47 protein-coding genes and 5 pseudogenes (1 of these 52 cut by a window edge) are annotated in these 56992 nt (G+C 72.0%); 33 read left to right on the plus strand and 19 right to left on the minus strand.

Annotation, left to right across the window (positions count from 1 at the left end; all coding sequences use genetic code 11):
- The 8 genes from ACZ7N4_RS35430 to ACZ7N4_RS35465 form a co-directional block, all read left to right on the plus strand.
- A partial coding sequence (locus ACZ7N4_RS35430) for a type 2 periplasmic-binding domain-containing protein (RefSeq protein WP_471367311.1) occupies positions 1-320 on the plus strand: 320 nt, incomplete at its 5' end.
- A 23-nt stretch (positions 321-343) separates the two neighbouring features.
- A complete protein-coding gene (locus ACZ7N4_RS35435) occupies positions 344-1126 on the plus strand; it encodes a hypothetical protein (RefSeq protein WP_471367313.1) in 783 nt (260 codons plus the stop codon).
- A gap of 321 nt (positions 1127-1447) precedes the next feature.
- Entirely contained in the window at positions 1448-2005 is a 558-nt protein-coding gene (locus ACZ7N4_RS35440; RefSeq protein ID WP_471367315.1) for an SMI1/KNR4 family protein, read from the plus strand.
- A 627-nt stretch (positions 2006-2632) separates the two neighbouring features.
- The gene (locus tag ACZ7N4_RS35445) at positions 2633-3016 is read left to right on the plus strand and encodes a hypothetical protein (protein ID WP_471367317.1); all 384 of its coding nucleotides are present in this window, start codon (positions 2633-2635) and stop codon (positions 3014-3016) included.
- Positions 3017-3069: 53 nt separating this feature from the next.
- Positions 3070-3336, plus strand: coding sequence for a hypothetical protein (locus tag ACZ7N4_RS35450; RefSeq protein WP_471367319.1), 267 nt, complete (start codon positions 3070-3072; stop codon positions 3334-3336).
- Positions 3337-4485: 1149 nt separating this feature from the next.
- A complete protein-coding gene (locus tag ACZ7N4_RS35455) occupies positions 4486-4695 on the plus strand; it encodes a hypothetical protein (RefSeq protein ID WP_471367321.1) in 210 nt (69 codons plus the stop codon).
- Positions 4696-5197: 502 nt separating this feature from the next.
- A complete protein-coding gene (locus ACZ7N4_RS35460) occupies positions 5198-5437 on the plus strand; it encodes a hypothetical protein (protein WP_471367323.1) in 240 nt (79 codons plus the stop codon).
- Positions 5437-5814, plus strand: a complete 378-nt coding sequence (locus ACZ7N4_RS35465) for a toxin Doc (protein ID WP_471367325.1) — start codon at positions 5437-5439, stop codon at positions 5812-5814. The genes ACZ7N4_RS35460 and ACZ7N4_RS35465 overlap by 1 nt, the downstream gene beginning before the upstream one ends.
- A gap of 971 nt (positions 5815-6785) precedes the next feature.
- On the opposite strand, the gene ACZ7N4_RS35470 is transcribed toward ACZ7N4_RS35465, so the two are convergent.
- Positions 6786-7364: a TetR/AcrR family transcriptional regulator gene (locus ACZ7N4_RS35470; protein WP_471367328.1), complete on the minus strand. Its 579-nt coding sequence runs from the start codon at positions 7362-7364 to the stop codon at positions 6786-6788.
- Between the two features lie 92 nt (positions 7365-7456).
- On the opposite strand from ACZ7N4_RS35470, the gene ACZ7N4_RS35475 reads away from it, so the two are divergent.
- Both ACZ7N4_RS35475 and ACZ7N4_RS35480 read left to right on the plus strand, forming a co-directional pair.
- Entirely contained in the window at positions 7457-7903 is a 447-nt protein-coding gene (locus ACZ7N4_RS35475; RefSeq protein WP_471367330.1) for an anthrone oxygenase family protein, read from the plus strand.
- A gap of 282 nt (positions 7904-8185) precedes the next feature.
- Complete coding sequence (locus ACZ7N4_RS35480; protein ID WP_471367420.1) at positions 8186-8482, plus strand: DUF4267 domain-containing protein; 297 nt, start codon at positions 8186-8188, stop codon at positions 8480-8482.
- A 4-nt stretch (positions 8483-8486) separates the two neighbouring features.
- On the opposite strand, the pseudogene ACZ7N4_RS35485 reads toward ACZ7N4_RS35480, so the two are convergent.
- A pseudogene (locus ACZ7N4_RS35485) lies at positions 8487-8698 on the minus strand (IS5/IS1182 family transposase); the annotation flags it as partial.
- 891 nt (positions 8699-9589) lie between these two features.
- Here ACZ7N4_RS35485 and ACZ7N4_RS35490 point away from each other — a divergent pair.
- Complete coding sequence (locus ACZ7N4_RS35490; RefSeq protein WP_471367332.1) at positions 9590-9793, plus strand: transposase; 204 nt, start codon at positions 9590-9592, stop codon at positions 9791-9793.
- 226 nt (positions 9794-10019) lie between these two features.
- On the opposite strand, the gene ACZ7N4_RS35495 is transcribed toward ACZ7N4_RS35490, so the two are convergent.
- On the minus strand, positions 10020-11546 hold the full coding sequence (locus ACZ7N4_RS35495; RefSeq protein ID WP_471367334.1) for a glycosyl hydrolase family 18 protein: 1527 nt from the start codon (positions 11544-11546) through the stop codon (positions 10020-10022).
- A 321-nt stretch (positions 11547-11867) separates the two neighbouring features.
- On the opposite strand from ACZ7N4_RS35495, the gene ACZ7N4_RS35500 reads away from it, so the two are divergent.
- Positions 11868-12590 carry a lytic polysaccharide monooxygenase gene (locus ACZ7N4_RS35500; protein WP_471367336.1) on the plus strand — a complete coding sequence of 241 codons (723 nt, stop codon included), beginning with the start codon at positions 11868-11870 and terminating at the stop codon, positions 12588-12590.
- A 378-nt stretch (positions 12591-12968) separates the two neighbouring features.
- Here ACZ7N4_RS35500 and ACZ7N4_RS35505 read toward each other — a convergent pair whose 3' ends face one another.
- Together ACZ7N4_RS35505 and ACZ7N4_RS35510 are read right to left on the minus strand one after the other, a co-directional pair.
- Positions 12969-13460, minus strand: a complete 492-nt coding sequence (locus tag ACZ7N4_RS35505) for a molybdopterin-dependent oxidoreductase (RefSeq protein ID WP_471367338.1) — start codon at positions 13458-13460, stop codon at positions 12969-12971.
- 286 nt (positions 13461-13746) lie between these two features.
- Complete coding sequence (locus tag ACZ7N4_RS35510; RefSeq protein ID WP_471367340.1) at positions 13747-14487, minus strand: alpha/beta hydrolase; 741 nt, start codon at positions 14485-14487, stop codon at positions 13747-13749.
- A gap of 490 nt (positions 14488-14977) precedes the next feature.
- On the opposite strand from ACZ7N4_RS35510, the pseudogene ACZ7N4_RS35515 reads away from it, so the two are divergent.
- Positions 14978-15273 (plus strand): annotated as a pseudogene (locus ACZ7N4_RS35515) (hypothetical protein); the annotation flags it as partial.
- 517 nt (positions 15274-15790) lie between these two features.
- On the opposite strand, the gene ACZ7N4_RS35520 reads toward ACZ7N4_RS35515, so the two are convergent.
- Positions 15791-15973: a hypothetical protein gene (locus ACZ7N4_RS35520; protein ID WP_471367343.1), complete on the minus strand. Its 183-nt coding sequence runs from the start codon at positions 15971-15973 to the stop codon at positions 15791-15793.
- Between the two features lie 230 nt (positions 15974-16203).
- Between ACZ7N4_RS35520 and ACZ7N4_RS35525 the strand changes: the two genes are divergently transcribed.
- Entirely contained in the window at positions 16204-16791 is a 588-nt protein-coding gene (locus ACZ7N4_RS35525) for a putative immunity protein (protein ID WP_471367346.1), read from the plus strand.
- Positions 16792-16870: 79 nt separating this feature from the next.
- On the opposite strand, the gene ACZ7N4_RS35530 is transcribed toward ACZ7N4_RS35525, so the two are convergent.
- Positions 16871-17305, minus strand: coding sequence for a contact-dependent growth inhibition system immunity protein (locus ACZ7N4_RS35530; RefSeq protein WP_471367348.1), 435 nt, complete (start codon positions 17303-17305; stop codon positions 16871-16873).
- A gap of 158 nt (positions 17306-17463) precedes the next feature.
- On the opposite strand from ACZ7N4_RS35530, the gene ACZ7N4_RS35535 reads away from it, so the two are divergent.
- The 5 genes and pseudogenes from ACZ7N4_RS35535 to ACZ7N4_RS35555 all read left to right on the plus strand — a co-directional run bounded on the left by ACZ7N4_RS35535 (position 17464) and on the right by ACZ7N4_RS35555 (position 21118).
- Positions 17464-17973: a DinB family protein gene (locus tag ACZ7N4_RS35535; RefSeq protein WP_471367350.1), complete on the plus strand. Its 510-nt coding sequence runs from the start codon at positions 17464-17466 to the stop codon at positions 17971-17973.
- Between the two features lie 141 nt (positions 17974-18114).
- Positions 18115-18888 (plus strand): annotated as a pseudogene (locus tag ACZ7N4_RS35540) (sigma factor-like helix-turn-helix DNA-binding protein); the annotation flags it as partial.
- Positions 18889-19188: 300 nt separating this feature from the next.
- A complete protein-coding gene (locus ACZ7N4_RS35545; RefSeq protein WP_471367352.1) occupies positions 19189-19425 on the plus strand; it encodes a hypervirulence associated TUDOR domain-containing protein in 237 nt (78 codons plus the stop codon).
- Positions 19426-19431: 6 nt separating this feature from the next.
- On the plus strand, positions 19432-19773 hold the full coding sequence (locus tag ACZ7N4_RS35550) for a DUF3140 domain-containing protein (RefSeq protein WP_471367353.1): 342 nt from the start codon (positions 19432-19434) through the stop codon (positions 19771-19773).
- 124 nt (positions 19774-19897) lie between these two features.
- Positions 19898-21118, plus strand: a complete 1221-nt coding sequence (locus ACZ7N4_RS35555) for a spore photoproduct lyase family protein (protein ID WP_471367355.1) — start codon at positions 19898-19900, stop codon at positions 21116-21118.
- Positions 21119-21152: 34 nt separating this feature from the next.
- On the opposite strand, the gene ACZ7N4_RS35560 is transcribed toward ACZ7N4_RS35555, so the two are convergent.
- The 3 genes from ACZ7N4_RS35560 to ACZ7N4_RS35570 are packed head-to-tail and all read right to left on the minus strand — an operon-like array spanning position 21153 to position 23200.
- Positions 21153-21899, minus strand: a complete 747-nt coding sequence (locus ACZ7N4_RS35560; RefSeq protein ID WP_471367357.1) for an endonuclease/exonuclease/phosphatase family protein — start codon at positions 21897-21899, stop codon at positions 21153-21155.
- Positions 21900-21951: 52 nt separating this feature from the next.
- Positions 21952-22722: an NIPSNAP family protein gene (locus tag ACZ7N4_RS35565; protein ID WP_471367360.1), complete on the minus strand. Its 771-nt coding sequence runs from the start codon at positions 22720-22722 to the stop codon at positions 21952-21954.
- A gap of 49 nt (positions 22723-22771) precedes the next feature.
- Entirely contained in the window at positions 22772-23200 is a 429-nt protein-coding gene (locus ACZ7N4_RS35570; protein ID WP_471367362.1) for an Rrf2 family transcriptional regulator, read from the minus strand.
- A 795-nt stretch (positions 23201-23995) separates the two neighbouring features.
- On the opposite strand from ACZ7N4_RS35570, the gene ACZ7N4_RS35575 reads away from it, so the two are divergent.
- The 3 genes and pseudogenes from ACZ7N4_RS35575 (at position 23996) to ACZ7N4_RS35585 (ending at position 25175) form a co-directional block, all read left to right on the plus strand.
- Complete coding sequence (locus ACZ7N4_RS35575; protein ID WP_471367364.1) at positions 23996-24382, plus strand: beta/gamma crystallin domain-containing protein; 387 nt, start codon at positions 23996-23998, stop codon at positions 24380-24382.
- A gap of 93 nt (positions 24383-24475) precedes the next feature.
- A pseudogene (locus ACZ7N4_RS35580) lies at positions 24476-24643 on the plus strand (hypothetical protein); the annotation flags it as partial.
- Positions 24567-25175 (plus strand): LysR substrate-binding domain-containing protein, encoded by a 609-nt coding sequence (locus tag ACZ7N4_RS35585; protein WP_471367422.1) that lies wholly within the window; start codon positions 24567-24569, stop codon positions 25173-25175. The pseudogene ACZ7N4_RS35580 and the gene ACZ7N4_RS35585, both read left to right, overlap by 77 nt.
- Before the next feature lie 256 nt (positions 25176-25431).
- Here ACZ7N4_RS35585 and ACZ7N4_RS35590 read toward each other — a convergent pair whose 3' ends face one another.
- Positions 25432-27375, minus strand: a complete 1944-nt coding sequence (locus ACZ7N4_RS35590; RefSeq protein WP_471367367.1) for an ABC transporter ATP-binding protein — start codon at positions 27373-27375, stop codon at positions 25432-25434.
- Positions 27376-27731: 356 nt separating this feature from the next.
- Entirely contained in the window at positions 27732-28577 is an 846-nt protein-coding gene (locus tag ACZ7N4_RS35595) for a hypothetical protein (RefSeq protein WP_471367369.1), read from the minus strand.
- A 255-nt stretch (positions 28578-28832) separates the two neighbouring features.
- On the opposite strand from ACZ7N4_RS35595, the gene ACZ7N4_RS35600 reads away from it, so the two are divergent.
- From ACZ7N4_RS35600 to ACZ7N4_RS35620, 5 genes are read left to right on the plus strand one after another with little or no spacing between them, the layout of a single operon-like run.
- Positions 28833-29519 carry a DedA family protein gene (locus ACZ7N4_RS35600; protein WP_471367370.1) on the plus strand — a complete coding sequence of 229 codons (687 nt, stop codon included), beginning with the start codon at positions 28833-28835 and terminating at the stop codon, positions 29517-29519.
- Positions 29516-30124, plus strand: coding sequence for a phosphatase PAP2 family protein (locus tag ACZ7N4_RS35605; RefSeq protein ID WP_471367372.1), 609 nt, complete (start codon positions 29516-29518; stop codon positions 30122-30124). Before ACZ7N4_RS35600 ends, ACZ7N4_RS35605 begins: the two co-directional genes overlap by 4 nt.
- Entirely contained in the window at positions 30121-30852 is a 732-nt protein-coding gene (locus tag ACZ7N4_RS35610; RefSeq protein WP_471367374.1) for a phosphatase PAP2 family protein, read from the plus strand. The genes ACZ7N4_RS35605 and ACZ7N4_RS35610 overlap by 4 nt, the downstream gene beginning before the upstream one ends.
- Positions 30806-31468 (plus strand): response regulator transcription factor, encoded by a 663-nt coding sequence (locus ACZ7N4_RS35615; protein WP_471367376.1) that lies wholly within the window; start codon positions 30806-30808, stop codon positions 31466-31468. Before ACZ7N4_RS35610 ends, ACZ7N4_RS35615 begins: the two co-directional genes overlap by 47 nt.
- Positions 31469-31524: 56 nt before the next feature.
- A complete protein-coding gene (locus tag ACZ7N4_RS35620) occupies positions 31525-32910 on the plus strand; it encodes a sensor histidine kinase (RefSeq protein ID WP_471367378.1) in 1386 nt (461 codons plus the stop codon).
- 54 nt (positions 32911-32964) lie between these two features.
- Here the strand turns inward: ACZ7N4_RS35620 and ACZ7N4_RS35625 are convergent, their stop codons facing one another.
- From ACZ7N4_RS35625 to ACZ7N4_RS35640, 4 genes and pseudogenes are all read right to left on the minus strand, one after another.
- Positions 32965-33444 (minus strand): pyridoxamine 5'-phosphate oxidase family protein, encoded by a 480-nt coding sequence (locus ACZ7N4_RS35625; protein ID WP_471367380.1) that lies wholly within the window; start codon positions 33442-33444, stop codon positions 32965-32967.
- A 533-nt stretch (positions 33445-33977) separates the two neighbouring features.
- The gene (locus tag ACZ7N4_RS35630) at positions 33978-34436 is read right to left on the minus strand and encodes an RrF2 family transcriptional regulator (protein WP_471367382.1); all 459 of its coding nucleotides are present in this window, start codon (positions 34434-34436) and stop codon (positions 33978-33980) included.
- Between the two features lie 49 nt (positions 34437-34485).
- Positions 34486-35709, minus strand: a complete 1224-nt coding sequence (locus ACZ7N4_RS35635) for an acyl-CoA dehydrogenase family protein (protein ID WP_471367384.1) — start codon at positions 35707-35709, stop codon at positions 34486-34488.
- Between the two features lie 381 nt (positions 35710-36090).
- Positions 36091-36213: pseudogene (locus ACZ7N4_RS35640) on the minus strand (AraC family transcriptional regulator); the annotation flags it as partial.
- Positions 36214-36547: 334 nt separating this feature from the next.
- Here ACZ7N4_RS35640 and ACZ7N4_RS35645 point away from each other — a divergent pair.
- The 3 genes from ACZ7N4_RS35645 (at position 36548) to ACZ7N4_RS35655 (ending at position 44095) form a co-directional block, all read left to right on the plus strand.
- Positions 36548-37288: a Type 1 glutamine amidotransferase-like domain-containing protein gene (locus ACZ7N4_RS35645; protein ID WP_471367386.1), complete on the plus strand. Its 741-nt coding sequence runs from the start codon at positions 36548-36550 to the stop codon at positions 37286-37288.
- 323 nt (positions 37289-37611) lie between these two features.
- Positions 37612-41025 (plus strand): type 2 lanthipeptide synthetase LanM family protein, encoded by a 3414-nt coding sequence (locus tag ACZ7N4_RS35650; RefSeq protein WP_471367388.1) that lies wholly within the window; start codon positions 37612-37614, stop codon positions 41023-41025.
- A 154-nt stretch (positions 41026-41179) separates the two neighbouring features.
- Positions 41180-44095: a helix-turn-helix transcriptional regulator gene (locus tag ACZ7N4_RS35655; RefSeq protein WP_471367390.1), complete on the plus strand. Its 2916-nt coding sequence runs from the start codon at positions 41180-41182 to the stop codon at positions 44093-44095.
- Between the two features lie 219 nt (positions 44096-44314).
- Here ACZ7N4_RS35655 and ACZ7N4_RS35660 read toward each other — a convergent pair whose 3' ends face one another.
- Both ACZ7N4_RS35660 and ACZ7N4_RS35665 read right to left on the minus strand, forming a co-directional pair.
- Complete coding sequence (locus ACZ7N4_RS35660; protein ID WP_471367391.1) at positions 44315-44521, minus strand: hypothetical protein; 207 nt, start codon at positions 44519-44521, stop codon at positions 44315-44317.
- 76 nt (positions 44522-44597) lie between these two features.
- Positions 44598-44774 carry a hypothetical protein gene (locus ACZ7N4_RS35665; RefSeq protein WP_471367393.1) on the minus strand — a complete coding sequence of 59 codons (177 nt, stop codon included), beginning with the start codon at positions 44772-44774 and terminating at the stop codon, positions 44598-44600.
- Between the two features lie 621 nt (positions 44775-45395).
- On the opposite strand from ACZ7N4_RS35665, the gene ACZ7N4_RS35670 reads away from it, so the two are divergent.
- Positions 45396-46391, plus strand: a complete 996-nt coding sequence (locus ACZ7N4_RS35670) for a LuxR C-terminal-related transcriptional regulator (RefSeq protein WP_471367394.1) — start codon at positions 45396-45398, stop codon at positions 46389-46391.
- 91 nt (positions 46392-46482) lie between these two features.
- On the opposite strand, the gene ACZ7N4_RS35675 is transcribed toward ACZ7N4_RS35670, so the two are convergent.
- The gene (locus ACZ7N4_RS35675) at positions 46483-55437 is read right to left on the minus strand and encodes a non-ribosomal peptide synthetase (RefSeq protein WP_471367398.1); all 8955 of its coding nucleotides are present in this window, start codon (positions 55435-55437) and stop codon (positions 46483-46485) included.
- A gap of 387 nt (positions 55438-55824) precedes the next feature.
- On the opposite strand from ACZ7N4_RS35675, the gene ACZ7N4_RS35680 reads away from it, so the two are divergent.
- Both ACZ7N4_RS35680 and ACZ7N4_RS35685 read left to right on the plus strand, forming a co-directional pair.
- Positions 55825-56295, plus strand: coding sequence for a cobalamin B12-binding domain-containing protein (locus tag ACZ7N4_RS35680; protein ID WP_471367401.1), 471 nt, complete (start codon positions 55825-55827; stop codon positions 56293-56295).
- Positions 56282-56992, plus strand: the 5' portion of a protein-coding gene (locus ACZ7N4_RS35685) for a methylaspartate mutase (protein WP_471367403.1). 573 nt of this gene lie beyond the right edge of the window; 711 of the gene's 1284 nt are visible here — the first part of the coding sequence; it begins with the start codon at positions 56282-56284; the stop codon falls past the right edge of the window. Before ACZ7N4_RS35680 ends, ACZ7N4_RS35685 begins: the two co-directional genes overlap by 14 nt.

Below are 56992 nucleotides of genomic sequence, written 5' to 3' on the forward strand. Positions count from 1 at the left end.
TCGCCGATCTGGCCGGCGACCGCTGGATGGTGGACTCCACGGTAGACGGCGAGTGGGACGGCCTGTGCCGGGCCCTGCGCGCGGCGGGCCTCAACCCCGAGATGCTGCACGGCGATTACCTGACCGCCTACTCTCTGGCCGCCACCGGAGAGGTCGTCACGATCAGCCAGCCCACCGCCCATCCCCGTCCCGACCTGGCGATCCCCGCTGAAGGTCGCGGCGGCCGCGGCCGGGCGATAGCGATAGTCGGGAGTCGGGAGCCGGAAGATTCCCGGCGTACGCGCAGGTCAAACGTCCTCTATGCTCACGGTTGCACATGATGTGGCGCGAACAGGACGGGACTGTGGGATCAAGCAAGACAGGATGGCCGGCGGTGCTGGGCGCGGTGGGAGTGGCCCTGGCGCTGACCGCTTGCGAGAGCGAGGGGGGCGACGGCGCGGGCACGGACCCGCAGAGCACGGACGGTGCCCTGCTGTCGCAGTCCTTCCAACTCTTGGAGGAGGCGCCGTCGGTGCGGGTCACGGCCGGGGCCGCGGTGGCGATGGGCAGCACCGTGGAGGTCGCCACCGACCGACGGAAGAACTGCCTTGCCAATGCCCAGAACGGGTTCTTCCGGGTAGCCGTCGAGCGCGGCGGTCGTACCTGGATGCGATGGAGCGACGACATCCTGGACCCGTCCCGTGCGATCAGCACGCGGCAGACCGAGCTGTCCAAAGGGCTGCGAGGGAAGTGGCTTGAGCTGAGCCAGGACGGCAGGATCCGCAAGAGCATGGTCGACCTGTGCGCCCTTACCGCCGTGCACACCATCGCCGAGCAGCTGTCACAGCCGGGGCAGCGTGCGGCGAGGGAGGCCGAGGTCAGCGAGAACGGCGAGCGGCTCCTCCCACTGCGCCAGGGCGAGAAGGGCAACTCGGTGACCGCGTACGTCAAGACCGACGGCAAGCCCTATCCACGCAAGATTGCCGTGGACATGCCGACTTTCGCGCCCGAGCCGGTCGACTTCCGACTCGACGCGTACGGCGAGCCGGTCCAGGTGCACCCGCCGGAGGCGTCGAGGACCGTACGCTCGAAGCATCTCGAAGCCCTGGCCGAGGAGGAACTCGCGGCCGGACTGCCCAGCCGCTGAACACCGGCGGCCGGCCGACTCGGGGCTCGAACGCCGGGAGAGGGCGACCGGGCGACCGGGCGCGGGAGATCATCCACTGGACGCTTGGATGCGGTCGACGAGCGAGCCGCCCACCAACACCCCGTCATCCGCGAGTACGGCGGCATGGGCACGGGGGCTGTGCGGGCTCCGATGCGGCTAGGGCCTGTCCGGCGGATCTTATGGTGGTCGTGGGCCTTGGCGCTCCCATCGGCACCGAAGCGGTGCCGGCCGCCCCAGGCCCTCGGGATGTCCCTAGTCGTGCTCTGGCCGACGACCCTAGGGACGTACGAAGATCGCTCAGTGACTGACGACGAACTGTTCGAGGCCGTCCGCGCCCGTGTGGAGGCGGGACGGCCCACTGATTTCGCATCGACTCTGGCGACACCTAAACGCGCTTCGCTGGACAGGGTCGAGGATGCCGAGCGCGCAATCGGTTTTCGGCTACCGCCGCTGGTCCGTCGTCTCTACCTGGAGATCGCTGACGGCGGCATCGGCCCGTTCCTCGGCCTCTCACCCCTGCACGATGAGGAGCTGGGCATGGTCAACGGCTATCTCAGTTGCCTGAATGCCGAGCCGGCCGTGGACGATCCGCCCGCCTTACCGCCAGGCGTGCTGTTCCTCTGTGACTTCGGCTGTGCGATGTGGGCGTTGCTCGACTGCCGCCATCCCGAGGGCCAGATGTGGTGGTGGGAAGAAGGCGACCGTTACAAACTTGACCTGACCTTCCCCCAGTGGATCCAGGCATGGGTTGAGGGGCACCTCACCCACGATTGCATGGAGGCACGGCAGCTGCGGGACGAATCCTGGGTCGGACCGTGGACCGACGAGCAGTCCGAGGATCCATCCGACGAGTCATGAGCGGATTCAGAGGCGTACAGCGGAAACGGTGACGGTGCCGTGGAAAACGCAGGCGCGCTTGTCGAAGCAGCTCGCCACGGCCCGGAGGCTCTTGAGGACCGTTGATCACCCTACGGTGGCTCTTCCACCGTCCACCCCGCCCAACATTCTGTGGCAGGTGCGGGCTCAGCCGAGTCCACTCCGCGTCAGATGAATCGCCCCGTCCCTCAAGGGAGGGAGCGACATTCACATAGCCAAGTCACCGGACCCACCGGGCACCCCCTAGCACCCTGTTCGACGGGCGGATCCCCACTCACTGCCGGTCCCCGTCGGGTGCGGGGAAGCCGACGACAGCCCCGGATCCTGGTACGACCAGCTCAGGTCCACCCTGCACACGACCAACGAGAAGTTCGCGGAGAGCGCCCGTCACGTGGAGTGCGCGCCGGGATGGTACCTGGACGGCAGCGGCGGCTGGATGACCCAAGAGGCACGACGGATGCCCTGCCGGTCTGCATCGCCTGCCTGCCCGGTCGTCGGTTCGGCAGTGCGCCTCTCGCCATGCTCGGCGGCCCCTGGAGGTCGCCCCCGGCTGCGCTCGCCTGGCATGGTGGAGCGGCATGTCGTCGCGTAGGGAAAGAGGGGAGTCCAGTGACCGGCTATGGCAGCTTTCCAGAGCTGATCCGCGATGATGACCCGTGGGAGGGCTTTGACGTGCTGGGTAGTGCGCGCATCCGGGTCTGGAAGTGGGAGCCCGGCCGACTGACGGCGGTGATCAGCGGCCCCGGCGCCTGGAGGTACGAAGAGGCGTTCATCCGGCTGCGAACGGAATATCCGAGCGACTCCGTAGAGCTCTTGCACCACCATCCCGGCGATTGGATCGACATGGCCTTCTACGCGGCGCTGACGGTGGCCGACGACGGCAGTGTGACCAAGACGCGGATCTTCGGCGACACACTGGCGCAGCGCCTGGGGCCCTCTCTGTACGCCACGGAGCATCCCGAAGACAAGTCGGCAGGTTACGGCGGCTCCTGAGCGGACCCGCTTCAGAGCGACCCACACCAACGAAGAACAAAAGGGGTGCGACAGTGACGCTTTACGGCATCAAGCCCGTCTACATCGCCGGCTTCTCGTTCCTCTGCCTCGCAGCCGGCGCCGTACAGCTGTTTCGGCACGGTGGCCCCTACTGGCTGGTGATCCTCCTCTTCGTGGCCGTGGCCTGGAGCAACGGGCAGTGGCGGAAGGCGGGGCAAGGTGATCCGGCCCAACTCTCCAGCTCAGCCTTCTTCGTCATGCTGTTGGCGCCCTTCGTGAGCGCTGCCGCGCTGGTGTGGGGAATCGCTGTGGAGCTGTGACTCCCGAGTCACCATCGAGGCACCTTCATCTCAGGCACGTCGGTCTGTCCACGAAGCATCGGCCAACGATCAGCCGAACCAGCACCGGCTTACCTGCCAAGGACGGGGCGTCCCCTTGCCGGCCGTAACGGCGGTGACGCGTCTGGTGTGATCACCGCAAGTCTGCGCTGGACCCGGGACCGAGGCCGACGAAGCCTTGTGCACGCCTTACGCGGTTCCTTGTGCCCGAACTTGATTGACCGCCGCGATCGTATGGCCTCTCCGGTGACACCAAGGCGTCAAGACGGACCGCCGTCAGATGAGGTGGTCGTTCCGAGAGGGATTCCCGGGGTGGTGACCAGAAAGCGGGGGCACTCTGCGGCCCGGCATGCGGTTCCGCCGTGGGCAGAGTTGCCGACCGAAGACGGTGAACGCGCCGCAGGCACCCGCGCTGTGCCCGCAGGGCGGTCCCGGCTCGCCGTACGGCAGGCCCCCCTGGCCGTCTCCCCACGGAGCCCAGAGACGTAGAAGGTTCCCGACCCGGAGGTCGTCCACCGCTGGTTCGCCCCGGCGTTGCAATCCCACAGAGCGCCGTCCGCGGTGGCGAAGGTATCGGCCGGCCACGCCGTGGACCAGCGAGACGGTCGCCGCGGCCTTCGCCTCCCCCGCGATGTGGGAAGTGCTGCCGTTCTCGCTGGCGACGGAGGCCATGGCAGGCGCGAAGGCCGATGCGACGACGCCACCGCCGTGACAGCGGCCAGGCCGTGCCGCCACGAGGGGCGTGCAGATAGGGGAATTGAGATTCACGACGGATCCCCCTTCTCTGTGGAACCCCCGAGTGCCGGGGAGCACGCCCACAACAGCGCACTGCGGGGAACGCACGCGATCGAGGTGGCTGGAATGTGTGTTGAGTCCCCGACCGGCCAGCCCTAGGTTCGGCTTCACGTATATCTCGAAACACGGGGGAAGAGAATGAGACTGGCCAACCTGCCAGGGCGCCTGAAAGTGCGGGCTTCCGCTGCCGCGGTGGCCGTCGGAGCCGCTCTGGCCGCTTCGATGCTGGCCGCGTCTCCTGCGGCAGCCATGTGGATCGACCCGAACCCCGGGCCGTCGCCCGACAGTTGCGCAGCCGGCAACGTCTGTGTCTATGCCGCTTTGATTCCAGTCGGCATGGCACCCGAACATCGGTACTACTACTACGGCTCGTACAACTTCGTGAACGAGTTCGACGATCACACCGTGTGGAACAACCAGACCGGCGGAGCCCGCGCGCTGCTCTGCCTGGGCTACAACGGCACCAACTGCACCGTCACCATTCCCGCCGGCCAGGCGTTCCACGGATCGCTCACGCCGTACAACTCGATCAAACTGGTCCCCTGACTGTGGCGTTTCGAGGTGCGGGCCGCGATGCCGGAGGCGCACCGCACGCACACCACGGCTTTCGCGACCGCCCTCGGTGACGCCACCATCCGTTGCGTCCGATGCCGCGCCAGTGTGCGGTATGCGGAGCCTCCGCATCCCGCGGCGCGCCCGCAGGACAACGGCGCCGGGCGGCGGAGGCAGGCGTGGCTCGGGCGGAGAGTTGTAGGCCCGGACCCTTCGGGCCCACACAGCGGAAAGCGGCGGTCGCGCCGTCCGGTCCGGCGGCGTCGCCCTGCTCCTGCTCCTGCTCCTGCTCCTGCTCCTGCTCGCCCAACGCCTGCCTTGCTCGTACGCCGGCCCGCCCCGTCCGCTGCGCTGGAAGGGCGTCGCCTCACCTCGATGCCCGGCTGCCGCGTCCCCGATGCTTCCTCCGTCGTATCCAGACGCCGGTGGCGTCTGGCTGCCCCGGTCACACTCACCTGCCTTGAGGAGCGCGGTACCAAGTAGGTACCATCGGCTCATGCCATCACTGAACGTGTCCTTTTCCGATGAGGAGATGGAAGGCGTCCGGGCCGCCGCCGCCGCCGAGGGCAAGAGCCTCAAGCAGTACCTGCACGACCTCGGCGTACGCGAGATGCACCGCAAGCGCTTCGTCGCCGGCGCCACCGCCTGGGCCGACAGACTGCGCGAGGAGTTCGACGAGGCGTTTCCCGAAGAGGTCGCGCCCTCTCAGCGCGGCGACGGGGTTACGGCAGCCTGATGGTCGTCCACATCGACGTCTCCTGGCTCCTCGACGTCCAGGAGGCCGCCCTCGGGCACGAAGACGTGACCGTGACGGACTACTCCGCGCTGGTGGCGGCTGTCGCCCGGCACAAGACCCGGATGCCGACGCTTGAGGCCTCCGACCCGGATGCGGCCTGGCGCGCGGCCGCGCTTCTGCACACGATCGTGCGCCTGGAGCCACTCCCCCACCGCAACAGCCTCTTCGCCGCCTTCGTGGCCGCTCAATACATGGATCAGTCCGGGGAAGGCATCGATCCCCCGTACGGCGCTCTGTCCGACCTCGTCAGAAAGGTCCGGGACACCCGACTGAACGTCTACGCCATCGCCGAGGCCCTGCGGTCCTGGCGCATCTGATCGAAGCACGCCAGGCGGCGGGCCGGCCCAGGCGAAGCGGGCCTTCTTGCGTACGGCGAGATGTCCCTCTGCTGGACACCCCTCCCGCTCTGTGACGATGTGCGGCAGGCGATGGTGCGGACCTTCACCGGCGCCTGCGTACTCCGCGCGGCCCTCACCGCCGGCAGGCCCACAGCGGGCCGGGCCGCGGCAGACCTACGGCGGGCCGGGCCGCCGAGGCCAACGGCGGTAGGGGCGGGGCGCCGTCCTGGCGTCCCGGACGCCAGGACCGAGCACAGCAGGGCGGCCGCGAGGTCCGCCGCCCGTCCTGTCGTAGATCTGCCGTTGCCGGGCGACGGCCGCCTCCAGGATGGCGATGGCCTCCGCGTCCGCGTCCACCTGGTCCGGGGCCGTCGGCCGCCAGGCGCTCGTGGCGGGCTGCGCCACACCTGCGGCTCGGGCGGGGCGAGGCGGGGCACGCGGCCCTCAGCGGCCTCCACGACGAGGATGTCGCGAGGCAGCAGGCGGGTTGGAGGAACGCGTCGTGGATGTCTGCTCGTGGTTCCCGGGCGCACCGCGCAACCGCGGAAGCCGTGAGCCGGACGCAGGTTGGGTCGATGATCGATGATCCACCGATGGACGCCCGCCCGGACCATCCCGCCCGGCCCGGCCCGGCCCCCCACTGGATGTCCGTGTGCAACACGCCCACAACCCGGCCCTGCGCCTGCCGGCTTGGCAACCGTTTACGGGCCCAGGCACCGCAACCTGCGCTCCCGGCTCGGCAGCCGCTGCTCGATCCGCTCCCACAACTCATCCGACCTGATCCACCGTGAAGCCCCCACGTGCCGGACAGCATGCAACTCGCCGCCCACGCACGCACGGGCGCCACGACCCGGGGTCGCGCCGTGTGGACGCCCGTGACGCGAAGCGTTGCCGCAGGCGGGCAGCGCGGGGCCCGGAGGCCTCGACCGCCTGTCGGTCGGGGTGTCGGGTCAGACCACGGCGAGCCGGTCCACCAGCAGATCCACCCTCGACTCTGCGTACTCGGGGAGCAGACGGCGCGCGCGGGTCAGGGTGGCGACCCCGTGCAGGGAGGCCCAGAACACCTCGGTGAACAGCCCCGGGTCGATGCCGTTCCCGGCGACCTCGCTCAGGCTCTCCATCAGCGCGGCGAAGGCGTCCTTGAGTGGCTCCGGGGTGTCCTCCTGCGCGTACGCCAGGCCGCCGTCGAGCTGGAAGATGGCGTCGTACACCGCCGGGTTGCGCTCGGCGAAGTCGAGGTAGGCGCGGGCGAGGGCGGCGACCCTTTCACGCGGGTCGTCCACGTCGGCGGTCGCGGCACGCACCGTCGTGGCCAGCTCGGCGGCGCCCTCCAGGGCGACGGCACCGATGATCTCGCGCTTGCCGCGGAAGTGGCTGTAGAGGACGGGCTGACTGTACTCGATGTGCTCGGCCAGCCGGCGGGTGGTGACCGCGTCCCACCCTTGCTGCTCAGCGAGTTCGCGGGCCGCCGCCACGATGAGACGTTCGCGGGCCGCCCGTTCGCGCTGTTTGCGTTCCTGTACCGACATGACGTCGATTCTAGCATTGCTAGACAATCGAGCGACAGCAGTACTAGCGTTGCCTCCCTGCCTAGCGTTGCTAGCTCACCGGAGGGATCGTCATGCTCGACACACTCGAAGTTGTGACCACCGTCATCGTCGGCCTGATGGTGGGGGTGGAATTCTCCGTCGCCTTCATCATGAACCGGATCCTGGACGCGCTTCCCGAGGACAGCGGCCAGCTCGGCCACGCCCACGGCGGCCGGATGCTCGGCGCCCTTATGCCGTTCTGGTACATAGGCTCGCTCGTCCTCTGCGCGATCTGGGCTGTCGCCGGGTGGCACCACCCCGGCGCCGGACTCGTCGTCACCGCCGCGGGCCTGTTGATCGTCAGCGTGGTCATGTCGATGCTGCTGCTCGTCCCGATCAACAACCGGAACAAGACCTGGACCCCCGACGACCGGCCCGCCGACTGGAAGCGGCAACTGCACCGCTGGGGCCGCTACCACTACGTCCGCGTCGCCGTCATCATCGCCGGCTTCACCCTGCTGGTCACCGCCCTCACCTGACACCGCCGTTGCCCCGGGCGTGCACTGATTCGCCCCGTGCATCGACGTCTTCCGCCCCGTCGGGGTGAGCGGGAGAGGGCCTCGGTTCTCTGACCCGTGGGGCCGACGCCGTGCGGATGGCGCACGACCCCCGCTCCACGGGGACGACTGCCCACCGAAGGCGGACATCCGGGATGCGGTTGCCGGTCGAACAACCCCACCACGGCCCCGGCGAGATCCGCCCCCCGATGAGCCCCGTCCGCCCGGCTGATCGGGCCCCACGCGACCTACGCAACTACACCAATCTCACCGCACCGTTTCCTGGTCATCAAGGGAATCCACGACGTCGTCCTGGCCACGGTCCTGGGCACCCTGCTGGTGACGGGGCACCGCCGGGCGCTGGGCTGGGTGCTGCTGGTGGAATCCCTCGCCGCGTACGGCGACATGGCCACGGTGCCGGCCCGCCACTGGTCCGTGGCCGCCGCACTCGGCGTCCACTGCCTGACCGCGACACTGATGGTGGTCAACGGCCTGCTGATCATGCGCGAGACCCGCAAGGTCGCGGCCGTTGCGCAACCGCGTGCGTCGCAGCCCGTCTGACACTTGGGCCGAAGTGGTTGATGACACGGCCCGCAGCCGACTTGGAGGTACCGAACAGCGGAGCGAGCCGGCGGAGCGTCACGTTGTGGCCGGCCTCGGCGGGCAGTGCCGACTTCGTCACGCCGCAGTACGGTCACCAGCTCACGAACCGGAGCGACTCAGCCCGGTAAACGGCAGTATCCAAGAGGGCTCCGACCCCGTGATCACACCAGCCACGCCGGGATCATGCCCTCCAACCCCCGCACCGGCATCCGCGCAGGAGCGTGACACCATGACTGCCCTCCAGCCACAGAGCAGGGGCGATCCGGGTCGAACGAGCTCGTCGCCGTCTGTCTGCCGTCCGAAGCCGGCTTGGATCTGCGCGCTTCCATAGCGGCAGCCATCGCACCGTTCGACATGAACAGGAACGAAGAGCCCTACCAGGGGGAATGGGACTACTGGTGGCTTGGCGGGCCGAGCACGGATTTGGCCGTGCTGCCTGGGCATGGACACGATCCACGCCTGGTCCGGGAACCGTTCACCGCCCGCGGTGAGGTCCGCCTCTGGAACCCCCGCTGGTGTGACGCCGGCCCCGCGGCCTGCTCGACTTCGAGACCATGCGTGCTCTCGCTTCCGCCGGCGCCGAACGCGAGTGGCGGCAGCGGGACGACTTCGCCGCCGCCTCGGCCGAGTTCGACCTCCTTGCCCACTACCAACAACCAACGCGAGGCCGCACGAGCGGTACCCACGGAACGCCTGCTCATCCTGGACGGGGTATGGACTGGTGGCACAGACCCTTCACGGCCTGGCTAGGGCAATGAGTACCTCTTCTTCGCCAATGCCTACCTGCACGGCCTCCCCCGGACACGCCCCTCGTGCGCATCCCAGTCCGTTGCTGACTGACTGTCGGTTCGGTTGTCGTTGGTGTAGCCGTGGGCAGGCACCAGCCGTGGCCGTGGATCGTCGCAGATGAACTGTGATCGTTGATGGAGCCGTTGCCGGCCGAGCCAGGCCCGAAGCCGGTGGCGGGCCGGCCTCGGGTGCCGGGCCGGCAGGCACGCCCGGGATCCTGTTCGTTCTGCACCCCGGGATCCAGTGGGACTACCGAAGCTCGACTGGTCGCGAGCGGTGACCGACTCCCACGTGCGGGCAGCCCGGCAGGGCCCGAAAGCGGCCTCAGCCCGGTCGGCCTGTGCACGGCCGGGCAACAAGCACCACGTCATCACCGACGTCCAGGGCATCCCGCTCGCGGTGTCGCCGACCGGCGGCCACCGCAACGACGTCACCCAGTTGCTGCCCTTGCTGGACAAGGTCCGGCCGTGGCCGGCGTGATGGGCCGGCCCAGGGGACGGACCGACGCGCAAGCCTTCCTCGGCCTCGCCACCTGCCTCATCACGCACCGCCACGTCCAACGCCTTCGTCAGGATCTCTCACTCCGGCTCAGCTCTCGACACAGCCCTCATACGAGGCCCGAATGCCCGCCGCCGAGACCCCGGCAACGCCCATGAAGGGGCCGCATGTTGAGGTGCGGCCCCCGGGCTGGTGTGGCGGCGGCGGTTCAGCAGGCGCCGAGGTCCTGCCAGACGCCCCACTCACCGGTGGTGCCGGGCTCCTCGCCCGTCGTCCACCACTTGGCCTTCCAGGTGTTACCCTTGTACGAGACCTGCTGGCCGCCGGTGTAGACCTTGTCCTTGGCCCACGGTGCGGCGGTGCACTGGTTGCCCGAGCCGCCGGTGACGGTCAGGGAGTAGGTGGCCGAGTGGCTGCCCGAGGTGCCCGCGCCGGTCACGGTGACGGTGTAGGTGCCGGAGGCCGCGGCGGAGGTGGTGGCCAGGGTGAGGGTGGAGGTGCCTCCCGCGGTGACGGATGTCGGGCTGAGGGAGGCGGTGACGCCCGCCGGGGCCCCGCTGACGCTGAGCTTCACGGTCTGGGCGTCCCCCGCTGTCACGGCCGTCTTCACGGTGGCCGTGGCGGTCTGGCCGGCCGTCACGGAGCCGGAAGTTGGGCTGAGCGCGACGGAGAAGTCGTTCGACGGCGTGGTGGTGCCGCCACCGGTGAACGGCGCGAAGATGTGCGTGAAGTCCCATGTGTTCTGCTGGATGCCGGAGCAGTTGTCCGCCGCCGCCCCGCCCGCGCAGCTGCCGTTGTCCCGCTGCAGCGCCCAGAAGGACAGGGTGTTGATGCCCTTGGCGACCGCCCAGTCGTACACGGTCCGGGCGTTGGCCAGGGTGAAGGTCTCCGCCTTGCCGAAGTCGTCGACGCCCGGCATCTCCGTGACGCCGACCATGTTCCACAACTGGGCCGCGCTCTTGCCCGGGTACAGCTGCGCGAGCAGGTCGTACAGGCCCTGGGCGGCGGTCTGGGTGTCCTTCGCCATGTCGTGGGCCTGGTTGTCGTAGTAGTCGAACGTCATGAGGTTCACGACGTCGACCCGGGTGCCGTTGGCGACCGCGTTGCGCAGCAGCGCCTCACCGGTGTCCCCGAGGCCGTGCGTGGTGGTCGGGAGGGTGTAGGAGATCTCCACCTTGCGCCCGTTGGCCGCGGCCCAGTCCTGGACCAGCTTGATGGCCTTGTTGCGGCGGTCGATGGCGGCGGTGTTGTCGAGCGAGTCGACCTCGATGTCCATGTCGAGCCGCGAGATGTCGTAGGTGGTGATGACCTTCTCGTAGGCGGCGGCGATCTGCTGCACGTCGGTGCAGCTGTCGGCGATCTCGGTACCGGTGGTGTCGGCCGTGTAACCCCCGAACGAGGGGATGACGTCACCGCCGTTGCTCTGGATCGTCTTGATGTCGGTGCCGAACGTCGAGGCGGCGATCGGCATGCTCGTGTCGCCGTTCCAGTACGGCGTGCAGGAGCCCTTGGAGGCGGTCTGAAGGAACGCCATGGTCAGGTGCTTGGCGCCCGACTGGGCGGACAGGGCGGCGGGGCTCTCGCCGGTCCAGGCCTCGAAGTAGGGGGCGAAGACGTGGTTCGGCAGGGGCGTCGCGGCCTGGGCGGTGCCGGTTCCCGCGAGGGCGAGGCCCGTCGCTGCCGCCATGGTGACGGCAGCGGTGAGGGCTGCACGGAAGGAACGCACGAGTCTCATGTCAGTCCCGGTGTGTGGAGGGCGGTGGCCGATGTCCCTTGAGGAAACGGGGAGTTGCCGAGTACTGGGATAGCGCTCGCCAGAGGCTGGGTCAATGGTCTGGACCAAAAAGGGACTAGACCAATTTGGACCACCCGGCGCGCCCTGCCTGAACAGGGCACCCGTCAGGGGACTGGACCACGCTCGAACGTCCGGCGCGGGGACGCACTTGCCGCCGCGAGCCCCTTGACCGGACCGCGCGTGAGGCTATGGTCTAGACCTAGTCGGCACCAGGACCGGACCAATACGTGATCACACACTCCCGCAGGAAGGTGAGATGACATGGACGCAAAAAGACGGGCGGCTCTCGCGATCGGTGCGCTGGTCGCACCGGTACTCGCCGTCAGCCTCCCGGCGAGCACGGCCAGCGCCCACGGATGGGTGACGCTGCCCACGAGTCGTCAGGAACAGTGCGCGGAAGGCGTCGTCGCCTGTGGACAGATCAAGTACGAACCGCAGAGCGTCGAGGGACCGAAGGGACTGCAGAGCTGCAGCGGCGGACACGCGGAGTACGCCGAGCTCGACGACGACAGCAAGGGCTGGAAGGCCACCGCGGTCGGCACGACGGCGACGTTCACCTGGCACAACACGGCCCGGCACTCCACCGCGAACTGGCAGTACTTCATCAACGGCCAGAAGATCGCCGAGTTCGACGGCCACAACCAGCAGCCGGCCGCGGACGTCAGCCAGCAGGTGAACTTCGGCAGCTTCACGGGCCGGCAGAAGGTACTCGCCGTCTGGAACATCGCGGACACCGCCAATGCGTTCTACTCCTGCGTCGACGTCACCATCGGCGGCGGCAGCGGTGGGGGCAACGGAGGGGGTGGTGGGGGCACCGGTGGGGGTTCCTGCACAGCGTCGGCCTGGGACCCAGCCCGGGTCTACAACGGCGGTGACACCGTGTCCTATGAGGGCCACAACTGGCGCGCCAAATGGTGGGTGACCGGCGACAAGCCCGGGACCACCGGCCCATGGGGTGTCTGGGAGGACCTCGGCGCCTGCTAGGGCCTCTCTCTTCCGGATCCTGCCGGCGGGTGTGGTGCGGGGCTTGCACATCCGCCGTGTCGTCGTCACCCGCCGACGTTTCCCGTCGATCACCTCCTCCGGCATGCAACTCCACGCACCGGAGCCCCCCAAGGGCGGCCAGGAAGTGCCGCCCCCCGGGGGCTGGATCCGGAAGCAGGCGGGCCGTGCGTCGCTGACCCGACAGCCACCTCGCCGGCCTGGGCGTTGTCGGAGGCGGAGGCGGCCGACAACACCACCCGGCGGCCTCCAGCGCCGAGGCAATGGCCCACGGGCCCAGCTGCGGCGCACGCTCCAGGACCAGGACGTGTGCGCCGGCCACAGGGCTCACCGGGATCCGCCCTGCGCCGACCAGAGGGCTCACCGGGTCACGCCCGTGGCGGGGTAACCACCGTCCACCCGTATCGCGTCGATGCCGCTGATGTGCCGTGCTCCGCAGCGGTCGTGAGGCAGCACCAGCTGCGGGCCGACGCGGTCGAGCGGCGTGCCGTCGAGGGTGACGCCGAGCAGGACGGGAGCACGGCCGAAGTCCGGGTCGATCTCCGCCCAGGACAGCAGCGCGTGGTGGCCGTCCGCGCCGCGCACGGCGATCAGGAAGCGCAGGCGGTCCTTGCGGCGGGCCGGGTCGAAGGCGGGGCCCGCCGCGACGAGGACGTCGTGCAGGAGCGGCCCGGTGAAGCGGTGGTGCTGGATGCCGCTGGTGGCGCACTCGAAGGCGACCTGTGCCTCGTGCTGGGGCCAGGCAAGCAGCGCGGGCACCGTCAGCCTGGCCGGGCGGTCGAGATCGCCGGTGATGACGATTTCCGCCGGCTCGCCGATGGACGGACGGGCAGTCACGAGGGACTGGGTCACGGGCCACCACCTCCCGCATGACCGTACCCGCCCGACCGTCTCGCGCAAACGCAGATGCCAGGCTCAACTACGAAATACTCGACCCATGAGAAGCCGACGGCAGCTTTCACCTCGCAGTTGCGTCGGCTCAACGCCGTACGCACGGCTACCGGGTTGCGGACTCGGCCGCCTTGCTCGGCGTCAGCACCGACAGCGTGAGGCGCTTGGTCGACGGCGGGAGACCGACCGCCGACCCGCGACAGTGCCCACACGGCTTGCCGTTCACTGATGGCCTGGCGGCCCGCCCTCACTTCAGGTGCCGGGTGAAGAACCGGGCCGCGTCCTCCCCCGCGGGCTGCGGGACACCGGTGTGGCCGCCCATATGGCAGTGCAGGGACTTCTCCTTGGAGGCGAATGCGTCGAACAGGTTCAGGGCCGCCTGCCGGTCGTTGCCTTCGTCGTCCCACTGCAGCAGGACGTGCAGCGGAATGGTGACCCGGCGGGCCTCCTCGAACACGGCGCGCGGCACGAAGCTCCCGGCGAAGAGGCCGGCGGCCACGATGCGCGGCTCGACCACCGCCAGGCGAACGCCGATGGAGATCACTCCCCCCGAGTACCCGACCGGACCGCCGATCTCGGGCAGCGGCATCAGGGCGTCCAGGGCGGCCTGCCATTCCGGGACGGCCCTGTCGACGAGCGGGAGGATCAGGGCGTCGATGATCTCGTCGCTCACCGGCTCGCCGGCTTCCATGGCCCGGCGCAGGTCGGCGCGGGCCTGCTCGGCGGCGGCCCAACGCGGCCGTTCACCGCTCCCGGGAAGCTCGATGGTGGCTGCGGCGAAGCCGTCCGCTGCTGCGCGCCGGGCGCGCGCCACCAGTCGTGGGTACATCTTGTTCAGTCCCAGCGGGGGGTGGCCGAGAAGGATCAGCGGCGCCGGTACGGATGCGGATGCCGGCGTCCACAGGATGCCGGGGATCTCGCCGAGAGTGAATTCGCGTTCGAGGACACCGTCGTCGAAGCGCTGTTCGGAAGTGAAGTGAAGGGTCATGGTCGTGCCTTTCAGGAGTGCGCGTGAACGGCGCTCCCGGACGACCTATCGCCCGACCGTGACCCCGAAGGAGAGCACCCATGTCGATACGTTCACGGGTACCACCTCCTCGTTCTCTCGCACGGCCTCCCCGAAGGTAGCAGCGGCCGCCGTGGTCCGCCAATCTGTTTTTCCTACGGCTCCGTAGCCGGGTGCCAAGTCGGAACACCGACCGGCGGGGACTGGGCGGTCGGCTGCCGTTCACGCCGTCCCGTCACTCACACTCGGTGTCCCTGCGTAACGTCGTGGACTTCGATGCGGAACCACCCCACTGGAAGCGAACCGCCCCCGCGCGCGTCCCGTGGACGACCCACGCCCAACTGCCCTTCCCGACCCCCTCGTTCGACTGGTTCGGTGCCAGCCGGAAAGGGAAGACCGCACCACCCTCCCGTCGCCGGCGTCCCGCCAGACCCCGCACAGGCTGACGCAGATCAGTACATGCCGGAATTCGATGGGAGGTCTCGCCGTCGGCCGGTCCGTACGGCACAGGACCGAGGGGGACGAACCGGTGCGCCCAGTGCTGTTGGTGGATGTCGACGGACCACTGAACCCGTATGCCGCGAAGCCGCACCGTCGCCCCGTGGGCTACGAGACACACCGCCTGCTGACGCCTCGCTGGGAGGCCGCCGAGCGGCGGCGACTGGCGCGTGGGGACTGCCGAACAGGCCTGTCAGGCCCCTGCGGGTGTGGCCCCCACGACTCGGCCTGACCATGGACGACTTCGCCGCGCTGACGGCATGGGCGACCGGCCTCGACTGACTCCGCGGCCGGTCGCCAAGCGGCTGCTGCGCGGTCCTCGGGCCGGGGGAACGTCGGCGAGTTCGGATGTGAGGCTGTGGCGGGGCGGTCGCCGAGGTGGTCTGCGTTCGTCATTCGCTGACGGGGTCTAAGAGGGTGGTGCAGGCCTCACCTGGAACTGACCTCAGCGGCATGGCCGTCGGGAGCAGCGGGCACCTGGGCGCCGGCGGCCCGGGCTGTCGTAAGGCAATCGATCCGCAGTCAGCGCCGCGCCGGGTCCGACTCGGCGCGGGGTGACGGAGAGATTCCGACTGCCGCCAGGGCGCCCCCGGGCGCGGGTTCCTGCACCGTGGACTGGGCGCACGCTTATATGGGCTGGTCGGCGCCTCGGCGAGGCAGCCGACGCGTACTGGTCGGACATGGGGCAGCGAGCCCTGCGGCGACCTGGCCGACCAACATCCCTCGCCCTTTCGTCGTGCCTGACACTTGGTGTGTTCCAGCCGGGCGGCACCAGTGCGGCAGTCACTTACATGCCACTCGACAGCGTGATGGGAATCTGCTGTGCCGACGGGATGTAGTGGTGGGCGAGGTGGGCGTCTCGGTTGTGGTTGCGGCGGTGGGCCTCCGGGTCGGTGTACCGCTCGAGACGCCGACGACCGGAGACCGTGTCGCGGACCAGCGTCGTCGCTCGGGTCAGCCAGGACTTCATGCGCCTTCTCCCCTGTGTAGGTGATCGTTCTCAGGGAGTATGCGCTCGCTCTCGAAGCAGACGGTGCTGCTTTGAGCGGAACTTGAGCTTGGGCGATGCCGCCTTCGGAAGTGGGCCACTGTGCACTCCCTGGGCGGGGAGGCTGGGCGAGGCCTGCGCGGCGCGATGAGCCTCCGCCAACGTGAGGTCGCGGTTCGCCAGGTGGGGGTGACCGTACCCAGAGGGTGCTCATGCTGGAAACCGATCATCCGATCATGGAAGATGAAACTATGACGTCGGAAGTGAGCGAGATCATTCTGAGCAAGCAAGATCTTCGCGAAGTCACCGGGTTTGCCGCGACGTGCGCTGAACGGGTGCTCAAGATATTCGAGGCCGATCAGCCGGGCGACTCGCGGCCCCGGGACGCTGTCAGCGCGGCGTGGGATTTCGCCCGGGGCGGCGAGCGCGGAAAGTGTCTGCGCGACACAGCGTCGGCGGCCCTGAAGGCGGCCAAGGTCACGGACTCCGCGGCTGCGCGCGAGGCAGCATGGGCGGCGATGTCCGCGGCCGGCGCCGCCTACCTGCATCCATTGGCCAAGGCCACCCAGGTCAAGCACATTCTCGGGGCCGGCGCCTACGCGGCCAGAGCAGCCGAGCTCCTCGCCGGTGACGATCGGAGCGTCGGGGTCAGGCACCTTGAGCAGACGGTGCAGCGTGCCACGCCCACCGTCGTTGACGTACTCACACGCTATCCGGCGGCGCCGAGCGGCGGAGGACGAGTCGGTGAGTTGATCCGCATGCTGGACGCCGGCCTTCGTTCACTCACCTTCCCCGAGTGACACTTGCGGCCTTCAAACGGCGCCGCGAGCAAGGCGCGTTGGAGTGTGGCGCTTCCGCGTCAGGGTCTGACGGGCGTCTTCAGATGCGCGGATCGCCGGAGGAGAAGCCGGTAACGAAGCGGGCGAGCTGCTCGGTGGCTCCGCTGGGTAGACGGGCGGCTTCTGTCTCCGGCAATGCCGTGATCACGGTGCACAGCCGCGCAGCGGGATCCGGTAGCCGGGTCCAGGCCGCAGCGGGCGCGTCGACCACGGCGAGCAGCAGGTCGCCGTCGTGGAAGTAGGCGTCAAGGAGCGGTTCCTCCAGCAGCAGGCGCACTGCGAGGGGGAGGACGTAGGGCAGCGCCACCCGCTGAGAGACCAGGGTGCGCAGGTCCGCCGGACCGAGTTCGCCCAGGGGCACGCGCCGCAACGCATGGACCTTACGGACCAGATGGGTCGCGTCGGCGGCGGACTGCGACCAGGCGGGTGGGTCCAACTCGTCGAGCGTACGGTCGAGGTGCAGCAGGTGGTCCATGCGGCTCATTCTCGCCGGAACAGGCAGACGCTCTCCGCCTCAGGTGACCGACAAGGGGGTGCGTGACGGCTGATCCTTATGGCGGCACCCGTCGTCCGGGGCAGTCGGTGGGAGTGGATACTGGTTCTGCCTGCAGGCACGGATGAGGGGGACGACCAGTGACCGGCGACAACCGCGTAGGACCGCCCAATTTCGGTAGCGAGCGGGACATGCTGCGCGCTTTTCTCGACTACCATCGCGCGACCCTCGCCATGAAGTGCGAAGGACTGACCGACGAAGAGCTGCGGCGGCAGTCGATGCCGCCGTCCACGCTTTCGCTGCTCGGTCTGGTGCGGCACATGGCGGAGGTGGAGCGTGCGTGGTTCCGTCGCGTGTTCGACGACAACGACGCGCCCATGGTCTGGTCCGACACAATCGACTTCCAGGCGGCGTACGACGCGAGCGCGTCGACCAGGCAGGAGGCGTTCGCAGCCTGGGAGGCCGAGGTGGAGAACTCGCGCCGGATCGAACGGGAGGCCGCATCCCTCGACCAGGCCGGGTACCAGCCCCGATGGGACGAGGAAGTGTCGCTGCGGATGGTGATGGTGCACGTCCTCCTGGAGTACGGCCGCCACAACGGGCACGCGGACTTTCTGCGTGAGGGCGTCGACGGGACCGTGGGCGCCTGAGTCCACCGGACGCCACCGGCCCTCCCCGTGCCGTGTCAGGGCCGGACGCGATCGTGCCCGTCCTGGGTGGGGTCGACCGACGCCGTCCACGGTGGGGGGCCGACCCCGCCCGTCCACGGCGGGCGACCGATCCCACCTCAACGCTCGCAGGTGGCCGATCCCAGGGCGTACCTGACGCGGATCGTCTCGAACCTGGACACTGGAACGGCTGCGTTCCACCCGGCACAAGCGGGAGACCTACGTGGGGCCGTGGCTCCCGGAGCCCGTCCTCACCGGCGGCGATGCCTCCGAGATCGTCACGGACGCCGAGTCGGTGTCGATGGCGATGTTGGTGGTGCTGGAGACACTCAGCCCGCTGGAGCGCGCGGTGTTCGTCCTGAAGGAGGTGCTCGGCTTCAGCCACTCCGAGATCGCGGAAGCGGTGGACCGTTCCGGGGCCGCGGTGCGGCAGGCCGCGCACCGAGCCCGTGAGCATGTGCGGGCCACGCGACCGCGCTTCGCCGCGGGCCGCTCGAGGCAGCGTGAGGCCACCGAGCAGTTGCTCGCCGCCGCGGCCGGCGGTGACGCCAACGCCCTGATGGAACTGCTCCGCCCGGACGTCACCCTGTGGACCGACGGCGGCGGCAAGGTCCGCCAGGCCCTGCGCCCGGTGGTGGGCGCTGCCACGGTGGCCGCCTAATTCGCGTCCCTCGGCACCGTCTCCTACCAGGGCGCGAGCCTGCCGACAGGGAAGCCGGGCTCGTCGAGATCAACGCCGGCCCGGGCATCGGGTTCAGCGGGCCCGGACGTGTGATCGCCACCCTCACCTTCGACTGCGACAGCGACAGCCGGATCACCACCCTCCACAACGTCGCCGATCCGGACAAACATCGGGCCGTCGCCGACGGCACCGCCTACGACATGGGGACGCGGTGAACATCACCGTGGACGGCCGCGAGGCGCGACCCTGGTCGGTGGCCCCGGGCGGCCGGCTGGCGGGGACGCCACGCCTCGAAGCAGCCGGCAGGCCGTTCCCCGGCATGTCTCGCCGAGCCGTCCGGCACCGGACGGACGCCCTGTGGTCTGGCCGGCCGCGACGCTACGCTCCCGCACAGGGCGGCTGTGTGATCGTGACGCCCGTCCGACCTGCGGGTTCCTGCGGATGCAGCAACCGGCCGTCCGCTGCAAGGTGGGAGTGCCCCCACTCTCGGACCTGAGCACGGCAGGAGGACGACCATGGCGAAGGCGAAGGGCTCCTCGGGGAAGAACGAACCGTCCAAGGGCGACAAGGTGACCTGGCGCAGCCACGGCAGCGAGACCACCGGCACCGTGGAGAAGAAGATCACCGACCGCACCGAGGCGTCGGGCCGCACCGTGGACGCCTCACCCGACGACCCCCAGTACGAGGTGCGCAGTGACAAGTCGGGCCGCACGGCCGTGCACAAGCCGTCGGCCCTCAAGAGGAAGAAGTAGAGCGGCGTGGCCGGCTCCGACGAGCACCGCGAGACCTGGGACGCCTTCCGGGAACTGGTGAACATGACGCCGTCCGCGCTGGAGGAATGGCTGGCGACGCAGGAGTCCCGGGAGGCCGGGCAGCACAAGGACGGGGGTGAGTCCACCGGTCACGCCTCCGGGCGCACGATCGTGGAGATCCTCCACAAGAAGAAGGGCGACCTCTCGGACGCGGACTACGCGCACATGCGCAAAGTGATCGGTTACGTCCGCCGCCACCTGGCCCAGCGCCCGTCCGGAGACGTACGGGACACACGGTGGCGCCACTCGCTGATGAACTGGGGCCACGACCCGCTCAACGACGGATGAGTCCCGCTCACGGGCATGCGCATGCGTCGTACCGGGCCCGGCGCCCCGCACGCGTCGTATCCGCGGCGGCTGCCTACAGTGGAGTGAGGCCCTCAGCCCCGACACCATCGCGAGCGCAGCAGCCATGAGACACCATTCCGCCCGGCCGACCGACGGCGCCGACGCCTTGTTCGGGCTGGACGCGCTCGGCTCGGGCGCCCCGCCGCACGAGGGCGGTGCGTCCGGGCACGGCGGCTCCGGCGAAGCGGGAGCTCGGGACCGACCCCTCTTCCGCGACTCCCCCGCGGCCCGCCGTCTGCTGCCCGTGCGGACCGTCTACGCGGAGCCCGCCGCCGCCGCTTCCGCCCGCGGCCGTGAGATCCTCGCCCGCTTCCCGGACGCGGAAGTGGTCGAGGTGCCGTCCCACTGGGGCATCCCGGGGCTGCACGGCAACGAGGGCAATGTCGACCGATGGGTGCGGGTGAAGGGAGAGACGCTGGTACTGGGCGAGCGGAAGACGCTGACCACACGGCCCAACGGACGGTCCGCCGACTGGATCGCCCCCGGCGCCTCGAACGGGTGCGCCATGGCCTGCGCGTACTGCTACGTCCCGCGCCGCAAGGGGTACGCCAACCCGGTCACCGTCTTCACGAACATCGACGCGATCCTCGCCCACCTGGCGCGGCACATCGCTCGCCAGGGCCGCAAAGCGGAACCGAACCAGTGCGACGAGTCAGCCTGGGTCTACGACATCGGGGAGAACGGCGACTGCTCGGTGGACGCGCTGATCAGCGACAACACCGCCGATCTCGTGCGGTTCTTCCGCCAGTGGCCGTCGGCGAAGGCGTCGTTCGCCACCAAGTTCGTCAATCCCGACCTGCTGCCCCTGGACCCGCGGGGCCGGACCCGCATCCGTTTCTCGCTGATGCCCCCGGCGGACTCGCGGCTGCTGGACATCCGCACGTCACCGGTGGGCGACCGGATCGCCGCCGCGGCGGACTTCCTGGACGCCGGCTACGAGGTCCACTTCAACCTCTCCCCCGTGGTGCTGCGTCCCGGCTGGCAGGAGGCCTGGTCCGAGGTTCTCCGGCACCTCGACGACGTACTGCCCGACCGGGTCAAACGGCAGGCGGCCTGCGAAGTCATCATGCTCACGCACAACCGGGAACTGCACGAGGTGAACCTCGGCTGGCACCCCCGAGCCGAGGAGGTGCTGTGGCAGCCCGCCCTCCAGCAGGGCAAACGCTCCGAGAACGGGGCCCTGAACGTCCGCTACACCAACCACGTCAAGGCGGAGGCCGTCCAGGCCCTGCGGACACTGGTGGCGTCCCACGCACCGTGGCTGCGCATCCGCTACGCCTTCTGAGGCACGTCGTCACAGCCTGTAGCGGGCCCCACGGCTACGCGGCGGGCACCCGCACAGCGGCCAGCACCGGCAGGTGGTCCGTGGCTGCCCGCAGGTCTCGTTCTTCGATCCCGGACAGCCCCATCGGCACCCCGCACCCGAGCACCCGCACCCCCTCCGTCGCGAAGACCGCGTCGATCCGCTGCAGCGGATCGCCCAGCCGGGTGGTGTGCTCGCGCCCCCACGGCTTCGTCGCCCAGCCGTCCTGCAGGGCAGCCGCGAGCAGGCCGAAGGTACGGCCGTCGGGCCGGTCGTTGAGGTCGCCCGCGGCGACGGCGTACGGCCCGTCCAGGGCGGCCAGCCGGTCGAGGAGCAGGCGGCCCTGCCGGTAGCGCTCCTGGTCGTCGATGCTCAGGTGGCAGCTGAGCACCCCGAGCCGGGCCCGGCCGAACCGCAGTACGGCAGTCGCGAAGCCACGCTGGTGCAGACCGGGGGTGCGGGGAAGGAGCACGTCTTCCGTGCGTTCCACATGGGCGCGGAGCGAGGAGAGGACCATGGGGCCGGAAGCGGTGGCGCCGCCCGAGACGTACACGAGTCCGCAGGAACCGGCGAGACGGACGGCGGCCTGACGCCAGCGGAAGAACCGCGGGGCCTCCTGAACGCAGACGATGTCGGGCCGGCAGGCCCGGATCACCCGGGCGAGGGCCGCGACGTCGTCGCGCATGGAACGGATGTTGTAACTGAGCACGCGTACGACCACGGAGCCGTCGGGCTCCGTCACCGACCTGGGCAGATCTTGCACGCCTTCCCCTCTCCACGCCACGGTGCGAGCTTGGGCCCGAGGGGTCCGCTTCTCAGCGGAGCAGCGACCGCTCGGTGGGTGCCAGCCGTAGCCGCTGTGGTGCCCTGGCCCACCGCTCCGCAACGGTCGGCAGCACCTCCTCGCGCCAACGTTCCGATGCCTCCAGGCGATTGAGGTGACGGTCGATGTGGTCTTCGTCGGTGAAACGCGCGAACCATACGAAGACCTCCTCGTTCGTTCGTACCGGCAGCGCCGGGAAGGTGTTCGGGGCGTGTTCCGACTGTAGGTACGCCAGTGGCTCGCCGCCGGTCTCGGCCAGTACGGGGCGCACACGCTGCTGGAAGAAGTCGGCGAACGTGGTGTCGAACGGGCGGTGGCCGTACCAGATCGTGGCGAGGACGAACGACGGTGGCGATGGTGCCGGCTCGCCGGGTGCCGGTCGGGCGGCGACGGGCACCGGGAGTCCACCGCGCACCGAGGCCGGTCGCAGCAGCAGCACGTCATCGGAGTCGATCATCGTCGCGTTCGCCTCGTCGCGGTGGGCCTGCCAGACCGGGCCGCCGTAGAAGCTCTCCAGGGCCTCGGCACGGTGCGGCATGTCCTCGAAGCCGCGGAGCCAGACGAACCGGTCAGGGTCGTCCAGGTCACGGAACTGCCCCAGGACGGTCGCCCCCACTGTCTCTTGGGACTCGACGAACTCCCGGTCGAACAGATCGATCAGCACGTCTCGTCGTCCTGGGTGCAGCGTGTACTGCCGCAGCTCGACGACTGGGCACCGCGGGGCTCTCAGCACTCTTGCTCCTCGTTCAGCCATTGCAACCATCTTTGTTACAGCAAGCGGTAGGGTGGCTGCCTGACCACCGCTCTGTCGGCTAGTTCACCAGCGTCTCGCGCAGTACATCGGCGATCGACGTGTCCGCCAGCTCCCGTCGCATGGCCTGCTCGACCCGGCCGTAGACCCCGCCGAGGGCGGGGCGGATGCCTCGGCCGACCGGACACTCCAGGTTGGGTTCGGTGCGGTGCAGGCCGAACGGCGGCTTCGCGTCGACGGCGTCGTACACCTCGAGCAGGGTGATCCCCTCCGGCTCACGGGCCAGACTCCAGCCTGCACCGGCGCCGTGGCGGACCTCCACCAGACCGGCTCGCCGCAGGTCACCGAGGCTGCGACGGATGATCACCGGGTTGGTGTTGACGCTGGCCGCGACCTGCTCGGAGGTGAGAACCTCCTGCCCGCGGCGCTGCGCCAACGCCAGCCAGGCCAGCGCATGCGTCGCGATGGTCAGTCGACTGTTCGCCGCCATCACCCTTCCCCTCCTCGCTTGTCGCAACAGCTTCTGTTACAGCCACGCCTGCAGTCAAGACACGTCGGGACCCGTCACGACCCGTCGGGTCCCGTCGGGGCACCCAGGGACACGTCGGGGATCGCGCCAGAGGCCAGGAGAACCGCGGTCTCGGCCACGGTGAGCGGCCCCGCTCAGCAGTGCCATGTCTCCTTCCGTCGCGATCGCGTGCATGAGCGGAGCCGCACCGTTTCCTTCATCAGGGTCCGCACCCGCAGGGAGCAGCCGGGCGAGCAGTTCCACGTGCTGGCGCTCCACGGCGAGGAGCTCGGCGGCCACCGGCCACTGCCCTCGACAGCCGCCTGTGACTCGGGGAGCGACGATGAAGACCTCGAACCGTCGCCAGGTGCGCTCCACCGCAGCCTCCAGGTACGGCCGTGCCGTGCGGCTCCGGCGCGTGACCGATGGCGTTGGCCGCGTCCTGGCTCCTGCGGGCAGGCGGGGGGCTTTTATTCCGCGAATTTCGGCTGACTTCCGGCAATGAGCCCGTTCCCGTTCCGTCGCTGATCATCCTGCGGGACGTCCGCGGGTTCCTTGGCGGCTCTCCCGCGGCGTGGCTCCATTCCAGCAGAAATCATGTCCTCCGATTCCCCTGCCCAACTGGTGAAACCTCCGGCGGTCGTGTTGAAACGTGGTGTGGATCACCCTGCTCTGCCGGGACGCAAAGGGTGTTTCCATCTGGCCAGTAAGTGCTTTCTGTGGGGTGGGGGCGTGTGAGACGGTAAGGGCTCCAGCTCCCCGTGCGAGAGGAAGAGAATGAAGCTTTCCGTGCGCCGTTGCCTCGGCGTTGCAGCAATCTCTGTGGCCGCGCTGACCGCCACGGCCGTGCCGGCCACGGCCGCCGTGGGGTCGTCCACCACGGCTTCCGCCATCGGGCCGTCCATCAACCGTACGGACTGCAACGAGAACGGCTACCTCGAGATTCACAACAACGACGGTCGTGACACTCTCTGTTTCGCCAACGCCGGATCGATACCCGTCGCCATCTATGGCGTGAACTGGGTGGAGTCGGGGAACAACGTCGCGACCCTTCAGTTCCAGCGCAATCTGAGCGATCCGAGGCTTGAAACCGTCACACTGCAGAAGTGGAGCTCGTGGAATCCCGGCCACGTCCACGAGATCATATCCATCAGGATTCACTGAGATCTGAGTGCGGCATGGGGCGCCTTTCGAGGCGCCCCTTTTCGGGCATGCCATTTCATCTTCGCGAGGGGGCCATGACAGCGGCTCAGCGGAATGCGGGGTAGGCAGGGCTCGAATGAGCCGGTCGTGCGGTGGCATCAGCCAATGGCCGGCGCGGGCCACGAGCAGCGGCTGGAAGAAGCCTGTGCTCCGCGGCTGCCCGCCGCTCTCGCCCGGCTCGCGGCGGACCATCCCCGCACCGTGGTCCACATCCGGGAAGGCGAACCCGAGGAGACCGTGCCGCTCGTGCGTCAGGGCGCCGTGGATCTCGCCCTCGCCTACCACTTCGACGGTCCGCTGCCCGTCGGGCCGGGCGGGGCTCGGCTCCGGCCTGGAGGGGACGCCGCTCCTCGAAGACACCCTGCACATCGTCCTGCCGTCAGGACACCGGCTCGCCCACCGCGACGTACTCGACCTCGCCGAGCTGGCGACCGAGCCCTGGGTGCTCGGCTGCCTGAAGACCGCGGCACATCTTCGCCGCTACGCCGAGCGCGCCGGCTTTGATCCGGAGGTGCGCGGAACCACGACCGACTACTTCTTCGCCCGTTCACTGGTCGCCGCGGGCATGGGAGTCTCCCTGATCCCCTCCGTCGCGCTCGCCCCGAAGATCCCCGGCCTGCGCGCCGTCCCGGTCAAGTCGCCGGGGCCGATCCGGCACATCGGCGTCGCCGCGATCGGTCGCGGCGACCGGCCCCACCTCACGACGCTCGTCCAGGCGCTTCGCGAGCAGGCCGTGCGGCACGACGGGTGGTGATCCGCCTGCTGGGGACGGCTCCCGGCCGGATGAGCGGAGGCTGATCAGATCAGCGGCCGGCCGGTGCGGGCTGATACCCGCACCGCAGGAGGAGCACGGTGAGACCATCCGGGCGGAGGCGCCTCGCCGGCAGATTGCCCTTGCCCGGGTGCCGGCCCGCTGCCGCGGCGAGGACGAACTCGAGGGCACTGCCGAGGGCATCTTCGACCGTTTCCGCTGAAGCCGACGACGCGGTGCGGGAGCACAGGCGACCCGATCACGTGGGCAGCGTGCTCGTACGGGCGTGTGACGGTGTCCGACTGCCCCCGGCCGGCGCCGGATCGACCGGCCCGGGCAGCCCTGCCAGGTCCGCTGCTGGGCCTGGGGCTGCGGCTGGGTCTGGGGTTGGGCGTCCCAGGGACGACTCGGTGCTCTCGCCGAGGAAGCCGCCCGACTGGTGCTGCCACAGCTTGGCGTAGGCGCCGTCCGCCGCGAGCAGTTCCGCGTGGGTGCCCTGTTCGACGACGCTTCCCCGGTCGAGGACGACGAGCCGGTCCATGCCGGCGACGGTGCTCAGGCGATGGGCGACCACGAGGGCCGTACGTCCGTCCATCAGGCGCCACAGGGCGTCCTGGACGAGGAGTTCGCTCTCCGAGTCCAGCGCGCTGGTCGCCTCGTCCAGCAGCAGGACCGGGGCGTCGCGCAGGATGGCCCTGGCGAGTGCGACGCGCTGGCGCTGGCCGCCCGAGAGTTTGACCCCCCTCTCCCCCACCAGCGTGGCGAAGCCGTCGGGGAGTTGGTCGGCGAACTCCGTGACGTGCGCGGCCGCGGCCGCGACGCGGATCTCCTCGTCGGTGGCGCCGGGCCGGGCGAAGGCGATGTTGTCCCGCAGACTGCGGTGGAACATGGCCGGTTCCTGTGGGACGTAGGCGATCAGGGAGCGAAGGTCGGTCTGGCGCAGCCGGCTGATGTCCTGGCCACCGATCAGGATGCGTCCGTCGTCGATGTCCGACATCCGCAGCAGGAGCCGGGTGAGCGTGGTCTTGCCGCCCCCGGACCTGCCGACGAGACCGATCCGTGCGCCTGCGGGGACGTCCAGGTCGAGCCCCTGGAAAATCGGTTTCGCACCCGTGTGGGCGAAGGTCACCGCCTCGAAGCGGATGCTCGTGTCCCGCGGGGCGAGCGGTTCGGGTTCCGTCGGATCGAGCACGGTGGGCGGGTCCAGGAACAACTCCGTGAACTGCGCGGCCTCGGTCATCGAGCTTTCCAGACGCCGGTAGATCTGGTTGAACTCGAACATGATCTGTGTGGCGTTGGAGTAGTAGGTGAAACTGACGACGATCTCCTCGACTCCCTGGCCCTTGCCACCGAAGGCGACGGCGACCAACAGACCGAGCACGTTGGTCAGCACGGACATCGGGGCGACCAGGGTGTCGACGCGCAGATTGCCGTAGTCCCACGACCTCAGCGTGAGAAGCCGGGAGTCCGCGACCCGACTGCGGTGTTCGTCGGCCTCCCGCCGCTCCGCCGCGAACGCCCGGATGGTCTCCATGTTCATGAGGCTGTCGGCGACGTGGCCGGAGACCCGGGCGATCGCCGCCTCACGGTCGTTGACGAGTCTCTGCCGGCGGCGGATCAGAGGCGTCGCGGCCACCGCGGTCAGCGCGATCATCACGAACAGGCCGACGACGAGCATCGGTTCGTAGCTCCACAGCACCACGGCACCGAACACCAGGGGGACGAGACTGCCCACGATCCGGTACGTCACCGTGTCCACGAAGTCCTCGAAGCGCTTGCCGAAGCTGAGGACCCGTTTGGTCAGGGAGCCGGCGAAGTTGTCATGGAAGAACGCGGCGTCCTGGGCCAGGAGTTCGTCCATGCCGCTCACGTACAGGTGTTCCATGCCGAGGGCGTCCACGCGGTTCAGGCAGTGCTGCCCGATCCGCCACACGGCCTCGGCGAGCAACAGCGCCACGCCGAACCCCAGCACGTACGGCAGCGCCGCACCGGGGTCGAGACCGCCGTCATCGGCGGCCTGTCCTGCCAGTTTGGCGATCAGCAGGGGGGCGACGTAGCGGATCCCGATGTTGCCCACGGCCGGCAACAGCAGCGCGGGCAGGGCCAGCTGTCGTAGCCGCAGCAGTTCCCGGCAGTAGCGGCGCAGCGCCAGAACGACCGCGCTCCTGCCCGGCGTCGGCCCTCGCGTATCTGTTGTCCCCATCACACTCCCGGAGGTCGGACGTGGGAAGTCTCCCGTCCGCGGAGTTTCCCAGTCCAGGCATTTACGGCGGACCGGCGAGAACCGGACACCGCCGGTCTCACCGGACACAGGGCGGTCGGTGGTGGGCTCGCGACGGTTGGCGCAGGAGACGTCGTGGCAGCTCCGGAGCCCCGGCTCAGCGTGTGTCCATCGTGCGTTCGACGGAGCTGACGACCCACCGGACGCGGAGGCGCGGGAGCCGCCGTCGCGCAGGGTTCGGTCCACCTCGCCGCAGCAGCCACCCGGGGGCACCGGCTGCCCCTGGCAGCGAGGCGTGGAGGCCCTCGGAGGTCGTGCGTCAGCCCGCGACGACACGCTCAGTCGCGGCCGCCGGGGCGGGAGTCGTACCGCACGCAGTGGAACCGACCGGCGTCCTCCCGGCCGGACGGGTCATCGCCCAGCGCCCGGACCGCCGTGATCGCATACCGCTGCTCCCGGTCGTCGGTGAACCGACGCTGCGGGTAGGTACGGGACGGATCGACCGTGGTCTGGAGGCCGCGCTCGGCCAGTGCCCGTACCACCGGCGCGTAGGAGACGGTACGGAGCACGAACGCGCTCACCCATACGGGGCGACGTGCGCCGTCGAGCAGTGCCGTGAACGTCCGTTCCGTGATGTAGCTGCCGCCGCCTGTCAGCGTGATCAGACCGAGGTCGGCGAGCGCCCCGCTCAGGCGAGGGCCGGGTGGGCGCTGTTCCAGATTGTCCGTGAAGGCGGCGTCCAGCAGGCCCACCTCCAGGGCGTACCGCACCGCGGGCGCGGCCACGTCCAGCCCGTACACCGGTACGGCGTCGGGTCTGCGCCGCTCGGCGTAGAACTTCTCGTCCCAGGCGGAGAGTTCCGCCGTCGACATGGCCTGTGCCGCCCGGGAGGTGTATCGCTGGTACAGGTCCGCCAGGGTCACGTCGTGGTTGAGCAGCGCGGCGTTGATGCCGTACGAGCAGCACACGTCCAGCACCACGGGCACGCCGGGGCGGCCGTCGTCGAGCGCTGCCCGTTCGGCCGCGGCCTGCCGGAAGGCCGGCTGGGCGTGCCGCGGGATCTCGTACTCCAGCGGCGCGAGCCGCAGGAAGTAGGCGCGCGGGTCCGGACTGTCGTAGATGTCGTCGAACCTCGACTTGCCCCCGGCCGCGCCGCCCCCACCACCCGAGCTCCGCCCGGTCATGGTCCGCTCCTTTCGTGACGGGACGCACCGCATCCACCTGCCAGTATGTGAGGCCCAGGTCCGGGTGGCGGTGGCGCGCGAAGGGCGCGCGGATGCGTCCGGCGGCACGGAACGCGGAGGACGGCTGGAGTCACCACGCGTCTCGTTCCCCGATCGTCTACAGTGTCGTAGACCGTCTACGGGAATGTAGACGGTCGGGTGCCGCGCATATCGAGTGCCGTGTGTCCGGTCGTCCGTCCGGGAGGACTCTTGCCGATGACCCCACCTGTGCTGCTCTCGTCACAGCTCGCGGTGAACCCTCTGGACGCGCAGTCGCTTCTGGCCGCCTTCGGCGTACTGGGAGTGGGTGTGGTCATGTTCGCCGAGACGGGCCTGTTGATCGGCTTCTTCCTGCCGGGTGACTCCCTGCTGTTCACCGCGGGCCTGCTGTGCACCGGCACCGGGCAGCACGGCGTCCGGCTGTCGCTGGGGCCGCTGTTGGCCGCCGCGGCGGTGGGCGCGCTGGCCGGCGCTCAGTGCGGCTATCTGATCGGGCGCCGGGCGGGTGGTGCCCTGCTGGCGCGCGGCCGTTCGGCGAGGCTTCGGGAGGGCGCGGAGAGAGCCGAGGAACTGCTCCGTCGCTACGGGCACGCCAAGGCGATCGTCCTGGCGCGCTTCGTGCCGGTGGTGCGGACCGTACTCAATCCGCTGGCGGGGGCGCTGGAGGTGCCCGTCCGGGTGTTCACCGTGTGGCAGGTGGCCGGGGGCCTGGTGTGGAGCGTGGGCCTGACCCTGGCGGGTTACGCGCTGGGCTCCTCGATCCCCGACGTGGACCGCTATCTCCTCCCGCTGGTCGCGCTGATCGTCGCGGTGTCGCTGATTCCGCTCGCCGTCGAGCTGTACCGCGGCCGCGGGCGGGACCGCGGCCGCGGGCGGGCCGAGGAGAAGGAGGTCCGCGGATGATCCTGGCGTTCGACGGGGCGTCGATCGACGGCTCCGTCTATCGGGACCTGGTGGATCTCGCACAGCGCTCGCCGGGCTGGCTGAACACCGCGGTGACGCTGTGGTCGGCGTACGGGCCGGCGGTGTTCGCCCTGCTCATGCTGGCCGGCTGGTGGCGGGCCCGGCGGACGGGGGCGACGGCGGCGGTGACCGCGCTGGCCGTTCCGGTCGTCGTGGTCCTGGCGTACGGCGTCGACGCCGTGCTCAAACTGGCCGTCCGCGAGGACCGGCCGTGCCGGAGCCTGCGGGTGAGAACCCTGGAGGCGTGTCCGGCCCCCGGTGACTGGTCGTTCCCCAGCAACCACGCGGCGATCGCCGCGGCCGCCGCCGTGGCGCTGCTGTTCGTCTCGCGGCGGCTGGGCGCGGTCGCCTGCGCGGCGGCGGTGGTCATGGCGGCCTCGCGGGTCTGGGTCGGCGTGCACTACCCGCACGACGTGGTGACCGGACTCGTGGTGGGCGGGTCGACCGCACTCGCCGCGATGCTCGCGGTCCGGCGCGGGTCTTCTGCGCTGGCCCGTCGGGTGGCCGCGTCGGCTCCCCTCCGCCCGCTGCTGTCGGCCTCGTGAACCGCAGGGACGTCACCGAGCCGGCCGGCGGCATCGGCCTCGGCGCGTGGTCGGCGTTCGCGGTGCTGACCATGGTTGTCGGCCACCAGGCCGGAGCTCCGCTGTGGCTTGATCACGGTCTTCTCACCTGGGCGGTCGGTCATCGCCCGGAGCCGGTCGTGGCCGCGGCTCGGGCGGTGACCAGTACCGGTACCGGCGTCGTCCCCTACGCGCTCGCCGCGCTGGCCGGCGCCGTGGCGGGACGCACCGCGCGGCAGCGGCTGGTCGCCACCGCGCTCTGCCTCGCCTGCCTCGGACTGGGACAGCTGCTGCGGTACGGCCTGATGGAGCTCCTCCGCCGGCCGCGCCCACCGCACGGGGACTGGACGACACACGCCGGCGGCTTCGCATTCCCGTCCGGGCACACCACGACGGCCGCCCTGACCGCCGGAATGCTGATCATCGCGCTGACCCTGCGTGCCCCGCGCGGTGGCGTGGCACTGCGGATCGCCGTCGCCTGCTGGGGCCTGCTGGTGGGCGTGACCCGGATCTACCTCGGCGTGCACTGGTTCACCGACGTCGTGGGCGGCTGGCTGTTCGCCGTCGGCTGGCTGGGGGCGTGCCTGCGCGCGGTCGCCGCCCTCCCGCCCACCGCTTTCCCCAGCCACACGAGCGATCCGTCCGCGGAGCCGAGGGAGGACCATGCGCCCCAAGATCCTGGTGGTGGAGGACGATCACGCCCTGCGTGACGTCCTGCGCCGGGGCCTGTACGAGGAGGACTTCGACCCGGTTCCGGCCGCCGACGGCGCCACCGCCCTGCGTCTCGCCGCGGACGGTGTCGCGGCGGCCGTCCTGGACGTAGGCCTGCCCGACGCGGACGGACGGGACGTGTGCCAGGCGATGCGAGCCCACGGTTTCCCCGGCCCCGTGATCTTCCTGACCGCGCGGCACGGGCTCACCGACCGCCTCTCCGGCTTCTCCGCCGGGGGCGACGACTACCTGCCCAAGCCCTTCCACCTCGCCGAACTCGCCGCCAGGCTGAGAGCCGCACTCAGACGGACGGCCACCACGACGCCGGCCTCGGCCGGTGAGCTGGTTCTGGATCCGGTGGACCACAGCGCGAGCGCGCATGGCGTCCGCGTTCCCCTGTCCCCCACCGAGTTCCGGCTGCTGGCCACGCTCGTCGCCGCGGACGGCATCCTCGTACGCCGCCGAGACCTGGTGCGGGCCGGCTGGCCCGAGGGCGCGCAGGTCGGCGACAACACGCTGGACCAGTATCTGAGCCGGCTGCGCCGCAAACTGCGGGAGGCAGGCAGCGGTCTGACGATCGACACGGCGCGCGGGATCGGGCACCGGCTGTCATGAACGGTTCCTCCGCCATGGCCCGTTCCTCGCCTGCCATGGCCCGTTCCTCGCCTGCCATGAACCGTTCCTCGTCCGTCCTGCGGCACCTCGCCCCACGCACCCTGCGCGGCCGTCTCTCCCTGGTGGCGCTGACCACCGCGGCCCTGCTGATGACCATCCTGACCGTCGTGTTCAACACCGTGACGGGCCGGCACCTGCGGCACCAGGCGGACGACGAACTGCGCAACCGGGCGGCAGCGGTGGCCACGACCGTCGACACCACCGGGCCCCGGGTGCGCATCCTGGACACAGCCCACGACCACCTCCTCGACGCCGACGTGTGGATCTACGCCGGAACCCGTCTTCTGGAGAAACCGCCGTCCGCCACGGCCGGCGACCCGCCGTCCGAGGCCGCGCACCGGCTGGCCGGTGGGCCGAACGACGCCTGCGCGACCGTTGAGGCACACGGTCACCGACCCGTCCGGCTGTGCGCCCACCGCCTCTCCGGCCGTCGCGCCGCCGCCACCGTCGTCACCGCCCTCGATCTGACTCCGTACCACAACTCGGCCGTCACCCTGCTGCTGGGCTCGCTCGTCCTGGACGCCGTGATGCTCGGCTGCACCTACCTGCTCACCCGGCTGTCCGTCGGCCGCGCACTGCGTCCGGTGCGGACGATGACCGACCAGGCCACGCAGTGGAGCGCCGTGGGCTCCGAAGAGCGCTTCCGCACGGAGGAGCACCCCGCCGAACTCGCCCGCCTCGGTGCCTCCCTGGACGCGCTCCTGGACCGCATACGCACCGCCCTGCGCCACGAGCAGCAACTGACCGGCGAGCTGTCCCACGAACTGCGGACGCCGCTCAGCCGGATCATCATGGAACTCGACTGGTGGCGGGCCCGCCCCCGCACGGACGCCGAGACCCGCGCCACCCAGGAGGTGATCGCCGAGGCCGCCCGGTGCATGGGCACGATCTGCGACACCCTTCTGGCCGACGCCCGGGAGAACGCGCTGCACCCGGAGACGGCCCCGGGAACATCCGACGTCGTGCCCGTCCTGGACCGCCTGCTGCAGCGCCTGGACGCGCCGGACCGGGTGACGACCGCGGTGGAGGGGGAAACGCCCGTTCTGGAGGCGGGTGTCTCCCCCGCTCTCCTCGAACGCATCCTCAGCCCCCTGCTCGGCAACGCCGTCCGCTACGCCCACTCCCGCGTGACCGTGTCCGCGCGGAGCGTCCCCGGTGCCTTGCGGATCGACGTCGTCGACGACGGCCCCGGTGTGCCGGTGACGTTCGAGAACGAGCTGTTACAGCCGGGCCGCCGTGCCGATCCCGGCGACGGGCACGACGGCGCGGGCCTGGGCCTCCCGCTCGCGCGGCGCCTGGCCCGCGCCGTCGGCGGCGAGGTGTCCCACGACCCCCGGCACACACCGGGGGCCAGGTTCACGGTCATACTGCCCACGGGGTGACCGCTGCCCGCGCATCCCTCACCGAGCGGCGTTCCTGCGCGTGGGCGTACGCCATCACCTACCTGACAGGCTCTCGTCCAGCCACGTTCCGTCGCGCATGATGACCCTGCCGCGCAGCTCCGGTTCGCCGCGCCACGCGCGCACCGTCTTCGGCACCACACGCACGTAGAGGAAGGGACCCTCCTCGGCACGCGGGTCCCATCCGAACTTGGCGGCGAACCGCTCCGCCGCGTCTCCGGGCACGTCCTGGTCCAGGAAACACTGCGCCTCGCCCTGGAGAAGCACCACATCGAAGGTGTCAGGCAGCGCCAGGCGCACGCGCGGCTCCGCGCGGGCGTTCCGCGCCGTCACGGAAGTGGCGCTGGTGCACATCCACACCGCTCGACCGTCCCACACGAACCACAGCGGCACCTGATGCGGCCCGTGATCAGGATGTGCCGTCGACACCCATACGTCCCGCTCGGCAGCGAGTCGCTCCAGAGTGTCGCGCCTGCGTTCCGCCGTCTGACGGCGAAGAGTTCCCGTGCTCTGCATGAGCGCCGACCCTAGCCAGTGGACTCACAGCGCGCATGAGGCGCGAGACCTACTCCGGACGACCGACAGACCTCTCGGCCTCCTCACCCCGGTCGATGCGTCAGGCACCCGACGCACGGACCGTGGCCTGCGTCTGGTGGAGCTGGTTCGGCACATCGCTTCACCGGTGCCGTGCGCGCACTTCTCCCCTCGGCCGGAGAGGAGGAGCGTCGAGCAGAACCGCGTAAGGAGGCGTTCAGGCGAAGGGCGCGACGACCCGGGAAGCCGCTGACGTGCGAACGGCTGGTGGCGCCTCTGCCCGACGTGCGCAACCGGCGCGAACCAGGTGCTGTCGGACCGCACGTGCGGGGTCAACGACAAAAACGCGCTGGAGACGTGCGCCAGATCGATGTGACGCCGCCGAGTGAGGTCCACGCGCGGGTTCGCTGGACGGGAGTTCAGCAGGCCTCCGCCCCTCGGGTCAGGAAGATCCGGACGTCCTGCATGGCGGACGGACATCATCGCGAGCCGCCCGTGGGAGTCCCGTGATGAGGTCAGGGGTTCGTCCAGGCCTCGGGGTCCGTCGCGAGGCTCAGGACCTCGTCGGGCAGCTTGGCGGCGGCCACGTGGGCCAGGGTGACCTCACCGAGGATCTTGCGAACGTTGGCGCGTACGGCGATCCACAGCGGCAGCAGCGGCTCCGCGGGGCCGCGGTAGGACAGCTCGGGCGGGCGCACTCCCCGCACCGACACCAAAGGGCCGTCCGCCACACGGATGACGTCGGCGATGGCGATCGAGTCCGCCGGACGGGCGAGCCGGTAGCCGCCCTTGCCGCCGCGCCGGCTCACCACGAGACCACCCCGGCGCAGGTCGCCGAGGATGCCCTCGAGGAACTTGTGCGGGATGCCCTGCGCCGCGGCGATCGCCTCGGCCTTGAGCGAGGTGTCGTCCCCCGCCGCGGCCAGCTCCAGTGCCGCCCGCACCGCATAGTCCGCCCGCGCCGAGATCCGCATGCCGCGATTATCCCCCACTCTTGTGTTCCGCCCGTCACCGGTCGCACCGTCAACCAGGGAGGGTGAAGGGTGGGTGCGTTCCGTTGAGGAAGTAGTCCCCGATCTCGCGCAGCCTGTGTGCGGCCGGCTCACGCAGGGTGTGCGTCCGGGCGTCGCGCCAGAAGCGGTCGAGTCCGTGCCGCACGGAGGCCGCGTCGGTGCCGATGACGTCCAGGGCACGGGTGGTGATCTCCTGCGCGGCCCGGGTGGCGGCGGCCTCCGCCACGCTCGCGAGAACGGCGGTTTCCGCGCCCTCCTCGTCGTCGAGATCATCGCCCTGTGCGAGGCCGCGCAGCAGGGCCTCCACCGCCTGGTCGGCGAGGGCGGAGGCGGCACACGCGGTGACGGCCAGCTCACCGTAGACGGCCAGTGCGTAGGGATCCTGCGGGGGTCCGTCCGGCCAGGGCTCCGGCGAGAAGGGCTGCCAGGGCGACCGCACGGCCCGTCCGTGATCGTGGACCTCGGCCAGCAGTCCTTCGGCGATGCCGAGACAGAACTGGGCGGAGACCAGCCGGGCGGTCGGCACGGCCAGGGAGGCGGCAGGTGGCAGGACGCCCTCGTCCGGCGAGAGCGTGCCGAGCACGTCGTCCGCCGCGACCGGCACGGAGCCGAACTCCACGGCACCACCGGCCGCCAGACGCTGACCGAAGGTGTCCCCGCTGATGCCGCTCACCACACCCGGGTGGGCGGGGTCGACGAGGACGGCCAGCGGCTCGCCGGTGCCGTACTGGGCCGCGCGGACCACCAGTCTGTCGGCGATCCCGACTCCGGCGGCATACCGCTGGTAGCCGTCCAGCAGATAGCCGTCCGCCGTGGGAGTCAGGATGAGCGGCGGCTCGTGTGAGGTGATGCCGCCTCCCCAGCACCACTGCCCCGCTGTCGCTTCCCGCTCGATGCGGGCGGCGCGGGCCGGGGTGGCGAAGAACCGGGCGCTGCCGAACAGGAAGTAGTGGTTGCCCAGCAGGTGGCCGATGGCCCCGTCGGCCGCGGAGACGGTCCGGATGACCGCGCAGGCCGTACGCCAGTCCCCGCCGCCTCCGCCGAGTTCGGCCGGAGCCAGCAGCGTCAGCAGCCCCGACTCGCGCAACCGCGCCACCTCGTCGAGCGGTGCCCTGCCCACCTGTTCGCGCTCGACCGCGTCCGCGGCCAGGTCGTCCGCCGTCTCACGGGCTATGTGCAGCCAGTCGACCTGCCGGGCTCCCGCGTCGGTCACCTCATGGGCCACCAGCGTCACACGCGCGTCCGCTTCATCCGGCTGCGGCTGTCGCCGTAGCTCAGTGCTGTGGTCATGGCGTCTTCCTTCGCAGGACCGAAGTCAGTGCGGCACCGGAGGAGGCGGCACGGAGTGCGCTGCGCGGTGCCGCGTCGGCTCGCCCATCCTCACTCTCCTCGTCGCCGACCGTCAACACTTCCCTAGTAATTCGATAGGAATACTGGGGATGGGCGCTGCTCTTGGCTGATTGGCGCTCACGGATGGCGAGTTGGCGACCGCTCTGGTCGACCGGACGGTCGTGACCTCACCACGGCGGACGGAGGGGCGACCCGTGCCCCTCGTCATGGGGAGCTGCCATCCCGGCAGGACCCGCACCTCGACGCGAATCGCCGTCAGCCGTGACGTCGCGGTCTCGGGTGGCAGCGGTGTCCTGATGAACTGGGCCTGGCCGGCTGGTCGTACCGGCGCCGCCACCATCAGACGGGCGACCTCGTTGGCCGTCGCGGCGCCGTAGTCGGTGCGCAACAGCCTGCGGGGCGCGTCAGCCGCACAGTGGTATGTGACCGGCGGCTAGGCCGCTTCAGGTCCTGCCACCTCGCAACGTCGACGTGCCCCGCTCTGGGGGCTTCGCCGAGTTCCGTCGCCGGCCGGCCCACGCGGAAGGCCTCGACCTCGGTGGCACGAGGGGAAGCGGGCCGGGCTGCCCGTCTGCGGGCGTCCCGGCGGCGGGCCGATCCGCGCGACCTCGGCGTGCGAGACGGTGAGTCGGCGTCGGTGCGGTGACGTTCCGTCGGGCCCCGGGGGCGGGGGCGTGAACGACGCGTTCGCAGGGGGAGTTCGGGGCGCTACGATCACGTGTGTGACCGCTCCGGAACCGACCATCCTCGCCACGTCAGGAGGGCACCGTGCCGGTACGCGCACCCGGTTGCTCTTCGACGCCCTGGTCCACCACGCGGTCGATCTCTCCGGCGCACACGGCAGGCGTCCCCGCGTCCTGTACGTCGGCACGGCGACCGGTGACGCCGAGCACGTGACGGCGCGGGTGGCGGAGGCGGCCCGGGTGGCGGGTTACGACCTCACTCCCCTGCAACTGTTCCCCATGCCGAATGTCGAGGACGTCGAGGGCACGGTCCTCGCGCACGACGTGGTCTGGGTGATGGGCGGTTCGGTGGCCAACCTGCTCGCCGTGTGGCGGGTGCACGGCCTGGACGTGATCATGCGGCGCGCGTGGCGGGCGGGTGTGGTGCTGGCCGGCATCAGCGCGGGTTCCATCTGCTGGTTCGAGGGCGGCGCGACGGACTCCTTCGGCCCCGGGCTGCGCCCGGTCACCGACGGGCTGGGCCTGCTGCCGTACGGCAACGGCGTGCACTACGACTCGGACGCGGGCCGGCGTCCGCTGATCCACCGGCTGGTCGCCGAAGGCGCCTTCGGGACGGCCCATTGCACCGACGACGGGGTGGGTCTGGTCTATCGGGGCACCGAACTGGTCGAGGCCGTGGCGGAAGTGCCGGGGAAGGCGGCCTATGTGGTGAGCCGTGCGGGCACGGGGACGGCGGAGGAGCGGATCGAACCGCGGCTGCTGCCCGCACCCAGGTTCTGAGCGGAGCCGATACCGCCGGGGGACTCGCGCGCGGCCGGTCGTTCCGGTCGGTGTCGGTGCGGGGCGTACGTCCACGGCAGTTCCCCGTCGGTACGGGGCGCCCACGGCAGTCACCCCTCATCGGTGCGGAGCGCCCACGGCAGTGCCCCCAGTCCGTGAGGGGCGCCCACGGCAGACCCCTCATCGGTGCGGCGCGTCCCGCGGCATCCCCCCGTTGATGCGGGGCGTCCTCGCGGCAGCCGCTCCCCCAGTGCGTGGTGCGCAGGAATATGGGGGTCACTTCCCCATGTGGGGATCACGGCGGTCTGGCACCGTCTTGCTCTGTGACTGAGACCGCCGACCTCCCGGCTCCCCGGACCGCCAGCCTCCCGGCTCCGTTCGACGCCCGCCTGCCGCTCGCCTGGTGGGCCCCGGCGCTGACCCTCGCGGAGCGGCTCGCCGCGCCCGGCGTTCCGGTGGCGCACGTCGGTCCCGCCACCGGACGCGCTCCATGGAACCTGGGGGACGGCGAGGGCTTCGCCCTGCGACTGGCCCACCTCGGGGTGGACGGGGCGACCGCGGCTGCCCTCGCCGCGGAGACGGCCGAGCGCCTCGCCGACCGCGCGGTCAAGCCCGACTGGGCCGACTTCGCCGAGGCGGCACTGGCCGCCGCCCCCGAGAGCCCGGACGAGCCGACCACGGACGGCGAGGGTCCCGAGGTCTTCGCCGCCGTCGTACGGCCGCTCGTCACCCCGGCCGCGGACCGGCTCGCCCGCCGCACGGCGGACGCCCCCACGTGCGAACGGGTCGTATGGCGGGACGCGTTCGAGCGGCGGCTGACCGAGCAGCTGACCCGGCAGGCCGCCCGGACCCTGGTCCATGAGCTGTCCCAGGCCCGGCGCGCCGGGCGGCTCGCCGGCGCGGGCCCGCGTGAGCGGTTCGCCTCGTTCGTCGCCGCCACCGGCAGTCGGCGGGGCCTGTCCGCGCTCTTCGCTGCCTACCCGGTGCTCGCCCGGATGCTCGCGCAGACCGCGCTGGACGCGACGGACGCCGCGGCGGAGCTGGTGACGCGGTTCCAAGCCGACCGGGAGGACCTGGTCACCGGGCTCCTCGACGGGCGCGCGCCCGGTGCGCTGGCCGGGGTGGACCTCGGCCTCGGCGACTCCCACCAGGGCAACCGGGCCGTCGCCATCCTGCGCTTCGCCGGCGGCGACCGGCTCGTGTACAAACCCCGCCCGCTCGAGCAGCACGGCCTGCTGGACGACCTGTCCGCCTGGCTCGGCGCGAAGGTGCCCGGCCTCGCGCTGCGCACGCCACGCAGTGTGCGCCGGCCGGGGTACGGCTGGCTGGAGTTCGTGGAGCACCGCTGGTGCCGGTCGGTCTCCGAGACCGATGCCTTCTACCGGCACCAGGGTGCGCTGCTGGCCCTGCTGTACGCGGTGGACGGCGCCGACATGCACTACGAGAACGTCGTCGCCTGTGGCGACCAGCCGGTCCTGGTGGACGCGGAGACCCTGCTGCACACCGGCCTTCCGCAGGCCATGACGGCCGGCACCGATCCGGCCGCGGACGCCCTGCAGGCCTCCGTACACCGCACCTGTCTGCTGCCCCACCTGCTGATCGGCGAGCGGGGCGCGCTGGACATCTCCGCGCTGGGCCGGAACAGCGAGGGCACCTTCCCGAGCGAGGGCCTGCACTGGGAGGACAGCGGCGAGGACACGATGCGGGCCGTACGGGGGGCGGTGCTCAGCCCGGCCGCGCAGAACCAGCCGCTGCCCGCGGGGGCGCCCCGGGAAGGGGCCGACCACCGGGCGGCCCTGCTGGAGGGGTTCCGCACCGCATACGCGGCGCTGGCCGCGCACGGTCGTGAACTGCTCGCCCAGGGCGGGCCGCTGGCGGAGCACGCGGACAGCCCCGCCCGGCTCATCGCGCGTTCCACCCGCCTGTACGCCACGCTGCTGGAGGAGTCCGCCCACCCTTCGCTGCTCGGCGACGCCCTGGCTCGGGAGGGTGTGTTCGCGGTGCTGTGGAGCGAGTCCGAGCACGACGAGGCGCGTCGGCGCCTGGTCGAGCACGAGACCGCGGAGCTGTGGCGCGGTGACGTCCCCCTGTTCGTGCATCGGCCGTCCGGTACAGGGGTCCGGACGGCCGATGGCACCTGGTTGCCGGACGTGCTGCCGGTGGCGGCCCTGGCCGCGGTCGGCGAGAAGCTGGCCCGGACGGACGAGGTCGACTGCCACGACCAGGAGTGGGTCATCTCGGCCACGCTGGCGGCGCGCGGCACCGGTTCACCCCTGGCGCGGCGTTCCGAACTCGCCCTCGCCCCGCTTCCGGCGGTCGTGCCGGACGCCTCGCGGCTGCTGGCCGCCGCGTGCGGCATCGCCGACGAGATCGCCGCCCGCGCGGTACGCGGCGGCGGCCGGACCAACTGGCTGGGCCTGGAGCAGGTGTCGGGGCCGCACTGGGCCGTGCTGCCGATGGGTGCGGGGCTGGGTCAGGGCTACTGCGGGGTGGCGCTGTTCCTGGCGCAGGCGGACGCGCTGACCGGCGCCGGGCGGTATGCCGCGCTGGCCCGGGAGGCGGTCCGGCCGCTGCCCGCCCTGTTGACGGCGCTGGCCGCCGATCCAGAACTGAGCGCGGCGGCCGGGCCCGGCGCGTACTCCGGGCTCGGCGGCATCGTCCACGCACTCGTGAGGCTGTCGGCGCTGCTCGGTGAGGACCTGACGGACTGTCTGCCGGACGCGCTCACCGCGCTCGGGCACGCCGTCGCCGCCTGCTCCGATCCGGGGCTGGCCGGTGGCGCGGCCGGCGCGCTCACCGCCGCCGTCGCCGCGTACGGGGCGACCCGGGCACCCCAGGCCCTGCGACTGGCCGACGCGGTGGCGGACCTGCTGCTGGCGACGGTGCGCGGACCGGAGCGGCCGGGGCCGTCCGCGGACGCCTCGGACCTCGGTGACGGGCCCAGGCCCGGGTGCGCGGACCGCGCGGCCGGGTTCGTCGACGGCGAGCCCGGCGTCGCGGACGGCACGGCCGGATTCACAGACGGCACGGCCGGATTCACAGGCGGCACGGCCGGATTTGCAGACCGCACGGCCAGGATCACAGACCGGAAGCCCGGAATCGTGGACGTCACAGCCGGGTTCGCAGAAGGCAGGCCCGGAATCGCGGTCGCAGAACCCGGATTCGCCGCCGACGAGCGCGGATTCGCTCACGGCGCGGCCGTACTCGCGGACGCCGCACCCGGGTTCGCGGACGGCGCGGCCGGGATCGGGTGGGCCCTGCGGCGCTACGCCGGCTGCCGACCGGAGCGCGCCGCCGCGCACGCGGGGGCCGCCGACGCGCTGCTGCGTGCCGCGGTCCGCACGGTGGGGGCCGCGCCCGCGGACCTCTCCTGGGTCTCCGGGCTCGCCGGCGTGGCCGCCGCCGCGCCCCTGGGCGCCGCCGGAGCGCTGACGCCCTTCCTGGCGAACGCCGAGGTGCGGCCGGGTCTGAGCCTCGGACAGGGCACGCTCGGCACGCTGGAGGCGCTGGCCACGCTCGCCGGGCGGGGCGACACCGTGGCCGCCGGGGCGCTGTCCCGGTGTTCCGGGCAGGTGCTCGCGCTGGTCGAGGCGCAAAGCCACCGGTGCGCCACTCCCGACCACGTCCCCTCTCCCGGGCTGTTGACGGGGCTGTCCGGCATCGGCTACGGACTTCTCCGTCTCGCCCGCCCCGACACCGTTCCGTCCCTGCTGCTCCTGGAAGAGCCCGGTCGCTGACGGACCGCCTCCCCCGCTCCCGCGCACCACGCGCACGGGCCGGCAACCGGACGCGTGCCCTCGCCCGTGTGCCGGTCGCCGCGGTGCTGGTGGGGCCGGTACGTCCGCTGCGCGACCTGCCGCGGGCCGCGATGTCCGATTACTATCTGCGCTCATGCGTTCCCATGCGCCTTCTCTGGTCGGACGGGACTCCCAACTGGCCCTGCTCGAACGTGCCCTGGCCGACGCGCGCGAGGGCCGCGGCGGTGTCGTGTTCCTGGTGGGAGAGGCCGGTGTCGGCAAGTCGCGGGTCGCCGCGGAGGTCGTCGGCGGGGCCCTGGGCGCCGGGATGCGGGTGCTGCGGGGCCGCAGCAGCACCACGGGACCGGCCGTACCGTTCCGACCGCTCACCGAAGCCCTGATGTCGCTCTTCCGCGGTGGCGAACCCATGGACGACCTGCCCCTCGGCCCTTACCGGCCGGTGCTCGGGCGGCTGATCCCGGACTGGGACACCGGGGAACGGGACAGCAGTTCCATGGTGATCCTGGGTGAGGCCGTGCTGCGCCTGCTCATCGCCGCCGGGCGCGGGCAGGGCCAGCTGCTGCTGCTGGAGGACCTGCACGACGCCGACCCGGAAACGCTCGGTGTTCTCGAATACCTGGTGGACAACCTGGACTACTCGCCCGTCCTGCTGCTCGCCACGGTACGGACGGATTTCAGCGACGCCCTCGACCTCGCGCAGTCCGCCCGTCGGCGCGGCGCCGCCGCCCTGGTCGAGCTGCCGCCGCTGACCCGGCCCCAGACGCACGAGATGATCGCGGCGCAACTCGGGGCCGACGGCCCGGAGCAGGTGCCCGCGGCGGTGCTGGAGCGGCTGTGGGAGGACAGTTCGGGGAGCCCGTACCTGGTGGAGGAGCTGCTCCAGTCGATGATCGGGGCCGGCACCCTGGTGCGGGGGCCGGAGGGCTGGCGGGCCGTGGGCGACCTCCGCAGCGACGTCTCCTCGTCGCTGGCGCGTGGCATTCTGCGGCGTATCGACCGGCTCGGCGCGCAGGGCCTGACCCTGCTGTCGGCCGCCGCCGTGCTCGGACGGCGCTTCCCGCTCACGGTCCTGCAGCGCATGACCGGCGTCGACGACCGGGCCCTGCTCAGCCATCTGCACGCGGGGGTGGCCGCGCGGCTGGTGGTTCCCGACGAACCCGCGCCGGACTGGTACTCCTTCCGTCACTCGCTCACCGTGGAGGCCCTGTTCACGCAGATGACGCCGGGTCTGCGCGCGGACCTGGCCCGGCGGGGCGCGGAGGCGGTCGAGGAACTGCATCCGGGCCTGCCCGGTGACTGGTGTCCGCTCGCGGCCGGTCTGCGCAGCACGGCGGGTGACAAGGTGGAGGCCGGTCTGCTGTTCGCGGACGCGGGCGAGCGGGCGCTGGCGGCCGGGGCGCTCGGCTCCGCCGTCACCCTGCTGAGCCGGTCCGAGAGCCTGCTGGCCGACGCGGGTGATCCGCAGTCGCGGGCCACGGTGCTGGAGAACCTGCTGCCGGCCCTCGCGGAGGCCGGTGACTTCGCCCGCGCCCTCGCCCTGGCCGAGGACCTGCACGCCCTGGACGGCTCCGGGCTGAGCCCCGCCCGCCTGGCCACACTCCACACCCGGCTGGCCAAGGTCGCCCACACGGCGGGCCGGTGGAGTGACGGCAACCGGCAGATCGCCCGCGCCCGTGAGGTGCTGGCCGCGGCACCGGACGAGTCGGTCGCCGCGGCCGTGGACGTCACGGCCGCCTACCTGGCTCTCGACACGCCGGGGCCCGACCGGACCCAGCACGCGGAGAAGCTGGCCCGGTCCGCCGCCGACACCGCCGAACGGCACGGTCTGCCCGTCGTCGCCTGCCAGGCCCGGGAGTTGCTCGCGACGGTGGCCCGCGAGCGGGACCCGGAGGAGTCGGCGGCGATGCTCGGGCAGGCCCTGGCCACGGCGGAGCGCCACCGTCTCCCGCTGCAGCGCATGTACGCGGCCACCCGGCTCGGTGGCAACGCCTGGCTGGCCGACGGCGACACCACGGGCCTGGTGGCGGTCCGGGAGGAGGCCCTGCGGCTCGGCTCCGTGAACATCGTCCACACCGTGGACGGCATCCTCGTGCTGGACGCGGTGCTGCGCGGCCGCTACGACGCCGCCCGGTCGGCCGCCGCCGAGTGCATGGCCGTCGTACGGAGGCTGCGTCTCGCGCCCGTCGTGCGGTACGTCCTGATGGCCCAGGCAGTCCTGGCGGCCCACCACGCCGACCGCGCGGCGATGGAGCGGTCGTTGGCGGCTTTCGCCGAGTGGGACGGCGCCGGTTCGCAGGAGGAAGCGCTCGGCCGCGGTCTGGCCCGGGCGTTCTGCGCCCTGCTGGAGGAGGACCGCGGCCTCGCCCGGGAGGAGCTGCGGCAGGTGCTGGCGCTGGAGGCGGGGAACCCCTCGACGTACCATCTCGGCGGCACCCACGGGCTGGTCCTGCTGCTGGACGTGCTCGCCGGGGACGCGGACCGGGCGCGGCACGAGGAGATCACCGCCACCGCCGTCGCCCGGATGCGCTGGAACCGTCAGTTCGTGCTGCTGAGCGACGCCGTGCTGCTGGGCCGCGAGGGGGCGGGTGAGCGGGCGGCGGCCGCGGTGGAGGCCGCGCTGGCGGTGGCCGAGCCGTACCCGCTGGCCCAGCATCTCGGGTTGCGGCTGATCGCGGACGCGGCGCACCAGGACGGCTGGGGCGATCCGGTGGGCTGGCTGCGGAGGGCGGAGCACTACTTCCACGAGCGGGACGTCCAGGCCGTCACCGGCGCCTGCCGGGCGGGGCTGCGCCGGCTCGGCGCCTCCGTGCACCAGCACCGCACCGGTACCAGTGGCATCCCCGACCAGCTGCGCGCCCAGGGGGTCACGGTGCGGGAGTTCGAGGTGTTCCGGTTACTGGCGGAGCGGCTGAGCAACAAGGACATCGCCGACCGGCTGTTCATCTCGCCGCGCACGGCGGAGAAGCACATCGCGAGTCTGGTCACGAAGACGGGGGCGGCGAACCGCGCGGAGCTGTGCGCACAGTCGGCCGCCCTGCGGGACGCGTAGGGTTCCCCGGCCCCGGCGAGCGGGGCCGGCGGCGTGGGACGGGGTGGAAGCCCTGGCCGTGGCGGCCGTCCGCGTCCGTGCCGGGCCGTGCCCGGTCGGGCGGTGCGGCCCGGGCCCCGGCGTCGGTTCGTTCCCGCCGGTCCGGTGGTGCCGCTGTCGGTGGGGACGAGGTGCGGCCGGGCCGGCCGCCGCCGGCGGCGTCGGGCGCGGGGCGGGCGTTCAGTGCGGGGCCGAGACCGAGGTGTCGATCGAGGTCAGCGTGATGACGAGTCCGCTGGTGAGGACCATGCCCGCCAGCACGCGGGCTCGGGCGCAGGCGCGGTTGCGGCCCGACAGGGTGATGCCGCCGGCGGCGTCCGTCTCGGCGTCCGGGCGGGCGGGGAGGTCGGCGGGAGCGGAGGAGGCATCGCGGCGGAGCTCGGCCATGGTGAGGAACCTCGTGTCTGTGAGGGCGGGTGCGGGACGGTGGGCGGGCGGCGTCGGGAGGTCCGCCCGGTGACTCTCAGCGTGCGAAGGGCCGGTCGGTACGGCGACGTCCGGCGATCGCCGTGGTGGCGACGCGGGCGCCGGTGCGGAGCGGGTCGCGGCCGACCCCGGCCTGGAGGATCGTGGCGGGCCGCCGGGCGGGGGCCGGGGGGTTCGCGCTGGGGGGCGCCGCGGGTGCGGCTGATTCGGTCACGAGAACAAGGTCACAGATGCGGTGGGGGCCCGCATGGGGAACTGTCCCCCATATTCTCCGGCCGCTCTGGCCCGGTGCCGGCCGCCGATGGGGGGCTGGGGCCGCGGAGCGCGCGGTGTCGGGGGACGAGGGGTCGGGCCGTGCCGCGGTGACGGGGTGAAAGGCGCAGGCCGGCGACGTGTGCGCGGATGACGAGGGGCCGTGCGCCGGGTGGGCGAGGGGTGTGCGGGGCGGGTTGGCCGGTCGTACGGGTACATGGGGGCGTGCACGCGCCGACGGGCCCGCTCCCGTGCGCACGAGGCGACGGGCCGGCGGCCGGGGAAGGGGCCGGTGTGCTCGGGGGTGTCCGGTTCCCGTTCCGGATGCCGGGGGGCGCTCGCGCCCGGGGAGCCTCGTCCGGGCGCGAGCGTCGCCCATCTTGGTGCCCTCGCCCGCCCCGGGCGCGGTTGTCCTGGGAGAACTTGGGGGATCGGCCCGCATCCGCCGTCACGGCGGCTCCCGTTCTACTGGTGTCCGGCCGGCGGCCCGCGGTCATGTCCCGGCAGAGCGCCGCCGGCCCGATCTCGACCGTGTGCCACAGCCAACAGGTGCCGTACGACAAGACATACAGGAGTGGACGACATGCGGACCTCTCTGGGTATCGACCCCGTTGCGCGGAGTGTGTACATCGCCATGGTCGACCGGCCCGGCGCGAAGGTGTCCGAGCTGGCCGAGCATCTGGAGGAGACCGAGGAAGCGGTCCGGAACGGGTTGGAGCGGTTGTCCGCGCTGCTGCTCGTCGTTCCGGGGGACTCCGCGAGCGGCTGGCGTCCGGTCGATCCGGAGGTCGGGCTGGCCGCGATGCTCGCCCGGCAGCAGGACGAACTGGCCCGTCACCGCCTCCAGGTGGAGGGCAGTCGGCTGGAGGTGACGCGGCTGCTGTCGGAGCGGGGGCGGCGCGGCCCGGCGGGCGTCCCGGACGTGGAGTGGCTGGCCGGCGCGGAGGCCGTGTGGCGGCACGTCACCTCTCTCGCCGAGGAGTGCGCGAACGAATGGCTGAGCGTCGGACCGGCCGAGCGACTGGACGCGGCGGCCCTCGACGCGGGCCGCCCGGTGGACGAGATACTGCGGCGGCGCGGCACCCCCGCGCGCGCCATCGTGCTGGAGAGCGTCCGCAACGGCCCCGGGGCGACGGAGCGTCTGCGCCGCAGCGAGGAGTGCGGCGGCACCGTCCGCACCCTGCCGTCGCTGCCGGTGTGGATGATCCTCTCCGACCGCAGGCATGTCGTGGTGCCGGTCGTCGGCGGACGCAGCGTCGTCGGCGCGATGGCGTGCGGTGTGGAGTCGGTCACGGAAGCCTTCGCGACCCTGTTCGCCCGGCTGTGGAAGGAAGCCCTGCCGCTCGCTGAGGCGCGCCCCCGTACCCGAGGCAGCCTCTCCCTCCAGGAACAGCATGTGCTCCGGCTGTGGGCGCAGGGGCTCACGGACGCGGCGGCGGCCCGCAAGATGGACGTCTCCCTGCGCACGGTGCGCCGGCTCTCGGAGAAGCTGACGGACCGGTTCGGTGCTCAGAGCCGGTTTCAGCTCGGCGCCCTCGCGCTCGCCAGCGGCGGCATCCGCGCCGAGGACGTGGCCTGATCCGCCGCGCACCCGGCGTGACCGGAGCGCCGTGAAGGGGCCGGACCTCGGCGACGAGGTCCGGCCCCTTCACGGCGTGGCACCGGGCTCGTCACCCGGCCGGCGCGAACTGCGCCGTGATGGCCGCCATCATCAGGTCGGCGATGCCCTGGGAGAGTCGCGCCGGGGTGGGAGAGTCGAACACGGCCCGCACCGGCACGTCGACCCGCAGCGCCTTTCGCAGCCGGGACGCCACCTGCGTGGCGAGGAGCGAATGCCCGCCCAGTTGGAAGAAGTTGTCGTGCACGCCGACGCGCTCGATGCCCAGCAGTTCCTGCCACACGGCCGTGACGGTCCGTTCGACGGCGTTGCGCGGCGCCGTGTACTCCGTCCCCAGATCCGGTCGCTGGTGGTCCGGCGCCGGCAGGGCCGCCCGGTCCACCTTGCCGTTGGCGGTCAGCGGTAGCCGCTCCAGCGTCACGAACGCCGCCGGGATCATGTAGTCGGGCAGGAACCGCCCCAGGTGGGCGTGGAGTTCGGCGGTACTCGGGGCGTCCGCGCCGGTGGTGACGAGGTAGGCCACGAGCCGCTTGTCGCCGGGCGTGTCCTCGCGGACGACCACACTGACCTCGCCGATGCCGGGGTGGGTCAGCACAGTGGCCTCGATCTCGCCCAGCTCGATGCGGTTGCCGCGGATCTTCACCTGGTTGTCGATCCGCCGCAGGAACTCCAGTTGCCCGTCCGCCCGCCACCGCACCAGGTCACCGGTGCGGTAGACCCTGGTGCTCAGCCCTTCGGCCTCGTACGCGGTGAACCTCTCCGCGGTCAGCTCCGGCCTGTGCCGGTAGCCGCGGGCCACCGGCACTCCCCCGACGAGGAGTTCGCCGGGGACCCCGACCGGCACCGGCCGGCCGTGCTGGTCCACCACGAACGCGAGGACGTTGGGGATGGGCCGGCCGATCGGCGGGACCGCGTCGCCGGGTTCGACCACCGTCGAGGTGACGATGATCGTGGTCTCGGTGGGACCGTAGTTGTTGATCACACGGAACGGCAGCCGGGCCCGGGCCGGCATCCGCAGCCGGTCACCGCCGGTCAGTACGTAGTCGAGGGTGCTGTCCGCCGCCCACTCCAGCGCCACCAGGGCTTCGAGCATCGGCGTGGACAGGAAGGTCGCGTGGATGCGCTGCTCGCACAGCCAGTCCCGCAGCAGGTGCGGGGTGAGCCTGACGGTCTCGGTGGTGACGCAGCAGGTCGCGCCCCGGGTCAGGCCGAGCCACAGCTCCCACGCCGCCGCGTCGAAGCCGATCCCGGCCAGCAGTGCGATCCGCTGCCCGGGTTCCAGCCCGTACTCCCGTGCCGTCCAGTGCACCAGGTTGACCACGCTGCGGTGTTCGACCTGCACGCCCTTGGGGCGGCCGGTGGACCCGCTGGTGTAGATCAGGTAGGCCAGGTGGTGCGGTGCGGTGACCGGCCGGGGGTCGGTGTCCGGCTCTCCGGCCAGCGTCGCGGTGTCCTGGTCGACCAGCAGCAGCGGTACGTCCGAGGGCAGCCGGCCGGTGTGCGCGGTGCCGGTGAGGACGACCGGGGTCGCGGTGTCCCGCACCATGTACGCCAGGCGTTCGGCCGGGTACTCCGGGTCCAGCGGCACGTACGGCGCCCCCGCCTTCAGAACGCCGAGGACGGCCGTCACCAGGTCCGGGCCTCGTTCCAGGCACACCGCGACCGGCAGGTCCGGCCGTACTCCGTACCGGCTGCGCAGGTGGTGGGCGATCCGGTTGGCGCGCGCGTTCAGCTCGCCGTAGGTCAGCGTGCCCCGCGGCCACTCGACGGCCACCGTGTCCGGCTGCCGTGCCGCCCGCTCCTCGAACAGGCCGTGCAGCGTGGCGGTGTCCGGGAAGGCGGTGGCGGTGTCGTTCCACTCGGCCACCGTCCGCCGCCGCTCCTCGGGGGTGAGCAGGCAGAGCCGGGACAGCCGTACCGCGGGCTCCTCGGCCACCGTCTCCAGTACGGTGCCCAGGTGGCCGGCCAGTCGGGCGACCGTGTCGCGTTCGAAGAGGTCCGTCCGGTACTCCAGGGCACCGCGCAGACCGCCGTCCGCGTCCTCGGACATCATCAGGGTGAGGTCGAACTTGGCGTCCGGCAGCGTGACCGTGAACGGCTCCACGTCCAGCCCCGGAAGGCTCCAGGCGTGTTCGTCCGGCGTGTTCTGCAGCACGAACATCGTCTGGAACAGGGGGTTGCGGGACGGGTCGCGGTCCGGGGCGAGTTCCTCCACGAGGCGTTCGAAGGGCAGGTCCTGGTGGTCGTAGGCGTCGAGGGCGGTGTCCTTGACGCGGCCGAGGAGTTCGGTGAAGGCCGGGTCGCCGGAGAGGTCGGTGCGCATGACCAGCGTGTTCACGAAGAAGCCGATCAGGTCCTCGGTCTCGGCACGGTTGCGGCCGGCGACCGGGGTGCCGACGGTCACGTCGTCCTGGCGGCCGTACTTGGCCAGCAGCACCTGGAAGGCCGCCAGCAGCACCATGTACAGGCTCGCGGAGCCGCTTCTGGCAGCCTTCCGCAGCCCGGCGGTCACCGCCGCGCTCACCTCGAACGTCACGGTGTCGCCGCCGCCGGGCCGTCCCGGCGGACGGCGGTGGTCGGTCGGCAGTTCCAGTGGTTCCACACCGGCGAGCCGCTCCCGCCAGTACGCCAGCTGCCCCTCCAGCACCTCGCCGGTGAGCCTTTGTCGCTGCCACACGGAGAAGTCCGCGTACTGGACCGGCAGTTCCTCGTCCTTGGGCGGGGTGCCGGTCGTCGCCGCCCGGTAGCCCTCGCGCAGTTCGCGCGCCATGAGGGGTTCCGACCAGCCGTCGCAGGCGATGTGGTGCACCGTCAGCAGCAGTTGTGCCTCCTCGTCGGCCAGCCGCACCAGGTGTGCGCGCAGCAGCGGTCCCGTCGCCAGGTCGAACGGGCGGGCGGCCTCCGCTCGGGCGAAGCTCCGTGCCGCCTCCTGCCGCTCCGCGGGATCGGCGAGGTGCCGCAGGTCGTGGACGGCCGTGCGCACCGGTGCCGGCGGATCGACGACCTGCGCCGGCTCACCGTCCTCGTCGGCGACGAACCGTGTCCGCAGGATCTCGTGCCGCGCCACCATGCGGGTCAGCGCCGCGTCGAGGGCGGCGGTGTCCAGCGCACCGCTGACGCGCAGTGCGAAGGGCACGGCGTACTCCGCGCGTCCGGGCTCCAGTTGGTCGAGGAACCACAGCCGTTGCTGGGCGAAGCTCAGCGGCAGCGGCCCGCCGGTCCGGGCGGCAGGCGTGATCCGCTCGGTGCCGGCCGTCCCGTCCGCCGCCGGCCCCGCCACGGCCGCGGCCAGCCCGGCGACGGTGGGTGCCGCGAACAAGGCCCGCACCGGCACCTCCACCCCCAGCGTGTCCCGCAGCCGTGACGTCACCTGGGTGGCGAGCAGCGAATGGCCGCCCAGCTCGAAGAAGTTGTCGTCGACACCGGTGATCTCGGTGCCCAGTACCTGGGACCAGGCCGCCGCGATCGCCCGCTCGACCGGAGTGCGGGGAGCCGGACCGCCGACCGCCGACGCGCGGGGCAGCGGCGCGGGCAGCGCCCGCCGGTCCACCTTGCCGTTCGGGGTGAGCGGCAGCCGCTCCAGCGCCACGAACGCGGACGGCACCATGAAGCCGGGCAGTTCTCGGCGCAGCCGGCCGCGCAGGGCCTCGCTCCGCACGGTGCCGCCGGCCGCGGGGACGACGTAGGCGACCAGCCGCCTGTCGCCGGGGGTGTCCTCGCGGACGACGACGGTGGCCGCGGCGACGTCGGGGCCGGACAGCAGCACCGCCTCGATCTCCCCGGGCTCGATGCGGTGCCCGCGCAGCTTGACCTGCTCGTCCAGCCGCCCCAGGAACTCCAGTTGCCCGTCGGCCAGCCAGCGCACGCGGTCCCCGGTCCGGTAGACCCGGCGCGGTGTGCCGTCGACGTGGACGGTCACGAACCGCTCCGCCGTCTGCTCCGGCCGCCCCCGGTACCCGCGTGCCAGCCCGGTCCCGCCGACGAGGAGTTCGCCCGGCACCCCGGTCGGCACCGGCCGGCCGTACCGGTCCACGACGTACACGAAGGTGCCGCGCACCGGCCGGCCGATCGGCGGCACGGCCGTGCCGGGGACGACCTCCGTCGAGGTCGTCACCACCGTCGACTCGGTCGGTCCGTAGTTGTTGACGACGCGGAAGGGCAGGCGCAGCCCGGTCGGCAGGCGCAGTGCGTCACCACCGGTCAGCACGTATGCGAGGGAGGTCGGCTCCGACCAGTCGAGGGCCGCCAGTGCCTCCAGCACAGGTGTCGAGACGAAGGTCCCCGTGACGCGCTGCTCGGTCAGCCAGCGCTGGAGCAGCGGCGGCGTCAGCCGCACCGTGTCGTCGGGTACGCACACGGTGGCACCGGTCGCCAGCGCGGGCCACAGCTCCCAGGCCGACGCGTCGAACCCGACCCCCGCCAGCAGCGCGACACGCCGTCCCGGGGCGGCGCCGAAGGTGTCGGCCGTCCAGCGGACCAGGCCGACCAGGCTGCGGTGCTCGATCTCGACGCCCTTGGGCCGGCCGGTGGAACCGCTGGTGTAGATGACGTACGCCAGGTCGCCGGGGGCCGCCGCGGGTTCCGGGTCGTGCGCCGGCAGGTCCGCGAGGGACGGCCAGTCCCGGTCGGTGAGGAACCGGCCGGGCTCCTCCGGCAGCCGCGCGGCCCCGGCGCCGTCGGTGACGACGAGCGCGGCCCGCGCGTCCGCGACCATGTAGGCGAGCCGGTCGGACGGGTGCTCCGGGTCGAGCGGCACGTAGGCGGCACCGGACTTGAGGACCGCGAGCAGTGCGGTGATCTGCTCGGGGCCGCGCTCCAGGCACACGGCGACCGCGGCCCCGGGACCGGCTCCGCGCGAACGCAGGTGCCGGGCCAGCCGGTTGGCCCGCGCGTTCAGCTCCCGGTAGGTCAGCTCCCCGTCGGCCGAGAGCACCGCCGGGGTGTCCGGCCGCAGGGCGGCGCACTCCTCGACGAGCCGGTGCACCGTCGCCCCGGGACCGGATTCGGCACCGGCACCGGCCTCGGCCCCCGCTTCGGGTACGGCTCCGGCTCCGCCCTCGGTGTCCGCGGCGGAGTTCACGCCGCTCCAGTCGGACAGCACCCGCTGCCGTTCGGCGCCGGCCAGCACCTCCAGCTCCGACAGCCGGTGCTCCGGGCCGGTGACGGCCGTGCGCAGCAGCGTGGTGAAGTGCTCGGCCAGCCGCTCGGCCGTGTCCGGGGCGAACAGGTCGAGGGCGAACACCAGATCGCCGTCGAGCGAGCCGTCGGGCCGCTCGGTGAGGAACAGGGTCAGGTCGAACTTGGCCTCCTCCTCGCGGACCGCGAACGGCTCCACCACCGTTCCGGGCAGTCGCCACGCGTGGCCGTCCGGGGTGTTCTGGAGCACGAACATCGTCTGGAACAGCGGGTTGCGGGACAGGTCCCGGTCGGGGGCCAGTTCTTCCACGAGGCGTTCGAAGGGCAGGTCCTGGTGGTCGTAGGCGCCCAGCGCGGTGTCCTTGACGCGAGCCAGCAGCTCGGTGAAGGCCGGGTCGCCGGACAGGTCGGTCCGCAGGACCAGCGTGTTGACGAAGAAGCCGATCAGGTCCTCGGTCTCGGCGCGGTTGCGTCCGGCGACCGGGGTGCCGACCGCGATGTCCTCCTGTCCGCTGTACTTCGCCATCAGCAGCTGGAACACCGCCAGCAGGGACATGAACAGGCTCGCCCCCTGTCCCGCGGCCAGCCTCCGGGCCGCGCCGGCCAGGTCGGCGGGCACCGAGAAGGAGACCGTGCCGCCCCGGCCCGACCGCTCGGCCGGCCGGCGGTGGTCGGTGGGCAGTTCCAGCGGCCGCACTCCGGCGAGCCGCTCCCGCCAGTACGCGGTCTGCCCCGCCAGCGCCGGGCCGTCCAGTACCTCGCGCTGCCAGCTCGCGAAGTCCGCGTACTGCAGGCCGAGGGGGGCCAGGCCGACCGGCCGGCCGGTCACCGCCGCCCCGTACAGCTCGCCCAGCTCCCGCGTCAGGATGCCCTCCGACCAGCCGTCGGAGACGATGTGGTGCACGGCGAGCAGCAGCAGCCACTCCGCGTCGGCCACCCGTACCGCCACCGCGCGCAGCAGTGGCCCCGCGGCGAGGTCGAACGGCCGCTCCACCGCCTCGCGCAGTATCTCCCGCGCGGCGCCGGCGCCGAGGTGCCGGGCGTCGTGGACGTCCACCGGCATCTCCCGTACGGCGTCGACGACCTGGGACGGGCGTCCCGTGCCGTCCGCGACGAACCGGGTCCGCAGGATCTCGTGCCGCGCGGTCAGCGCCGTCAGCGCGGCGCCGAACGCGTCCGGCGCGAAGTCCCCTTCGATCCGCAGCCCGACCGGGATCGTGTACTCGGACCGGCCTGGCGCCAACTGATCCAGGAACCAAAGGCGTTGCTGGGCGAAGGACAGCGGCAGGGGTCCCGTCGAGCGGTCCGCCCGCGGGATCGCGGCGGAGGTGCCCGGCCCCAGTGCGTCCACGGCCGCCGCCAGCAGCGCCGGTGTCGGCGCGTCGAACACCGTCCGGTGCGGCACGTCCACCCCGAGGTCCCGGCGCAGCCGGGAGACGACCCGGGCGGCCAGCAGGGAGTGCCCGCCGAGTTCGAGGAAATCGTCGTCCGCGCCGACCGCGTCGACGCCCAGCAGTTCGGCCCAGACGGCGGCGACCGCCCGCTCCGTGGGCGTACGCGGTGCGGTGAACGCGGCGGAGACGTCCGGGCGGTGGCTCTCGGGCGCGGGCAGGGCCCGCCGGTCCACCTTGCCGTTCGGGGTGAGTGGCAGCCGCTCCAGTACGACGTACCGGGCGGGCACCATGTGCGCGGGCAGTTCCCGCGCCAGCGCCGCGCGCAGCCCGGCGACGGCCACGGCGGCGCCGCCGGCCGGCACCAGGTACGCCACCAGGCGTTTGTCGCCGGGGACGTCCTCGCGGACCACGACCGTGGCCGCCGCGACGTCCGGGCGGGACAGCAGGGCGTTCTCGACCTCCCCGAGTTCCACCCGATGCCCGCGCAGCTTGACCTGGTCGTCCATCCGGCCCAGGTAGACCAGGCGTCCGTCCGGCAGCCACTTCACCAGGTCGCCGGTGCGGTAGACGCGGGCCTCGGGGTCGGCGGAGAAGGGGTGCGGCACGAACCGCCGCGCCGTCAGCTCGGGCCGTCCCAGATAGCCGAGGGCGACGTTGACACCCCCGATGAGCAGCTCACCGGGCACGCCGACCGGCTGGACCCGGCCGTGCGCACCGACCACGTAGACCTCGGTGTTGTCGATCGCCCGGCCCATCGGCACGTGCTCCGCCGTCGGCTCCACCGACACCGTCCGGCTGACCACGTTGCCCACGGTCGCCTCGGTCGGCCCGTACTCGTTGACGATGGCCGTGTCCTCGCCGCCGAGGGCCAGCACCCGGTGCGCCAGCGCCGGGGTCAGGTCCTCGCCGCCGGCGACCACCGTGGCGATGCCGTGCCGGACGCCGTCCTGCTCCAGGCGGGCGGTCAGCAGCTCCAGGTGCGAGGGCGTCACCTTCAGGAAGCTGATCGGTACACCGGAGGCGACGATGTCCACGGCCGCGTCGAACACCGTACGGCCCGGCTCCGGCCGCGGCACCACCAGGCACAGCCCCTGCACCAGCGGCAGGAACAGCGCGGTCACCGTCAGGTCGAACGCCGCCGACGAGCACAGCAGCGAGCCTATGCGCGCCCCGGGCGCCGGGGGGTAGTTCCGGTCGCACCAGTGCAGGTAGTTGACGACGCCACGGTGCCCGACCCGCACGCCCTTGGGGCGGCCCGTGGAACCCGAGGTGTAGATGACGTACGCCGCGTCGTCCGGGCCGGCGGCGACGGCCGGGGCGGTGCCGGTGCCGGCCGGCCACTCCCGGTCGGCGAGCAGCAGCGCGGTCTCCGGCGCGAACAGGCCCGCGTGCGCGGACTGCGTCACCACCATCGTGGCGGCACTGTCCTCGACCATGTACCGCAGCCGCTCGGCCGGATAGGCCGGGTCCAACGGCACGTACGCGGCGCCCGACTTGAGCACGCCCAGCAGCGCGCAGACCAGGTCCGGGCCGTGGTCCAGGCACACGGCGACCAGTGCGCCGGGGCCGACGCCCCGCTCCGCCAGGTACCGTGCCAGCCCCTCGGCCCGCTCGTCCAGCTCGCGGTAGGTCAGCCGCCGCCCGCCGTGCTCCAGGGCCACCGCATCGGGCCGGCGAGCGACCCGCTCCTCCACCAGCCGGTGCACGGTGGCGCTGTCCGGGAACGCGGACCGAGGCCCGTTCCACTCGGTCAGGATCCGGTGCCGCTCCGGCTCCGTCAGCATCTCCAGCGCGCTGAGCGGTTCCCCGGGCGTGTCGGCGGCGGAGGACGCCAGTGTCACGAGGTGCCCCGCCATCCGCTCCGCCGTGGCCCGTTCGAACAGATCCGTCCGGTAGCCGAGGACACCGCTCAGCCCGCCGTCGTCCGCGACGACCTCCAGGGTGACGTGCGCGTCGGGCGGGAACACGGCGGCCTCCCTGACGGCCGTGCGCCACGCGAACCAGGCCACCGCGTCCGCCGGCACCGCCACCGGGACGTCGGCCCGGCCGGTGGGCACCGCGAGCTGCACCTGCCCCCGGCCGGCGTGCACAGCGAGCGGCACCGGGCCCCGCCCGCCGGCGTCCGCCATGCCCCGCGCGGCCTGTGCGACAGCCTCGGTGAACGCCGGGTCGCCGTGTGCGCCGCGCACCAGGATCGCCGTGTCGGGGGCGTCCGCCTGCACGGCTACCGGGACGTCGTCCCGGCCCGCGTACCGCCCCAGCAGCGTGTGGAACACCGTCAGCAGGACCGCGGGGAGCTCCACGCCGCCGTCGCGGGCCAGCGCGGCCAGCGCGTCGGCGGTCCGGGCGGGTACGTCGAACCGGACGCGGTCCGAGGGGCCCGGGCTGTCGTCCGACGGCCGTCGGTCAGACGGCAGTTCCAGCGGTTCCAGGCCCGCCGACTCGTGCCTCCACTCCCCCAGCTGGTGATCAGCCACCGTTCACTCCCCATCGTCAGGACACCCGTCAGCGGTACATGCGGTACATGCGGTACAAGCGGTTCACGGCGGCACGTCGTACGACGGGTGGTGAGGGGCGGGGCACCCCGGGCGGGCCGGGAGCCGAGCCGCCGGCAACACCACGGCCCCGGCGAGACGTCCGCGCCAAGCACGCTAGGGCGCACGGGCGGGCGCTCCCAGTGGGCACAAGTGACGCCCGGCGGGGTGGTCACAACTGCCCAGTGCCGCCCGCGATCACCGCTGGCCACCATGGACGGCGTCACTAGCGGACAGCCCGGACGCCCCGACTGGGGGCGCCTTCACGGGCACCCGGCCCGATCGCAGCGGTCGCGGCCCCATCACGGTGTCGAGAGGAAAGAGCCGGTCGTGTACCCGCATCACCAGCCCCCGGACAGCCCGCGCCACGCGGTCCTGACCACCATCGCCTCGGACTCACACACCTGGAACCTGCTCTTCCTGCAACTGCTGCTGGAGGAGCAGGGCTGGGAGGTCACCAATCTCGGCGCGTGCGTCCCGGTCGGCGTCGTGGTCGAGGAGGCCACGGCCCGCACGCCCGACCTCATCGTCGTCAGCACGGTCAACGGACACGGTGCCGAGGAAGCCCCGGGTCTGGCCCGGGCTGTACGCGCCGTGCCGGCGCTGGCCGAGGTGCCGTTCGTCGTCGGAGGCAAGCTGGACACCTCCGGCAGCCCCGCCCCGGAGGTCCACGCCGCGCTCACCGACGCCGGCTTCGACGCCGTCCTGACCGGTGCGAACGCCGTCCCCGGACTGCTCGCCCTGCTGGACGGCCTGCCCGAGCAGCGGCACGGAAGGTCCCCCGCCGATGCCGTCCGCTGAACCCGCCCCCGGCGCCGGGGCCTTCCACCGCTTCATGGCGGACGCCGCCCGCACCGGCACCCTCGTCGTGCAGCCCCGCATGGGCTTCGCCGACCCCGCCCGGATGCGTGCGGGCCTGATCGCCACCCGGGCCGCCGACGCCACGACCGTCGGCACCCTCACCCTGGACAGCTTCACCCGCGTCGGCGACTACGCCGCCGCCGCCCGCGCCGTCGCCCAGGGCCACCACCTCAACGGCTATCCGCTGGTCAGCACGGACCTGGAGACCACCACCGGCCTCCTCGACGGCGTCCACGGGCCCGGCTTCCCCGTGCAGGTGCGGCACGGCTCCGCACGGCCCGGGCGGATCGTCGACGCCCTCGTCGCCGCCGGACTCGACGCCACCGAGGGCGGCCCCGTCTCCTACTGCCTGCCCTACGGCCGCACCCCGCTGGCCACCTCGGTCCGCTCCTGGGCCGAAGCCTGCCGCAGCCTCGCCGCCCTGCGCGAGACCGGCACCGAACCGCACCTGGAGACCTTCGGCGGCTGCATGCTGGGCCAGCTCTGCCCGCCCTCCCTGCTCGTCGCCCTCTCCGTCCTGGAGGCCACGTTCTTCCGCCGGCACGGCCTGCGCAGCGTCTCCCTCAGCTACGCCCAGCAGATCGACCCCGTACAGGACGAGGAGGCCGTCCACGCGCTGCGCGCCCTGGCCGCCGAC

The organism is Streptomyces sp. NPDC107654 (genome assembly GCF_055639035.1).

What these genes read in the sequence shown, in the direction of transcription:
- ACZ7N4_RS35620 (WP_471367378.1), top strand. Translation starts at nt 31,525, where the DNA reads ATGAACCGTTCCTCGTCCGTCCTGCGGCACCTCGCCCCACGCACCCTG.
- ACZ7N4_RS35615 (WP_471367376.1), top strand. Translation starts at nt 30,806, where the DNA reads ATGCGCCCCAAGATCCTGGTGGTGGAGGACGATCACGCCCTGCGTGAC.
- ACZ7N4_RS35460 (WP_471367323.1), top strand. Translation starts at nt 5,198, where the DNA reads ATGCCATCACTGAACGTGTCCTTTTCCGATGAGGAGATGGAAGGCGTC.
- ACZ7N4_RS35470 (WP_471367328.1), bottom strand. Translation starts at nt 7,364, where the DNA reads ATGTCGGTACAGGAACGCAAACAGCGCGAACGGGCGGCCCGCGAACGT.
- ACZ7N4_RS35660 (WP_471367391.1), bottom strand. Translation starts at nt 44,521, where the DNA reads ATGGCCGAGCTCCGCCGCGATGCCTCCTCCGCTCCCGCCGACCTCCCC.
- ACZ7N4_RS35605 (WP_471367372.1), top strand. Translation starts at nt 29,516, where the DNA reads ATGATCCTGGCGTTCGACGGGGCGTCGATCGACGGCTCCGTCTATCGG.
- ACZ7N4_RS35500 (WP_471367336.1), top strand. Translation starts at nt 11,868, where the DNA reads ATGGACGCAAAAAGACGGGCGGCTCTCGCGATCGGTGCGCTGGTCGCA.
- ACZ7N4_RS35510 (WP_471367340.1), bottom strand. Translation starts at nt 14,487, where the DNA reads ATGACCCTTCACTTCACTTCCGAACAGCGCTTCGACGACGGTGTCCTC.
- ACZ7N4_RS35555 (WP_471367355.1), top strand. Translation starts at nt 19,898, where the DNA reads ATGAGACACCATTCCGCCCGGCCGACCGACGGCGCCGACGCCTTGTTC.
- ACZ7N4_RS35465 (WP_471367325.1), top strand. Translation starts at nt 5,437, where the DNA reads ATGGTCGTCCACATCGACGTCTCCTGGCTCCTCGACGTCCAGGAGGCC.
- ACZ7N4_RS35655 (WP_471367390.1), top strand. Translation starts at nt 41,180, where the DNA reads ATGCGTTCCCATGCGCCTTCTCTGGTCGGACGGGACTCCCAACTGGCC.
- ACZ7N4_RS35520 (WP_471367343.1), bottom strand. Translation starts at nt 15,973, where the DNA reads ATGAAGTCCTGGCTGACCCGAGCGACGACGCTGGTCCGCGACACGGTC.
- ACZ7N4_RS35600 (WP_471367370.1), top strand. Translation starts at nt 28,833, where the DNA reads ATGACCCCACCTGTGCTGCTCTCGTCACAGCTCGCGGTGAACCCTCTG.
- ACZ7N4_RS35455 (WP_471367321.1), top strand. Translation starts at nt 4,486, where the DNA reads ATGGCACCCGAACATCGGTACTACTACTACGGCTCGTACAACTTCGTG.
- ACZ7N4_RS35570 (WP_471367362.1), bottom strand. Translation starts at nt 23,200, where the DNA reads ATGGCGGCGAACAGTCGACTGACCATCGCGACGCATGCGCTGGCCTGG.
- ACZ7N4_RS35525 (WP_471367346.1), top strand. Translation starts at nt 16,204, where the DNA reads ATGCTGGAAACCGATCATCCGATCATGGAAGATGAAACTATGACGTCG.
- ACZ7N4_RS35475 (WP_471367330.1), top strand. Translation starts at nt 7,457, where the DNA reads ATGCTCGACACACTCGAAGTTGTGACCACCGTCATCGTCGGCCTGATG.
- ACZ7N4_RS35595 (WP_471367369.1), bottom strand. Translation starts at nt 28,577, where the DNA reads ATGACCGGGCGGAGCTCGGGTGGTGGGGGCGGCGCGGCCGGGGGCAAG.
- ACZ7N4_RS35630 (WP_471367382.1), bottom strand. Translation starts at nt 34,436, where the DNA reads ATGCGGATCTCGGCGCGGGCGGACTATGCGGTGCGGGCGGCACTGGAG.
- ACZ7N4_RS35495 (WP_471367334.1), bottom strand. Translation starts at nt 11,546, where the DNA reads ATGAGACTCGTGCGTTCCTTCCGTGCAGCCCTCACCGCTGCCGTCACC.
- ACZ7N4_RS35625 (WP_471367380.1), bottom strand. Translation starts at nt 33,444, where the DNA reads ATGCAGAGCACGGGAACTCTTCGCCGTCAGACGGCGGAACGCAGGCGC.
- ACZ7N4_RS35545 (WP_471367352.1), top strand. Translation starts at nt 19,189, where the DNA reads ATGGCGAAGGCGAAGGGCTCCTCGGGGAAGAACGAACCGTCCAAGGGC.
- ACZ7N4_RS35590 (WP_471367367.1), bottom strand. Translation starts at nt 27,375, where the DNA reads ATGGGGACAACAGATACGCGAGGGCCGACGCCGGGCAGGAGCGCGGTC.
- ACZ7N4_RS35575 (WP_471367364.1), top strand. Translation starts at nt 23,996, where the DNA reads ATGAAGCTTTCCGTGCGCCGTTGCCTCGGCGTTGCAGCAATCTCTGTG.
- ACZ7N4_RS35565 (WP_471367360.1), bottom strand. Translation starts at nt 22,722, where the DNA reads ATGGTTGCAATGGCTGAACGAGGAGCAAGAGTGCTGAGAGCCCCGCGG.
- ACZ7N4_RS35670 (WP_471367394.1), top strand. Translation starts at nt 45,396, where the DNA reads ATGCGGACCTCTCTGGGTATCGACCCCGTTGCGCGGAGTGTGTACATC.
- ACZ7N4_RS35530 (WP_471367348.1), bottom strand. Translation starts at nt 17,305, where the DNA reads ATGGACCACCTGCTGCACCTCGACCGTACGCTCGACGAGTTGGACCCA.